Here is a 57,122-nt window from a genome sequence, read left to right as displayed (position 1 = left end):
TTGCCGGCAAAGAAGGCGTCCAGTTCATCTCAGGCTACTCGGCGGCGAAAGCAGGTGTCATAGCGTTCACCAAGGCGGCCGCCAAAGAACTGGCAAAGGACAATGTGCTCATCAACTGTGTCGCGCCCGCAATGGTCGAAACCGAGCTATTGAGCGAGATGTCCAACGCTCATATCGAGGCGAGCAAGGCCAAGATTCCAATGGGCCGTTTCCTGCAGATCGACGAGGTCGGTGCGATGGTAAGCTGGATCGCCAGCCCCGAATGCAGTTTTACGAGCGGCTTTACCTTCGATCTGACAGGTGGGAGGGCCACGTATTGAACACTATCATTGCAGCACCGAAGCTTGCAGTCGCGCATCTCACCGCACTTGAACTTGCGCCTACGGAATGGGTGGTCGAAGCCGCTCGCGCCGGGTTCGACGCAGTTGGGCTCAGGTTCAATCCGACTTCACCAGGTGCGATTGCCTATGCCTCGGCTGTCGGCAGCCAGGCACACCTCGCTCTGCGGCGTGTACTTGTCGAAGAAGGCATGGCGGTGCATGACGTCGAGTTCATTCCAATGCTGCCCGATATCGACGTGGCCTCGTATGCGCCCATGTTCGATGCGGCGGCCGACCTGGGTGCCCGGTGCGTGACGGTTTCGGGCGACGACCCCAACGCGTCGAGGCTCGCCGCCAACCTGGCGGCTCTTTGCGAACTCGCGGCGCGATATGGCTTGCGTGTCGATCTCGAATTCATGCGCTGGCGCCACGTCGCCACCTTGCAGCAGGCGCGGTCGATCGTGGAGAGCGTGGGAAGCGCAAACCTCGCTGTTCTCGTCGACGCATTGCATCTCACGCGCTCGGGCGGCAATCCGGACGACGTCCGCGCATTGCCCGCCGGCATGGTGCGCGCGGTGCAACTGTGCGACGCCTCGCCGAACGATCCCATAGGAGACGACGCGACGATTCTCGAAGCGCGCACGGGCCGCTTGCCGCCAGGCGAAGGGGCGCTGCCGCTAAGCGAATTGCTGGACGCGCTGCCTGCCGATACCGCTTTTAGTGTGGAAATGCCGTTGCCGTCGCTGCCTGCGAGAGATCGCATCAAACTCGCGTATCGAAGCACACGCACCATGCTCGATGCCGCGCGCCTTCGACGCGAATCTCGCGGAGCGTCTCGTCAATGACTATCTTCGACGAAAAAAAGATCGACTGTCACAACCATATTTTCGATCCCGCTCGCTTTCCCTATCGCGCCGACACCGCGTACAGGCCGTCGATGCAGGAAATCGGCACCGCTGCGCAGTTTGCCCATGTGATGGACGCATGCGGTGTGCAACACGCGTTGCTCGTCGGACCGACCAGTGGCTACGGCACCGACAATCGCTGCATGCTGGATGCGCTCGCCAGTTATGGCACCCGCTTCAAAGGCATCGCCGTGGTGGACCACAATGCGAGCCGCGAAGACATGATCGAGATGAAACGCGCGGGCGTGGTTGGCGCGGCCTTTAATCCGGCGATGCTGGGCGTCGATGCCATGCGTGATGCCGACGCGCTCTTCAATATCCTGGCCGACCTCGATATGTTTGCGCAGATCCAGGTAACGGGCGATCAGTTGGTCGCACTCGAGCCGCTAATCGAACGTACGGCGACGCGAATACTGATCGACCACTGCGGTCGGCCGGACATGGCGGCCGGCATGAAACAGCGGGGCTTCCAGACGCTTCTCCGTCTGGCCGACACGGATCGCATCGTCGTCAAAATTTCCGGGTTGCAAAAATTTACGCAGATCGACTATCCATATGAAGACGCGCAGACCTTCGCGACGCAGCTTCTCAGCACGTTTGGGCCGGATCGTTGTGTGTGGGGTTCCGACTGGCCGTTTCTGCGCTCGCCGGTGCGGATTGACTACGCTCCGCTGCTCACGCTCGTCGAGCGTCTGATTCCAGATGCCGACGAGCGCCGACGAGTGTTGTGGGACACGCCTCGCCGGCTCTTTGGCTTTGAAGCTTCCGCTACGCGTTAGTCATGCATGCGTGTTCAACCGTGCTTATGTGCCGGATCATTGCAACTGCACGCGTAATTCGAGTCGTTCCACGCATTCCCGAGAATGATGCTGCAGAAGTTCTTCCGACGGAAACCCACGTCCTTCAGCGCAAGCACGTCGTCGTTGACAGTGCCAAAGGTCGAGTCCGGACGGTGCTTCATTCCATCGTTAAAGGCGTTGATGATCTGCTCCTTGAAGTTCTTTCCGCGAGGGTGAGCAGCGACCACCACCTTGCGCTGTTCCTCGGTGAATTCGTCAAATGCAAAGCCGAGCACGTCCATCTCGACGCCTGCCGTCACCAGTTGAACCACAGGCTTCTTGAATGGCGGAATACCCGGCGTAGTATGCAACGCGATCGCGTCCCACACGAGGTCGACATCTCCTTCGGGAATACCGTGCTGCTCGAGGAAGCTACGCGCTGCATTCGCGCTGTCCACCTCGAAGCGGTTCTGTGACGTCCTGAATTGTTCGGTAAGCCCCATGTCGTGGAACATGGCGCCGACGTACAGAAGCTCCGGGTCATACTTCAATTGCTTGCGCTCACCGGTGAGAGCGCCGAAAAGAAACACGCGAGTCGAGTGGTGGAAAAGCAGGTCCGACTCCGTGTCGCGAACGAGTTCGGTGGCCGCACGCGCCAATTTGCTATCGGGGATCTTGATTCCTGCGATCGTCGTCATGTTCGTTGCTCCAATATCTGCCTGATCGAACCGCGCGTCTTATGAGCGGCTCAGCAAGCTATGTTGAGAATCGGGACATGCCTGCCCCGGAGTTCGGATTGCGAGTCTTTCACTGCGTTGGTCCAGCCGGTATGTCTGTCGCCGAGTACTTCTTCAAAGGAAAACCACAAGCCAAGTATCGGACTGCGACGACCGACTTTCAATTCGATTGATGCCCGGAACACGGCCAACAAAACAGTGTTTTCTGCCAAAGCCGGTGTGTACGGGCCTGGCAGGCCAACAAGCAGGGCCCAGCATGTGGTCTCGCTACACGAGGCTGTTTTTCAATTCATGGTGAGTTGCATGCCATGCATTTCGGTGTTGACGATTGATCGCTTGTGACCAGTTTGACCATGTGGCCCGCTGAACCAATTTGCGCGCGTGCAGCCTCTAGTACGCAGAGGCCGCCGGCCTCATCCGAGGCGGATGCGCGACGACAGGAGACGAACAGCCACTACGAATCGAACCCCAGGAACCGCGCGAAGTTCTCAACGGGTTCGCGTCCTGTTTCCAGACGGCTGACAGGGGAGTCGCAGTCAGACAATCCCATACTCATTCCGCACACCACTTCATAGTTCGCAGGAAGCGCCAGGTGTTCCGCAATCACGTTTTGGAATCTCGCAAACGAAACCTGCGGACACGTGTCGAGACCTACCGCTTGTGCTGCCACCATGACGGTCTGTATAAAGATGCCGTAATCGAGCCAGCTGAACTTTGTCAGCGCTGAATCGATTGAAAAGATCAGGCCCACAGGCGCGCCAAAGAAATCGAAGTTTCTCGCAGTCACACGCGCACGCTGTTGCACATCGTGCTTGGGCACACCGAGTACACCGTAATAAGCCGCGCCAAACGCTTCCTGCCTTCTTCTCATCGCTTCCGGCAAGACCTCGGGCATGTGCGTGAGCGGAGGATGGCGATTCTCTTCGTGTGCCTGCTTCAGAACATTGCTCAAAGCGGCCTTTGCCGGCCCGGCGAGAACATCGACCCGCCAGGGCTGGGTGTTCGAATTGCTCGGCGCGCAGCTTGCCACTTCGAGAATCTGGTCAATGACGTGTCGCGCAATTGGATCGGGTCTAAAAGCCCTGACGGCCCGGCGTGATCGAATCACCGAGTCAACCACACACGCGTCAGGGTTGGTGTTACGGTCGGTTCTCATAGGTCAATGCCAATTGATAGAGTGCCGCCCACACCACTTGCAGATAACGAAGCGCGTGGCGGCTGCATAGATGGATGCGAATCCGCATCGTAAAAGGCATCGCAACTGAACACATCGCGATACCGTGAAAGAGTTGAAGTACTGCGTCGGATCAGAACGTGTGCCGCATACCCACGATTGCTCCCAGCTGTCCGACGCCCGGCGCAGGCGTCGTCCCGCCACCGCCCGCGCTGACCGAATAGCGCGCGTGCGCGCTGTTCCATAGATAAGCCACGTTGCCGTATACCGCTGTTCTCTTCGACAGGAAGTAAGTCGCCCGCATGCTCGCCATGGTTGCACGTGCATTGTGCTGCTCGACGAGCACGCGATACGCCTCTCCATCAAGCGCAAATGCGGGGGTCACGTAGTACTGCGCCCCAACAAAGAAGAGATCTGAGTGCACGTCGCCGCCGGGCGCATCGCTTTCTACGTGACGACCTAACCATCCGGCTCCGAGCTTTACACCCGCAACATTCACATAGCCATTTGCCTGAAGACGCGCGTCCTTATCGCCGCTAGAAGATGTCTTGAAAGGCGCTACGCCGTCGAAGAAGTTGGCGGCCGCATTGGTGCCGCCACGCTGCTCGTCGTAGGCGGTGGCGACGCCAAAGTAGGTGCCGTCGTACTTGAGCATCGCGCTCCATTGGCGGCACTGGTTGACATCGCCGGGCACCTGACCCGCGCAAGTGCCTTGCCCGGGCGAATTGCCCGTGCCCGTACTGTCGCGTCCAAACGACCATGACGCGCCGACCGTTAAGCCATGGAACTTGCCCTTGTAGACGATGGTGTTGTCACTTCTCGCGTTCGGTATATACGCGTCAAGTGCGCCGATGCCATAGATGTCGGGGCCGAGAATATCCGCATCGGAAATGGCCCAGTACGTCATCGTGTACTGGCGGCCGAAACTCAGCGCACCCCATGGCCCTTCCAGTCCCACCCACGCCTGTCGTCCGAACAGACGGCCGCCCTGCCCCGAGTCGCCGCCACGCAAGTTGAAGCCGCTTTCAAGAACGAACGACGCCTTCAGTCCGCTGCCGAGGTCTTCAGAACCACGCATCCCCCAGCGCGACGGTAATTCCCCGGTGATGCCCGGCATGCGCACGACATAACCTCCTGCTGCATTCGCGTGGGACACGTATTCGACGCCCGTATCCAACACGCCGTAGAGCGTCACGCTGCTTTGTGCAAATGCCGAAGCGCTGAACAGTCCCGCCGCCAATATCACCGCCCTGCCATATTTCATGAAGTCTCCTGGACCGCGTCTCGTTTGTTCGAATGACGAAGCTGCTCGTCACGAATGCATGGCGGCGAGATTAAGGTCGGTCGATGAACACGACAACGGGGAAACCCCTAAAGCGAGAGGCCGTCCGCAATGGAGAGGAAAAATGCGTCGGGCAAATCCTTCTCCGATTCAAGCAGGCAAGCTACGTTTTCTCTCAATGGTCCTAAGCACTCACAAAGTCTCAATTGAAAAAACGAACATCCGCCAACGACGCCCCAAGTGCAGTTCTGCGCTGAAATGTCTTCAATCCAATATTGAACAATGTGAATCGATGCGTTCCGCGCCTCACGCATGACGTTCAAGACACCCGGCCTCATATGAATCGCGTGCAATCCGGCGTTGCAGAAAGTTCGCTTCATTAGCCGTCTCCCCTATGGCATCGTGAATACGGCATGCACTTCAAGGAGAAACTGGAATGTCGCAAACTGCAACCATCAGCAATAAGGATCAACTCATCGCGCGCTGTCTGCCCTTTCTTGAGGAAGTGAGGGACATGACGACGAATACGGACGTCGAGCAATGGCTGAACTCGAAGTACGGAGTCGATAGCGATTTGTATAAGGACCTTGCGCGGCTGATCAGGATCGGCGTGCAAGAGGGTTGGGCGGCCGACGTCGAAATCTCGGGCCCCCGATATCGGCGCGCTCGACTTGTCGAGCCGTGCGCGAAGACCTTCTTTTTCAGCATCACCGCAGTGCTGATGGATAGCACCGGTAACACGCAAAACAATCCGGAGAATAGTTTCCGCGGCGACTATCATGCTCACCCGTATGGCGAGTTCAATATGGTCGTGCCAGTGGACGAAGGCGCCGCGCTCGCCGGGCCGAACGGCTGGTGTTATGGCGGTTGGACGGCGCCCGCGCCGGGCAGTCATCACTATCCCGAGGCGAAGGGCGGCGCCGTGATTGCGCTCTTTTTCCTGCCGGCAGGCCGCATCTCGTACAACTACGACGCGCCCGCGAAATAAAGTAAAGCGAGCCTCGCTTGAGGCTCGCCTGTTTGTGCGCGCTCACTGTCCGCCGTCAATGCACAAGCGATTCACGTTCCGATGATTCCACTGCGGTCGTACTCGAACTCGTTGCCTGCTTGATCAGTAACGCGACGCACGACACTGCGCCCGCTATGGCGACCACCGTAAAGATGCTTTCCAGACCAACTTGCTGTCGGGACAACTCCGCGACAAGAAACGAACCGGCAATTCCGCCGAAGCGCCCGACACCGAGCATCCACGCAACGCCTGTCCCGCGCCCCGCTGTGGGATAGAAGGCCGCGGCGAGCGCTGGCATCGACGCCTGCGCCGTATTCACTAACGCGCCCGCGACGAACACCGCGCACATCAGCAGCCCGAGATTGCCGACCGCCTGGCCGATCGCGTACACACTGACCGCGCCGAGCGCATAGGCAGCGGCTACGACGCGATTGGGATTGAAGCGGTCCATCAGCATCCCGCATAGCACTGTGCCTACGCCGCCAAGCGGAAACAGCGCGGAAACCAGCGCCGCTCGCTGCGGGCTCAGCCCTGCCTCCTTGAGCAAAACCGGCATCCAGTTGACAAGGCCATAGAAGATCACGAGGCCCATGAAATAGCACAGCCATAACATCAACGAACCCACGAGGAACGAACGCGACAGCGCTATACGAATGCCGCCGCTGCCCGCCGCGTGTTCCACGGTTTCGCGCATGATGAAAGACTCCGCGGCATTCGCACTCGCGCTGATCTGAACCAGTACTTTGCGAATCTTGATGGCCGGTTGCCGTTTCGCGACCAAATAGCGAATCGACTCGGGCAACTTGAGCATAAGAAGCATCCATAACAGCAAGGGCACCGCGCCGCCGAACAGCAGTACGCTGCGCCAGCCGAAATGCGGAATCATCCATGCCGCCAAAAACCCGCCGAGTGCAGCGCCCAATGGAAATCCGCAGAACATCAGATTGACGATTGTCGCCCGACGCTTGTCCGGACAGAATTCGCTCATCAGCGTGACGGCATTCGGCATCGCCGCGCCGAGTCCGACGCCCGTAATGAAGCGCAGTGTTGTCAGCTGCGTCAGGTCAAATGCGAAGGCGGAGCCGAAGCACGATACGCCGAATAGCAGCACCGCCGAGGTCAACACGACACGCCGCCCCAACCTGTCTGAGAGCGGACCCGAAAGCAACGCGCCGCACGCGAGACCGAACAGTGCCGCACTGAGCACCGGGGCGAGCGCTGCTTTGCCGATGTGCCATTCCTGCAGTAGCGAAGGTGCGATAAAACCGATCGCGGCCGTATCGAATCCGTCCATCAGCACAATCAGGAAGCACATTGCAAAGATGAGCCGCTGAAACGGCGAAAAGGGATGCTCGTTGATGAGCACTTGTACATCGACTGGTCTTGTCTCTTCCATTGCGTCCTCGCGGAGATTGAACTGCCGGCGCGGCCCGCTCGTTGTGACGCTTGCCGGTTTGATTGAAAAGCCATCCGCTCTCGCGGTTCGCTAGAGTGCCGATACCTGATGAGATGGCAGGTATCGACGGGGACCAAGCTTAGGATCGCCAAAACACCACAACAACCCGGCAAATCGCGCAGAGACGGCAATCAATATGAACGCGCATCGCCGATGCGTTCGCGCGATGTGTGCGCGTTATGCTAAAAAAGGCCGCGTTTTGCAGGGTTTCGGCGACGTTGACGCAGCACTGCTCGCCGGCTCACGAGCAGTGAATTGTTTGCATAGGTATCTTGAACGAACGGCTTCAGCCGGTACGAACCTGTCGCGCGACATCGGCGAGCTGTTGTCTCAGCCATTGCAGCGCTGGATCGGCGTCATTGCGCTCATGCCATACGGCGCGCACCGTCACGTTGGGGCACTCATAGGGCGTTGCGCGCATCTTCAGTTCGCCATAACGTTCGAGTTCCCGAGCGAGCGACGACGGAACCAGTGCGAGCATCTCGCTATGGCGAAGCAGTGCGGGAATCGCAAGCGAGTGCGCGACGGACATGCGCATGCGCGGCATGTCGGGCGTGTCGGCGAACGCGCGGTTGAGCGCATCGCGATCGAACATTTCGGACTGCCGCGCCAGGCCACGTTCGACAATAAAGCCGCTTACGGCACCCTCTTCCGAGCCGCCTTGCGAGATCGCCACGAGTGGATACGCGAGAAGATCTTGCTGCGTAACCGCCCGCTCGGCAATCGGATGGTCGCGGTTCACCAGCAGTACGTCTGTCTGCTCCCACAACGCCATCGAGCGAAAGCGCGCTGGTACGTCGGCGAAGATGCCGATTGCAATATCAATCCGACCGACGTCGATCTGCCCTGCCAGGTCGAGCCGCGTAGACGGCCGAACGACCAGGTCCGCGAGCGGCGCTTCCGCGCACAGGCGTTGACTCAGCCGCCCCAATACGAGGGACGTGATGTAGTCGTTGGCAGCCACGACAAACTTGCGTTGCGCCACCTGCGGATCGAAGTCATCCACACCCAACGCGGCCACGATCTGCTGTAACGCGCCGCGCACCTGGCCTGCCATGCGTAACGCACGCACGGTCGGCTCCATTCCTCTCGCGGTGCGCACGAACAGATCGTCGCCGACTACCTCACGCATGCGCGCGAGCGCATGGCTGATGGCTGACTGACTCAGGTTCAGACGCTTGCCCGCCAGCGCGAGGTTGCGGTCCTCGAATACCGCGTCGAACACGCGCAGCAAATTGAGGTCGATGCGGTTAGCGGACATGGCTCTCACCCGCTCTCATGATGCCGCTCCATGCGCGACGCCGGCGTCGCGGTTCGCGAATGCCTTGAGGTCGAACCCGGGATCGTTCACGTCTTCTACGCTTAGCCGCGTACCGGTTGAGAGCAGCTTGCGTGCGAGCATATGGTCTTGCGGCCGGTTGATGCTGTCCACAGCAACGAGCCTGTCGTCGCGAAAGTAAAACAGCGAAAACTTGCCTTCGTCGATAGAGCCGCGCATCGCGAAATCGGTGAACCCCGTATTGACGCCGGCCATTTGCAGCTTCAGATCGTATTGATCCGACCAAAACCAGGGCACCGCGCGATAGGGCTCGGATCGCCCGAGGACCGATGCCGCTGCTGTCCTCGCCATATCGTTTGCGTTCTGCACCGACTCGATGCGGCAGGCGGCGCTGCCCGCCGGCGCCCAGTACGGCACAAAAGCCGCACAATCGCCGGCGGCGACGATCGACGGGTCGCTGGTGCGCGCACACGCATCCACGACGATGCCGCCCGCCACATCCAATCCGCAGCCCGCAGCGAGCTCTGTATTCGGTAGCACGCCGATGCCGACCACGACAAGATCGCACGACAACCGCGCACCGTCGTCCAGTTCGACGGCGACGCCATCCGCAACATCGTGGATAGCGACTACTTTCCGTCCCAGCGCAAGCGACACACCGTGCCTCGTGTGGGCGCGCTGCATGATGACGGAGATAGATGGCGAAGCAACGCGGGCAAGCACGCGCGCCTCGGTCTCCACGACCGTGACGTCGAGGCCGTTCTGACGCAGCGATGCAGCCGCTTCGAGGCCGATGTATCCGCCGCCCACCACGACCGCACGCCGCGCGGTTTGCGTGCGCTCAACGAGGCGTCTTGCATCGCGCAGATCGCGCAAGTAGTGAACCGCATCGTGCGACGCGCCTTTGCAATCGAGCTTGCGCACACGCGCCCCTGTGGTCAGCGCAAGATGGTCGTAGGCGAGCCGCGCACCGTCGTGCAACTCGATTTGTTTGCGTTCGCGGTCGATGCGTAGTGCGCGCGTCGAAGGCATCCATTGAATTTGCATTTCGCCGTAAAACGCCGGCGAGCGCAGCGGCAGACGTTCTTCCGCGAAGCTGCCCGTCAGAAAACCTTTTGATAACGGCGGACGCTGATATGGCGCGTGAGGTTCGTCGCCGATCAGCACGATATCGCCGTCGTGACCCGACTCTCTCGCGGATGCCGCGAGTTGCAGCCCCGCGTACGACGCGCCGACAATCACAAGCCTGGGTTTCATGATCTCATCCCTGCTTTTCGGGAATCCGCACGACAAGTCCGCTCATCGTCGATGCAACGACGAGCTGGCAACTGAGCCGGCTTTCCGGGCGACGTTCGGCCGCTACGCCTTCGAGCAGTTCCTCCTCTGCATCGTCGGGCGCCGAAAGCTCGGCCGTCGAAGAAGGATCGATATAGACGTGGCATGTCGCGCACGACAGGCACCCGCCACACTCGGCCTCGATGCCGCGCACGTTGTTGTGGATCGCGGCCTCCATCACGCTCGTACCGGCGGGCACTTCTATTTCAGTGCGTTTACCGTCGCGCAGAATATAAGTGACGATAGGCATCACATGTCTCCTTGATGATTGGGCGCACTCAAAACGTTTCGAAGTACTCGCGGTGTTCCCAGTCGGTTACTTCGAGATTGAAGCGGTTGATCTCCGCTTCCTTGAGCTTGCAGAAGTAGTCGATGAAGGCGCCGCCGAAGCCTTCGCGCAGGCATTCGTCCGCACGCAGTGCGTCGAGCGCGTCGCCGAGTGAACGGGGCAGCGATTGCGCTTCAGTCTCATACGGTGTATCCGCTGAAGGCGCCAACTCCAGCTTGCGCTGCAATCCGTCGAGCCCCGATAGCACCTGCGAGCCGAAATACAGATACGGGTTCGCCGTAGGTTCGCCGACGCGGTTCTCCACGCGTGTCGCCGGATCGTTCGGACCGCCCAGCACGCGCAGCATGACGCCGCGGTTGTCACATCCCCAATTCGCGCGATCGGGCGCATTCGAATAGGGCCGATACCGCCTGTAGCCGTTGATTGTCGGCGTCGATAAAGCAGTAGCCGCTTGCGCATGAGCGAGCAGACCCGCAAGGTACGCTTGCCCCACAGACGAAAGCGGAGCAGTTGCATCGGACGGCATGAATGCGTTGCTGCCATTGTCGATATGCACGAGCGACTGGTGCAGATGCCATCCGCTCGACACCACGTTCGGAATGCGCGGCCGGCACATGAAAGTCGCGTGATAGCCGTTGCGCTGGCATATCTGTTTGACGGCGCTGCGAAAGAGGATCATGTCGTCGGCGCTTTTGATCCCCTTCGTCGGCGCGAAGGTGAACTCGAACTGACTCGGACCGTACTCGACTTCGAGTGACCGCACGGGAAGCTCAAGCTCGTGGATTCCATTGCGCAGCATTTCCATGACGTGATCTACGGCGTCGTATCGCAACTCCGTCAGGTACTGATAGCCGTGCGACAACAGTTCGACATCGGGCGGCAAGCCGGGCTGGCCGGAATGCTCGGGCTTCATATTCGGGTTCGTGAGCTTGAACACATGAAACTCGACTTCGAGGCCGCTGACCAGTTCGAACCCCTGGTTCGCGAGCCGCTCCAGCGCGCGGCGGAATAGATGCCGCGTGCCGAAGGGCACGGGCCTGCCGTTAGGGAAGTACAGATCGCAGAGCACCCAGCCTGTATGCGGTGCCCAAGGCAAAATTCGAAACGTCTGCGGATCGGCGATCATCAGCGTGTCGCACGCTCCCTGCATCTCGGGCATGCCGAATCCACCGCCCGCGGTGAACACCGGAAACACGGTGCGATGCGACGTATCCTTCGCAAGCAGTGTGCTCGTCAGCGTCACGCCGGATTCGAAGGCCTTGATTGCATCGGCGACGACCAGCGTCTTGCCGCGCAGCAGTCCATGCTGGTCGGGAAACGAGAATCGCACGACCTGTACCGCACTTTCCTTCAGGCGCTCCAGAAGCTGCGCGAAGGCCGCGTTCTGCGCGTCGGTCCAAAGACCATGGGTTTTAACGAAAGACATGTCTCTTTCGCGCAGCCTGAAAGCCGCGCGCTCCGTTCCGGTTGGGATAGCGGCTCAGGCCTTGGGCGCGGGCCAGGGCGCGGCAGCGCGGCGGCTGGCGTCCGCTTCCTTCCAGTACTCGTCCCAACGCTCAGCGGGAGCAATGCCGTCGATCGACGCGGGCCCTGTCAGGTGTGCCGCCGCCTCTTCATCGATCACCATCAACGTCTTCTCGCCGGCTTGCGTCTTTTCTATTGCGTCGACGAGCAGCCGCCGGTACGCAATGATTCCCTTGTCAGTCGTACCCAGGTGCTCTCGCGTGCGATCCTGAATCGGTCCTTGCGATTCCACCGCCCACTGATCGTGCACGTTGATGTCGAAGCCCATACCGGTATACGTTTCCGTCAATTGCTCGTGCACGTTGAAGCCGTATTGGTTGCGCTTGTTCCTGCGCGATATGTAGTCGGGCAATTCGTACAGTTCGAGCCGCTGTTCACGCATCTGCTGCTTGTTCGTCGGCGCGCCGAAGCTCGTGAAGATCGCGTACCAGTAGCAGTTCTCGTCGTCGACGGGAACGTGCCACTGCGTAATGGTCATCTCAGCGCTCATCGGAATCACGAAGGCCTGAGGGAACACGACGTTCGTCACACGCACATGCGTGTGCTCGTCGTCGATCGGACGTTTAGCGATTAGCCGAAGACCGTAGTCGGCCGGGCTGACGAGAATTTCGGGTGACTCATATTCGCGCAGCACCTTGGTAATGGGCATATTCGAGTCCGCCGACGCGCCGCGAAACTGCTTGCCATAGCTTGCGCTCACATCTTCGTCTTCAAAGAAGCGATGAAGAAACGATGCGTGCGCGGGGTCGATGCCTACTTCGAGTGCCTGCAACCAGTTGCATTCGAATAGTCCCTTGAACGCGAATGTGTACTCGTTCGGCGCCGCGAAACAGTCGAAGTGGGGGAACGCCGGTGGCTCACCTTTGCCGATGTAGGCGAACAGAATGCCGCTGTGTTCGATCACCGGATACGCGCTCTGACGAACCCGCTTGCACAGCGAACTGCCAACCGGTTCTCCCGGCGTGGACAGACACTGGCCGTCGACGTCGAAAAGCCAGCCGTGAAAAGCGCAGCGCAAGCCCCCTGCTTCGAGTCGGCCGGCGGCGAGATCCGCGCCGCGGTGCGGGCAATCGCGGTCGAGCATTCCGTAACGGCCCTGTTCGTCCCTGAATACGACGAAATCCTGACCCATCAGCCGCACGGCGCGTACCGGCCGCACGTCGGGGAGCTCCTCCACGAGCGCGACCGGCTGCCAGTAATTGCGTAACAGTTCGCCTGCCGGCGTGCCTTTGCCGACGCGCGTGATCGCGTCGTTTTGCGCGGAACTCATCATGACACTGTCTCCTTGGATGAATACAAACGATCTTGTGTTGCATGCAGCGTCTCGTTTGATTTATGCAAAGAGTAGGATGCTGAATTCATATGCGCAAGTCTTGCATACATCAATGATCGCCCGGGACTGCTTTTTACATAGCACGTGACGGCCCGCATCTCACTTACTTTATTGATTTTGTGTAGATTTTCGTTGCGTATAGTTATTTTCCCTGGTGCGAGCCTTTCCAGCCCAGGTCGAGGTTTTTGCGCTGTCTGCATACAGCGAAGAACAACCCGTCTCAGTCGCCTCCGCCGCTGATCCCACGCTCAGCTACAATGCAAAAGTAAGCCGGGCACTGCGCAAGACGGCACGACGCCTTCGGGGGCGAAAGGAGAAACAGAAATGGAGACGCAACAGGAGCGGGTGCTGGTGCATCTGCGCGACCTCATACTCAAGGGTGAATTCGCCCCTGGCGAGCGCCTGGGCGAGGTGGCCCTTGCCGAACGGCTGCAGGCGTCGCGCACGCCCGTCCGGCTCGCGCTCACCACGCTGGAACAGGAAGGACTCGTCGAGCCGTCGCCCGCAGGCGGTTACGTGATGCGGCGTATCACCGCAGCGGAAATCGCCGACGCGATCGCCGTGCGTGGACATCTGGAAGGCATGGCCGCCCGCCTCGTCGCGGAGCATGGCGTACCCCGCCAACTGTCGAATGCGTTCGCCGAATGCCTGCGCGCGGGCGACAGGTTGCTGGCCAAGTCGGAACTCGACCTCGACGACTATGCCGGCTATACCGACATGAATAACCGGTTTCACAAACTGGTGGTCGATGGCTCCGGCAATGCAGCGCTTATTCGCGCCATCGACATGAACAACCGGCTGCCGTTCGCCGCCGCAAGCGCGATGCTGCCGATGCAATCGGCCATCGAGGAAGGCCGCCAATGGCTTTTCATGGCCCATGAGCAGCATCACAGCCTGGTTCAGGCAATGGAGCGCGGTGAGGGTACGCGGGCGCTTGCGCTGGCCACAGAGCACGTGCAGATCGCGCAGAGGAATCTCGCCTACGCGCTGGAGCGGCCCGAAGTCTGCATGAAGCTCGCGCCCGCGCTGCAACTCGTGGCGGAAGCGGGACTTTAAGTGCGCGGTTCCAACGCGTGACGGATGCAGGCGATGCAGCGAGCGTGTCCCGCTGGAGATACGCTCGCCTGCACTAGTGCGCGTGTATTGCGCCGTTTAAGCCAAGAATGAAAGTACGACGCTCAAGCGTCGACGGCGCGCTCATTGGCAAGCCATGCGCGCCATCCGCCAAACTCGGAAATGTCGGTGCCCGCCTGAACGCCATACGGTTCGCACAGGAAACCGGTCACCCACGAGCCATCTGCCAGTTCGATCTTGCCGAGAGCCAGCGGCGACGGAACAGTCGCGATGAATGAACCAAACTCCAAGGCAGGCATCTTCCAGACTTCGACCTCGAGTTTCACGCCGCCATCGGCGACTCTCCATAGCCCAGGACGCCGGGTGCCATCTGGCGACGCTGGTAACGCCGCGAGCCGATAGCGCGGCGCCGTTTGCGTAGACTGCTGCAAAAGCGCACCGCGAGAAAGCATGTCCTTATTCAGCGGTAAGCCTTGCATGTGCGCGCCGCATACCGCGACGAGCATTCGATCGTTCGTCGCCTTGCGTTCCTCCGACAGCGCTATCGTGTTTCCACCGACGCATTCGACGCCGCTCGTCCGTTGCAACAGGGCCGCAACGCCCAACAGGTACTGATCGGTAAACGCGCGCCCGAAAACGGTCACACCCCACGGGAGCCCATTCTTCATGAATGCCGTCGGGGTGGCCACAGCCGCGTAGTCCAACAGGTTCATGAAGTTCGTGTAGTAACCGAGCAGTGAGTTCGGCCCGATCGGATCCTGCTCCAGTTCGGCAAGCGTCACAGGGCGCGGATAGGTCGGCGTGAGGACGCAGTCGAGTGTGTCGATCAATGCATCGCAACGAGCCTTCAATGCCTGAAGCCGATATTGCGCCTGGAACAATTCGACAGCGGTTGCGCCCGGCGCCTTGGCGAGCACGTCACGAATGACGGGAAGCACCGCGTCCGGCGTCGTTGACATCAATTCGCCTGCCACGCTGTAACGCTCCGCGACCCACGGCCCCTGATAAAGGAGATTTGCGGCTTCAACGAACGGCGCAAAGTCGATCTCGACAGCCTCGCCTCCCGCTGCCTCAAGCATCGCGCGAGCTTTGGCGAATAGCGCCGGACTCTCTGTACATCCCGCGAATTCCAGTTGCGATGGAACGCCAAATCGGAAAGCGGCCGGTGCGCCGAAAGCTCGCGCGGAATTCCACTGCGGGTTCTTGCGACTGTATGCGTCGCGAGGATCGGTGAGCGCTGTCAGCGAGAGCAGTTCGCTCGCTTCTTCTGCTGTTGCAGTAAAGAACGTGACGCAATCGAGAGTGCGGCAAGCGGGCACTACACCCGCGGTGGAAAGAATACCTTTGGTCGGCTTGAGTCCGACGAGATTGTTTAGTCCCGCAGGCACGCGGCCGGACCCGGCCGTGTCGGTACCCAGCGCGAAACTGGCGACACCGAGCGCAACAGCCAACGACGAACCAGCGCTCGAACCGCCGGAGGGATAGTCGGGATGCACGCTGTTGCGGCACTTTCCATAAGGCGAGCGAGTGCCGTTAAGACCCGTAGCGAACTGATCGAGATTGGTCTTCCCGAGCGGGATGGCGCCGAGTGCAATCAGTTGCGCGACCAGCGTAGCCGACTCAGTAGGCGTGTACGCAAAAGCGGGGCACGCAGCCGTGGTTTCAATACTGGCGAGGTCGATGTTGTCCTTGATGGCGAATGGAATGCCGTAAAGCGGCAGGCTTTCAATGTTCTGCCGATCGAGCCAGTCGAGGTATGGCGCGACTTCTTCCTCGGTCAGAAGATGGATGAACAGGTTGAACTCTGCATTGAGCTCCGCGGCTTTTCGAAGAAGCTCATTGACGAGCGTACGAGGCGCAAGCGTTCCGGCACGGTAAGCATTCCGCAATACCGGAATGCGCAGGTCAAATGACGACATGTGTGTGTCCTCGTATTCAGTGACGTTCAATGACTGCGATCCGCTGCCCGGCGCGCACAGGCGAGCCCGGACCCACGTAAATCTCGCCGACGGTTCCAGCGCAGGGTGCACACACCGATATTTCCATTTTCATCGACTCGATAATAAGCAGTATGTCGTCTGCGGCAACCACGTCGCCGGGCTTTACCTTCACCTGCCAGAGGCTCCCGGCGATCTCGCTGTCCACTGACACTTCGCCGTCTTCCAGAGGCGCCAGTTGAGCGTCTTCGGCCACGGGCGCCTCGATGGCCTCTTCCGACGTGCCCGCTTCTCGCCAGCGTTCACGCTCGGCTTCGAATGCTGCCTGTTGCCGGGACCGGAACTCTTCGACGCTGGCCGATTCGCTCGCAAGGAACGCCTGATAGTCCGGCAGAGAGAGCTCCGACTCCTCGATCCGCAACGGGTAGCGCCCGAGCGGAAAGTCAGCGCGAATGCGCAGCAGTTCTTCGGACGACACTTCGTAGAAGCGGATCTGGTCAAAGAAGCGCAGCAGGTAGGGCTGCCCGCCGAAGTCCGCGACCTTCCGGTAGCGATTCCACATTTGCAGCGTGCGGCCCACGAATTGATAGCCGCCCGGCCCTTCCATTCCGTAGACGCATAGATACGCCCCGCCGATGCCCACCGAGTTCTCTGCGGTCCAGGTGCGCGCCGGGTTGTACTTGGTCGTCACGAGACGGTGGCGCGGGTCGAGCGGCGTCGCGACCGGTGCGCCCAGGTACACATCGCCGAGCCCCATCACGAGATAGTTCGCGTCGAAGACGATGCGCCTGACTGCGTCGATAGACTCGAGATCGTTGATACGGCGAATGAATTCGAGGTTGCTCGGGCACCACGGCGCGTCTTTGCGCACCGTCGTCATGTACTTTTCGATCGCGAGTTGGCACGCGGGGTCGTCCCACGAAAGAGGAATGTGGACGACGCGCGACGGTACGCGAAGGTCCTTCATCAACAGGACTTGCTCCCAGGCCTCCCCTACGATGCCAAGCAGTTGCGCAAGAGATAAATCCTCGGGCCGATAATGAATCTGAAGCGAACGTATTCCCGGTGTGAGATCGGTCACGCCCGGCAGCGCTTTCGCTTCGAGTGCCTGCATCAGTGCATGCCCACGAAAACGCGATACGAGGTCGAGTTCCGGCGGCCCAATCTCCAGAAGAAGATGTGTGTCGCCGGACAAGCGTGCCACGAGCCGTTCATCGGCAGCGCCCGAGTCGAGAACAATGGGAGACGTCAGCGAAGAACGTCTTTCGACTGGTGCGCATTGCGTAATCGCAAGGCTCTCCAGCTCGCGGATGCGGTCGCGTGCAGCTTCGCGTGCATGTTCGATTTCCACGGGAACGAAACGAACCTTGTCGCCTGCCTTGAGTTGGCCGATGTGCCAAAGGTCCGCTTCGATAATCGTCACCGGACAGACAAAGCCACCCAGACTCGGACCGTCTGGCCCGAGAATCACGGGCATGTCGCCGGTGAAATCGACGGCACCGACTGCATAAGGATTGTCGTGAATATTCGACGGATGCAGCCCGGCTTCTCCGCCGTCTTCACGCGCCCACTCCGGCTTCGGTCCGATGAGGCGCACGCCGGTGCGACTCGAATTGAAATGTATTTCCCACTCCGTATCGAGGAATTGCTCGATGTAGCGGGCACTGAAGTACTCCGGCGCGCCATGCGGACCGTATATCACGCGTATCGTGCGAACGCTTTCCAGCGTCGGCACATTGGAGAACGCCGCGCCAGCTTGCGTATCCTGCAGTGGATAAAGATGCAGCACGTCGCCCGCCCGAACGGCGCGACCACCATGCCCACCGAACTGGCCCAGCGTGAACGTACTGCGACTTCCCAGATACAGCGCAACGTCGAGGCCGCCGCGCACACACAGATATGCGCGCGCGCCGGCGCCCCGAATCGTACCGAGTGCCAGCACGGAACCCGCCGGCACAAAGACGCTGGTATTCAGCGGTTGCGTTACGTCGTCCAGCAGCACTGGAATCTCTGCACCAGTAATGGCGATAACCGCGTCGGTGTTGAATCGCAGCGTCGGCCCGCTCATTGTGATTTCGAGAGCAGCCGCTTCCGGCGCGTTGCCGAGCAAGCGATTGCCGAGCCGCATCGCGCGGTCGTCCATGGGACCCGACGGCGGTATGCCCACAGCCCAGAAGCCCTGTCGGCCGGGGAAATCCTGCACCGTGGTCTGGGTGCCGCCACTCACCACTTCAATCGTACTCGCTCGATACTTCAGGCCTTCCAGGCAGCGAGTCCACGGTTCTCCAGACGCAAAAGGCTCGTCGTCGAGAATCTGGCGCAAGTAGTCGCGGTTTGTTTCGACGCCAAAGATACGGGTGTTCTGCAACGCATCGTTCAGCGCGTGTCGCGCCTCTTCGCGCGTCGGCGACCACGCGATGATCTTTGCGAGCATCGGATCGAAGTACGGCGGCACTTCGCAACCGGATTCAATCCACGTATCGATACGCAGCGCACTTCCGTCGGCCTGCGGAAAAGCGACATCGGTGAGCAGGCCCGGACTCGGTATGAAATCGCGGCCCGGGTCTTCAGCGTAGAGTCGCGCCTGAATCGCATGGCCTCGCGGTGTGAGACCTGCGGCGAGTTCATTCAGCGGCGCAAGCGTTCCTGCTGCGAGTTCGATCATCCAGCGAACGAGGTCGACGCCCCAAACCTGCTCGGTCACACCATGCTCGACCTGCAGACGCGTGTTCACTTCCAGAAAGTAAAACTGCTGAGCGGCGCTGTCATATACGAATTCCACCGTACCGGCAGAGCGATAATCGACCGCCTTTGCAAGCTTGACGGCAGCGTCACACAATGCCTGTGCGATCCCTTCCGGCAAGCAGGGCGCTGGGGTTTCCTCGAGCACCTTCTGATTGCGCCGCTGCACCGAGCAGTCGCGGACACCGAGCGCAATCGCGTCGCCCTTTCCATCGCCGAAAACCTGTACTTCGAGATGCCTGGCTCTTTCGATGTACTTCTCGAGGAACACGCCTGAATCGCTGAAGTTGTTCTCGCCAAGGCGTTTAACCGCATCGAAATGCGCACTGAGTTCATCCGCATGCCAACACACTCGCATGCCGATACCGCCACCGCCGGCCGTGCTTTTCAACATCACCGGATAGCCAATGCTTTCAGCTGCGTCGAGTGCTGCCGGCAAGTCTTCCAGCAAACCGGTGCCGTTCAGCATCGGCACACCCTGCTTGCCCGCGATTTCCCGAGCCGTATGCTTGAGACCGAATGCTCGCAACTGTGCGGGCGTTGGGCCGATGAAGGCGATACCCGCTGCTTCACATGCTTCGCCGAAAGCTGCGTTCTCGGACAGGAACCCATATCCTGGATGAATAGCCTGCACCCCTTCGCAGCGAGCAATCTCAAGGATCTTCGTCGAGTCGAGGTAGGTCATCGCTGCAGGACCGTCGCCCAATTCGTGCGCAATCGGCGCTTCGCTCACATGACGGCTCGCCCTGTCGGCCTCCGAGAAAACGGAGACTCCGGTCACATTGAGTTCGCGCAACGTTCTGAGGATGCGGCAAGCGATTGCACCGCGATTGGCGATGAGGATCTTCTCAAACATGGGAGGAACCCGGATTCAAAGGCGGGCCGTCCCGCCGTGGGAATTTGCAGCCGCGGTCGTCCACGGCCGAAGTCGCATCAGCGATTTGCCAGATTCAGTTGTTCGCGAGTGCAAGTCATGCAGCGTCCGGAGCGAACCAGCAAGAGGAAGTAGATCAAACTGCGAACGCGCTTCAGTCCCATATCAGCAACTCCGCAGGCGTAGGGTTGTAGGCATTGCACGGGTTGTTCAACTGCGGGCAGTTCGAAATCAGCACGATGACGTCCATCTCCGCGCGCAACTCGACATACTTGCCCGGCGCGGAAATGCCGTCTTCAAACGTAAGACCGCCTTCGGCAGTGACAGGCACGTTCATGAAGAAGTTGACGTTCGCACTGACGTCCTGTTTGGACAGGCGTCCGTCATGCGCACAGGCACGCAGGAAGTTGTCGCGGCAGCTGTGCATGTAACGCTTCTCCAGCGCATAACGAACCGTGTTGCTCTCCTGCGCGCAGGCACCGCCGAGCGTATCGTGGCGGCCGCAGGTATCGGCAACGATGGTCAACATCGCGTTGCCGCGATTCGAGTACAGAACCGAACCGGCCGTCAGATACAGGCTTTTCTGACGCCGCAGCGTGCGTTGCGGGTCGAATCGCTCGCGAGGGTCGGCAAGGCTATAGAAAAGCGTGTCGACCGCCTGATTGCCTTCGAGATCGACGATGCGCAATGTGCTCCCTGCCTTCACCTCGTGAAGCCACGGTTCGCCCGCTGCAACCGTCTGACGGAAAGCCGCAGTTTCCGGACGTTTGTCACTGACAACAAGTGTGCTGGTCATGAGTCGCCCTCCGCTCAGAGAAAGAATCGTTCGGTGTTGATAAAGCCGCGCACGTTCTCATCGCATGCGGTGCGACATACTTCGGCCACGCCCGGGTCCGCCTCGCTCAATTCGAGCTTCACAGGCTTCGGCGAATATTCGGGGTTTGGGTCGAGCGGATGCTGGATCGCAGTGAGCACGACGAGCGTGTTCATCGGCGCATACAGGTCGACGTAATCGCCGGCCTTCGAGTTGCCCTTCACGAAGCTGAGTGTTCCGTCTTCGCTAACGTCCACACGACTGAAGAGGTTCAGCGTCATCAGCAAGTCGGAGATGGTGAGCCCCCACTTGCTCATCTCGACGAGCAGGTTGTCCGTGCCGTTGCGATAGAAAGCGTTGCGCAATTCTTGGTAGCGCCCGCTGCCGTATCGCTCGAAGACTTCGTCGGCATTCGACACCCCGCCGATGCTGTCATGCCAGCCGCACGTGTCTGCCACGATCGCGGCGAGTACGCGGCCCATGTCCGAATACAGGCAGTGGCCGGCGGTCAGCTTCGCGGTGTGCTGGCACTTCAGCGAATCGGGCAGGTTGAGCCGCTCGCTCTTCTCGGTTGCATTGACCATCATGACGCTCACATTTGCGCCACCATGCAGGTCGGTCACGCGAAGCGACTGTCCGCGTTTGACGATGAGCGACGTATGACCGCCGCCGGGCACGGTTTCTTCAAGTAACAGATTCATATCCGGTTCCCTTCAGTCCGAGATTGCTTCGAGACTCGACGCGCCTTGCACCGCCGCCTGGGCCAGGTGAACAGCCGACACGGATTCGCGGCTACGGTCGAGCGGAATGTTGTAGGTAATGCGTGCCCCGTAAGCTCCGGGCGCTTGAGGGTCCACCCGAACCTTGTCGAAGACAAGTACGCGGCTGCCCAAGGTGAAACCTTCTTTCAGGTCATGCGTGACCATAAAGATGGTGAGCTTCGATTCGCGCCACAGGTCAGACAGCAACTCGTGCATGTCACGGCGAATGCCGGGATCGAGCGCGCCAAACGGCTCGTCGAGCAGCAGCACGCGGGGCTTCATCATCAGCGCCTGAGCGATTGCAAGGCGTTGCTGCATACCGCCGGAGAGCTGCTGCGGATACTTGTCAGCGGCGGCGCCAAGGCCCACGCGTTCGAGCATCGCGACAGCTTCGTCGCGGGCGCGACGCCGTTGAGCGCCGAAGAGCCGCCCCGTGAACTTCGCTTGTGAAAGCTCCAGTCCAAGCGTCACATTGCGCAGCACAGTGAGATGGTCGAACACCGAGTAGCGTTGAAATACCACGCCACGATGTGCATCCGGCTCGCCCGGCAAGGGTTGTCCATCGAGCAGAATCTGGCCGCGTGTCGCTTGCTCCTGTCCCAACAGAAGTCGAAGAAACGTTGATTTGCCGCATCCCGAGGCGCCGACCATCGAACAGAACTCACCCTCTTTGACGATCAGATTCAGGCGCTCAAGTACAACCTGATCGCCATACTCTTTCCAGACGTTGCGAACTTCGATCATCGCGCGCCCCCGCCATACCAGGGGAAGCACCACTGCGTGATACGGCGAAGCAGTTCGTCGGTAAGCCAGGCAAGCAGCGTAATCCACGCGACGTACGGCAGAATCAGGTCCATCGACAGATATCGCCGCACGAGGAAAATGCGGTAACCCAAACCATCGGTCGACGCAATCGCCTCAGCCGCGATGAGAAAGAGCCATGCGGCTCCGAGCGAAAGACGCATCGCCGCAAGCAGCCGCGGCAGAAGTTGCGGCAGTACGAGCCGCAAGATCAACGTCCAGCTCGTGGCGCCAAGCGTCTGAGCCTTGACCCACAACTCCGCTGGAATCTCTCTCGCACGCGCATGCAAGTCCCGAATGATCATTGGCGTGATGCCGACGACGATGAGAACCACCTTCGACAATTCGTCGAGTCCAAACACAATGAAAAGAATCGGCAGCACCGCGAGCGGCGGCACCATCGAGATCACCGTGACGAAAGGCGAGAGCGTTGCACTCACCACCGGAAACGAGCCCGTTGCCACGGCTACCACAAGAGCAATCAACGCACTGACGAGAAGGCCGATTCCGAGTCGTCTCAGGCTCGACAGCGTGTCGGCCCACAACAGGTACTCACCGGTGCGCTTGTCCTCGGTGAATGCGACTGCTTTCACCGCATCGCTCATTTGCGCCACGCCCGGCAGCAGCTTGTCATCGGGATTGAGCTTGAGCCGCTCGGCGGACCCCATGAAGTACACAACCAGTAGCACGACGAACGGCAGCAGAAGTAGCATCAGGCCGCCGATCCGGCTCGGATGTCGATTGATCAATCTCATGGTGACCGCCTCTTTAAGCCGGGAATATCCGTGTCAGAGCTTGCCCGCGGCAGCCATCTCGACGTAGGTCGGGTCAAAACGAAGCTTGACGTTGTTCTTGTTGCCCACCACGACGTTTTTATCGAACGCCATGCCCACGGCGTCCGCACTGCGGGCGTCCTGCCCCAGCAGACCATGGTCGAAGGAGAACTTTGCGACGCGCGTCATGATCTTCGGCATGTCAGGGCTGGTGACGAAATCCAGTGCGGCCTTCGGCGTATAGAAAAGTGCCGTTGTGGAAAGCTGGCCTCTGAAGTTTGCGAGGTCGGTACCGGAGGCCTTTGCCATTGCAGTCAAAGCCGAGGTGCTTTCTGCCGAGTTGGTGTGCATCAACGCGACCATTTCGAACCAGGCCCCGGTCAGTGCTTTTCCGAGTGCGGGATTCGCCTGCAGCGTCTTCGTGTTGACGACCATCATGTCCATGATTTCGCCAGGAATCTTGCTGGAATCGAAGACTTCGGTCACGTTGGGTTGTGCTCGCAGGTCGGCGAGCATCGGGTTCCACGTCACCGCGTTGTGGACGGCAGGCGTCGCGAAAGCGCCTGAAATATCGGCGTCGGACGTGTTCACTACCTTGAGGTCGCGCTCGCTCATATGCGCGCTTTCCAATGCGCGGGCGAGCAGGTAATGCGACACGGAGAACTGCACGAGATTGATCTGCTGTCCCTTCAGATCGGCAATCTGTTTGCCTTTGCCCTTCATGAGCACGCCGTCGTTGCCGTTGGAGTAGTCACTGACGATCAACGCTGTCGAATCGACACCGCCCGACGCGGGAATAGTGAGCGCGTCCATATTGGTCATTGCACAGCCGTCGAACTTGCCGGCGGTGTACTGATTAATAGACTCGACGTAGTCGTTCAACTGCACGACATCGATGTTGATGCCGTATTTCTTGGCCCACTTGGAGACAATGCCTTGAGTCTTCGCCTCACCCCACGGCATCCAGCCCGCGTAGATGGTCCAGCAAACCTTGAAGTCGTTGCGGCCCGCGGCGAACGCGGCACTGGAGGCGAATGTGGCGAGGGAGATGGCGGCAATGCCAAGACAGCGAGCGAGCTTGCGCATGAGGTTGACCTCGGAGGGGACGGTTAGCGACGGCAGGGAGCAGCGCAAACATCGCGTTCTCTCCCGGGCTTTTATCCCGCCGTGTAACCTCGCCTGAGGTCGACAGCTCTCGGACCAGCGCCTGCGCGAAGCAGGCCGGAACCCTAGCCGTCCATTTCCAAATTGTTTGACGAACCGGATGATGCGCCGGCTCCTTGCCCACTCTCTTAAGCGGGAAGCGTGCCAACGAAGAAGTTGCTATTTTTCCGCGCGTCAGGCGTTGTTTGTGCCCTCGTGCGGTGACGACCTGCACTGCGATGCGCCAACGCGCACTCTTTTCGGGCGTGGCGGCCGGTCCCGGTCCGGTAACCGGAACTGAATGGTAGGCCGTGGCGGATTCGAACCGCCGACCAACGGATTAAAAGTCCGCTGCTCTACCAGCTGAGCTAACGGCCCGGTCCCCTCGCGCCTGTCCGCCGCCAGGCGCTTATGACGCTCTGCGATGCAATTCCTATCGGGCTAGCCAATTTCTATGTTGCGGCTCGCGGCCCGCGTCGGCTCCTGCTTCGGTACGGTTAGAGTCAGCACGCCTTTGTCGAACCTGGCCAGCGTGCGCTCAGGATCGGCGTTCTCCGGCATGGGGATGGTGCGCACGAACCTTCCGTATGCACGTTCGAGCCGATAGCAGCCGTCTTCCTCGCTATGCACGTCCTGCTTCTTCTCGCCGCGCAATACGAGTGCGCCGTCCTCGGCGCTCACCGTCAGGTCGTCACGCTCCATGCCGGGCAGTTCGACCGTCACGCGCAATATCTTGCCTTCGTCGACCACGTCGATACGCGGCTGGAAGCGCGACGAACTGAAGTCGCCAAACCATCGCTCGAGCGCGCCGCGGCCTGCGAACGGGTCGTGGAAGAACTCCTCGACGGCACGCCAGGAATCGCGAGGAAAGAGCCGCGAAATGTCAGGCCACGCCGCCCGCCATTGGTCGCTCGACGGCGGCGCCGAAGTATTTGCCGAGGCGTTCTCCGCCTCGGGCTTGCGGCCCGTGCCGCGCAGAAACTTGAACGGGTTCCATTTTTTATCGCTCATGATGTTGCTCCCTCGCCCTGTCGGGCGAACCGGACCACGCGCTCCAGCTCGCCGATCAGGGAAATCTATCCACTGACAAACAAATCGAAACACGCAGCGCGTGCAACGCGACTGCTGAGCGAAAATAAAATAGGCCGACGGCCGAGTTTTTTCAAGTACGCGTTTCGCAAACGATACCGCGCGCCGGCCACCTCGCCAGCCGAAAAATCTTGTTACAAACTCCCTCGTAAATACCCTCTTGAAGTCGCTCCGAGAAACCTTATTTCGCTTTCCGCGAGCATGCTGGCGACAAGTGCGGTCTCCGCGCCGGAACTCGATTGCTGAAACGTTTGGCTGGCATTGCCGTGTATATATCCGGCACGGCTCCGGCACGGCTCCGCTGCCGGTTCGCGACTGACGGAGCCGCTTTTTGCAAGAGCCGCAGCCACCTCGAGTGAGGTTCGAATACCTATGGAACTGACGCTCACCATCGACTCGCGTCCGCTGACGCTGGAACTCGACGACGTCGTCGCCGGGCTCCTCGCGGTACGCCTGAACCTGCCCTCCGACACCGACACGCGCGCCGCGCTGTGCCGCTATCTGAGCGACGCAGGCGGCCCGTGGCTGCTCGATGAGAACCATATGCGCAAGCGCATCCTGCGGCGCCTGATACTCGATATAGCCGACCCTGCGCTGGTGATCCGCTATCTGATGATCGAGCAGCCCCATTGACGGACGCTAGCTGGAGTACTTCAAGCTCCAGGTGAACGTACGGTTGCCGCCCGCATTCAGCGCGAAAGGCTGCGTAGTACACGCAAACTTCGAATGCAACTGGCCGATTGGCGTTGTCGACAATGGGTTTGTCACGCCGCCCGCCGTGTCGAAGTTCGACAGAGCGCAACCGTCGAAGCCGGTCGTGCCGTAAGCGGTCGCGCTACTGTTGGCGTAGTTGACCGAGAAGCCATCGCCGTTGGCTGTCGTCTTCTGGAAATCGGCGAACGAAGTGAAATCCGTTTCGACGGCCAGATTGCCGGTCAGCGTTGCCGAGCTTAGCGTATCGGTTCGCGTCAGCGTGCCGCGACCGAACGTGAGAACGGTGTGTGCCTGCAAATCGAGGTCGGTGGAAAACGCTGCGTTCTTTGTGGCTTGTCTGAACTTTGCGGTATCGAACGATACGATCACCTGGCCATTGCTTTGCGTGACGCTTAGATTTTTATAGTACGTGACCGGTATGTACGTCTTGCCGTTGTACGACACTTGCGGAATGAGCAGCGCATAGCCGAGGTCCGTCGTGCCGTAAATGAGCTTGTCGGAGAAAGGAACAGGGTAATACGGCGTGTACGAGTTGTAGTCTGGCGCCTGGCTCAGGTTCAGATTGATGACCCGATTGCCGTCCCGCACCGTGACAAGCGCCGCGCTGTACGGGTGCGCGGTATCGGTAGGCTGGTTGTACCAGGTGAGCGTATAGCGCGGCCTCGCATCGAGCCAGGCCTGGAAGTCGGAATCCGGCATAGGCGCCGTGCCGCCGAAGCCGAGCTTGCTCCACCACGCATCCACATACATGTACTGATGCAGCAGGCTGAAGTTCTCACCCATTACACGCGGCTTGCCGCGGTATGTGTCGGTGCCACGGCCTTTCACCCACATATTCACCGAAGGAGTCGGCAACGTCGGGTCATACCAGAACGTCTCGTAGCGATGAGCCGCCTTATAGATGAACGTATAGGCAATCTGCATTTCCTGCGGCGTCAACACGCCCGCATTGGCCGCGGCCGTGAGCACTTCCATGAATGCCGAGTCGCCATAAGGACCGATTGAACGCCCGTAGTTGAAGCCCTCGCCGTCGGCATTCAGTTGCGGGAGAATGAGATCCACCGATTTTCTCAAATAGCCCTTCAATTCCGGCGTGAGATTGGCCTCATTACCCATTTCCAGTGTGCGCTCCACCACTTCGCCGATGAGCAACGTGCTGTATCTGTCGAAACGCGCCTTGTCGTAATAGGTCGTGTGGGTGTTCGACGCTTCGTCGGAAAAGCCGCCGGACGAATCGTTGCGAATGTGGTTGGCGAGCGTGTACAACAAGGCGTCGCGTGCGCTCATCGTCGCGACGGCCGGGTCGGTGGCAGACGAGAAAGTCGGATTACTCCATCCGAGCTTTTGCCGCAGTCCTGCAATACCGTACGACACGGCGTAATAGTTCTGCGCGGTGTTGAGCGATGCAACGTCGATCGGCACGCCGGCAGCAGGGCATGTGTTGGTCTTGCCGCTGGAGTCTGCGCCGAACATGTCGCAAAACGTGAGGCGGTTTTGCAGCGTAGCCAGCATGGCGTCGCTGAACACTTCATTCAACATGCCGCGCGCCTTGAAATTGTTCAGGGCAACCAGGTAATAGTATTCGCCCCACGACGTGTTCGCATACAGGTAATCCGCGCCGCTCGTTTGGCTCATCATCGCAGTGGTGACCTTCTGGTACGTCGCCAGGTAGTCCGCATACTTCGGGTCGCCCTTGGCCTTCATATCGATCAGGATGTACGAAAGGCCGAGCGCCAGCTTGCCGGGCAGAAACTTGTCGCCGGTGTTGGTGTCGAGCACGTGTACCGGACTGCCGTCCCCGAGATCCATCACGACTTGCGTAAAGTCCGGCGCCTTTCTGATCAGGTCGAACAGCGCTCGCATCTGCCCCATCATCGTAATGGGTACATCGGTCCCGGCCGGGACGCTGGTATCGCTCGCGCCGTAGACGATTGAATGAAGAGAAGGCGTGGGCGTCGCGGCAGGCGGTTGGATCGTATCGCTGCCGCCTCCGCACGCCGTCATGAGAAGGGTCAGCGCACTCGCGGCACAGACGCCACGCGGATCTAGTGGGGAACGCATGTTTGTCTCCTGACTGGAATTGATTGGAGCGCAACTGGCCTCCGAACAACTTAAGAAAACGATTAACTTTTCGTCAGAACTGAATGCTCGCACCACTGCGCCACTGCGCACAATCCTAGGTAAACTCAGTACTGGAAAATCGCGCGCAAAGCTTCTATGCTTAGAAAAACGTTTTCCTAATTAGGTCCAAATCGTCGACTCGGCGCTGTTGCACTGCGTCGCACGTGACGGGCTTGGGGCGCTCGTCGCCCGGTATATAAAGCGCAGCGCGACGAGCGAGGCTGCGCGACGGAGACATCCATGCAAACTGCTGTACTCGGTCTAGCCCGTACTGCCAGCCGCTATCGCTGGACGGTGTGCGCACTGCTGTTCTTCGCGACGGTCATCAACTACATGGATCGGCAGATTCTCGGTCTGCTTGCGCCGCTGCTGCAGCACGACATCGGCTGGAGCCAGGTGCAGTACGGCCGCATCGTGATCGCGTTCTCCGCGTTTTATGCAGTGGGATTGCTGTGCTTCGGCAGGATCGTCGACTGGCTCGGCACGCGAATTTCCTACGCGCTTGCCATGCTCATATGGAGTATTGCCGCGATGCTGCACGCCGCAGTAGGCTCGGTAACCGGCTTCGCAATGGTGCGCGCGCTGCTGGGCATAGGCGAAGGCGGCAATTTCCCGGCCGCGATCAAGACCACCGCCGAGTGGTTCCCGCGGCGCGAGCGCGCGCTGGCAACCGGCATCTTCAACTCAGGCGCGAACATCGGCGCAGTGTTCGCGCCCGCGATCATCCCGCCGCTTGCACTGGCGTTCGGCTGGCGCTCGGCGTTCGTGATCATCGGCGCGTTGGGCATTGTGTGGCTCGCCGTATGGTTCGCTTTCTACCGCTCGGCTGAACCGCGTTCACACAACGACGATCTTGAAGAAGCCCGCGACGAAGTCGAAGCGCTCGATGCTGCCAACGCCAACGCCCGCGCGCCCGGTTGGGGCGTGCTGATTCGCAAGCGGCAAACCTGGGCGTTCCTGATCGGCAAATTCTTGACCGATCCGGTGTGGTGGTTTTATCTGTTCTGGCTGCCGAAGTGGCTCAACGAGTCGCGCGGCATGGACATGCAGCACATCGGCCTGCCGCTCGTTTGCATCTATGCGATGACGACCGTGGGCAGCATCGGCGGCGGCTGGCTTTCGTCGGCGTTGCTGCGTGCAGGATGGAGCGTGAACGCCGCGCGCAAAACAGCGATGTTCATCTGCGCGTGTTGCGTGTTGCCGATCGCGTTCGTCTCGCAGGTGGACAACCTGTGGGGCGCGGTTGCGATCGTCGGCCTCGCAGCGGCAGCGCATCAGGGCTGGTCCGCGAATCTCTTCACCACGGCGTCGGACCTTTTTCCGAAGCGCGCGCTTGGCGCGGTCGTCGGCATTGGCGGGATGGCTGGTTCGATTGGCGGCGTGCTGTTCTCGGAAGTGATCGGACAGGTGCTGCAACGCACCGGTCACTACTGGGTGCTGTTCGCAATCGGCGCGCTCGCCTATCTCATCGCGTTTGCCGTGATGCACATGCTGACGCCGCGCATGGCACCGGCGAAGTTCGAAGCGTGAAGCTTGAGAAGCGTGAGTGAAACCGCGACGCATGTCAGCCGCAGGCCGCCGTCGATTCACGGACGATGAGCCTCGGCTCGAACATCGAATGTCCTGTGTCGGGGTGGCCCGCAAGTGCGTCGATCAGTTTTTGCATCGCGAGCTCGCCCATCTTCTCGCTTTGAATATCGACCGTTGTCAGCGCCGGCGCCGCGAATTCGCCGTACGGAACGTTGTCGACGCCGGTTACGGACAACTCCTGCGGCACCTTGATACCCAGCGACGCGGCCTCTTTCATGAAGCCAAGCGCGATCAGGTCGTTATAGCAGATCACCGCATGGGGCCTGCGCGGGCCGAGCATGACGCGCGAACATGCATGTTCGCCGGCATGAGAGGTCGGCGCATGCGCGTCGTAGACATCGAGCGTCAGGCCCGCTTCCTCGAGACACTCGCGCGCGCCGCGAATCCGCTCGTCGTTGATGCGTGCCTGTCCAAAGCCGAGGTAAGCAATTTGACGATGCCCGAGATTTAGCAGATGCCGCGCGAGCATGTAGGTGGCAAGCCGGTTGTCGATGCCCACACTCGGAATCGGCAACGTATCGCTGTGCCGCAGCAGCACGAGTGGCTTGCCGAGATCGAGCAACCATTGCGACTCGCTGTCGGACATGCGCGAACTGAGGATCAGCCCGTCCACGCGCTGCGCAAGCGCTTCGATCAACGGCCGTTCGCGCGCCTGGTTTTCGTCGGTATCGACGAGCAGCAGCGTGTAATCGTGGCGCAGCGCAATGCGGTTCGCGCCCTTCACGACGTTGGTGAAGTGCGGATTACTGATGTCGAGAATCGTCAGCCCGATTGCGCGCGTGCGGCCGGTGATCATGGATCGCGCGAGCGGATTCGAACGGTAGCCGAGTTCTTCGATCGCGGCCTTCAGTCGAGCCTCGACCGGCGCGGAAAAGCGTTGCGCGCCGTTCATGTACTTCGACACGGTTGCGACCGAGACACCCGCAGCGGCAGCGACATCGCGAATGGTCGGAGAAAGTTTTTTCATCCCGAAGGTAACGTTTTCTCTTTGTTAACCGATTGTCGCAGAAAAGACCTGATATGCGGGCCTTTCCGACATGCTGAGACGTCCACTAACGCCCGGCTTCGCGTCGCTTCGCCCGCTGTCAAAAACGTTTACCTAACTAGCTACGCTACTTGCAGGAGTTTCGCCGATGAGCCAAACGATGACCCAAAACGACGCCGCACCACGCAAGCCGTTCCGGCGCCTGCTTCTGACGGGCGCCGCGGGCAACCTCGGCCGCCAGTTGCGCGGCGCGCTCGCCGAATGGGCCGATGTGGTTCGTGTGACCGACATTGCGAGCCTGGGCGAGCCAGCGCCCCATGAGGAAGCGAGCGTGGTGGATCTGGCGAACCGGGAGGCCGTCATGCAACTGGTGGAAGGCGTGGACGCAATCGTGCATCTGGGCGGCATTTCAATCGACGCCCCTTTCGACGACCTTCTCGGCGCGAACATTGCCGGCACGTACAACCTCTATGAGGCGGCACGCAAGCACGGCGTAAAGCGCATTGCGTTCGCCAGTTCGAACCACGTGATCGGTTTTCATCCGGTAACCGAAGTACTCGACGCCGACGCGCCGCAGCGACCCGACACCCTTTACGGCGTGACCAAATGCTTCGGTGAAGCGCTTTCGCGCTACTACTACGATCGCTTCGGCATAGAGACGGTGTGCATGCGCATCGGTTCGTCGTTTGAAGAGCCAAAGAACCCGCGGATGCTCGTCACGTACCTGAGCTATCGCGACTTCATCGAACTCGTGCGCTGCTCGCTGTTCACGAACCGCGTGGGGCATGTGGTGGTGTACGGCGCGTCGGACAATCCGGTCAAGTGGTGGGACAACACCAAGGCGAGTTTCCTCGGCTTCAATCCGCGCGACAGTTCCGCGCCGTTTGCAGAGCGCTTTCCCGCAACGGCGCCTGACGCCTCACGCGACGACCCGGCGCAGCGCTTTCAAGGTGGACCGTTCGTGTTGGGCGAGCCGCTAGAGCGTGAAAACTCGCGATAGCGCATCAACGCAGCGCGGCGCGGCGCATGGCCCCAACGCCGCGTGCGGACATTCAACGCACGGCGCTAATACGCCGAGCGCGCCATGTCGTTCGCAGGGTGGCTCGCGCGTTCCGTCTGCGCGAGTTCGATCCGGCATTTGCCGGCTCGTTTCGCGCGATACAGCATGGCGTCCGCGCCGGCCAGCGCGTCGCTCAGACTCTCCGCCTGTGCACATTCGTTGATGCCGGCGCTGAACGCATACGTCAGCTTGCCTTTTGCAGCCGGCTGCGGGCAACTCACCGCGGCGAGCATGCTGCTGACCAGGCGAGCCGCTTCCGCCATCGACGTCTGCGGGAAAAGTATCGCGAACTCCTCGCCGCCCAGGCGACCGAACACGTCACCGGCACGCATGTGCCGATGCACTTCAGCGCCAAAATCCGCGAGAACGCGGTCGCCTGTGGCATGACCGTGTCGATCGTTAATGGTTTTGAAATCGTCGATGTCGATAATCGCGACGCACAATTCGGTGTGCGCCGCGCGCGCCACCTGCGAGAGCGTTGTGCCGCGAATCATGAATGCGCGACGTACCAGGGCGCCGGTCAACTCGTCGAAAGTGGCCAGCTTCTCGACCTGTTGCATCAGCCGGTCGTTGGCCACCATCACGAGGCCGATCGACAGGAGCGGCAACGAAAGAATGCTGATGCCCAGAAAGGCGAAATCGGGAGCGACGTGCGTCGGCCAGCTTATTGCGGGATCGGCGAAGAAAGCGTTCAGAGCGCCGCGCGCGAAGTACACGATTCCACCGACGAGCGCCGCACAAAGCACGAGCCAGTGGCCGTATTGTGGACGCTCACGCACACGCGAACTCCAGAGCGTCCACCCCACGGCGATGCGCGCATACGCAAGCGCGAAAGACATGACCGCGGCTCTCGCGCTGACGTTCGGCGACTCCCAGGTCCAGTACATGACGGCACCCACGCACACGCCTAACGCGAGATGCTCGCCTGTCAGGCACGGCGGCTTGCCGACGAACGCGCGGCAACCTTGCAGCATGAGCAGCGCGCCGCCAAGCACGAGCATGCACGATGCAAGCATGACGGCCGCCGAAGGCCGGACGTGCACGAGAAACAGCACGCCGGATGCGACGGCGAACAGGCAGTGAGCAGCAAGCCAGCGGCGTAATCCGGCGACCTTACATCGCGCAAGGTAACCCAGCACGGCCGCGCTCGAAAGGCATGAGACGAACACGGTAGCGAGCAGCGCAACGGAACTGGACATGGTCTTTTGGCATTATTGTTGGCCGCACATGCGGCATGCAGCCGGTCATTTTTCACTAACGTCCGTTGGCACAGCCCCCGCACGGACAGATTCGTTCCGATGCCGCTCTGCCGTCACGCGGCGCATCGGCAATAGTATGCGCAAGCCTCGCTATCGGTCCTTTCTTCGTCGAAACGCCCACCAGGCCGTCAGTCCCGTGAAGCAGGCCACGAGCACCACCATCACCCAGAAGCCGTGGTGATTCTCGGCAAACGGAATGCCGCCCACGTTCATACCGAAGAACCCCGCGACGATGTTGATCGGCATGGCGAGAACCGTGACCAAGGTGAGTGTGAACAGGGTGCGGTTGTTCTGTTCTTCCAGCCGCGAAATGATCTCTTCCTGCAGCAGTCTCACGCGTTCGATCAGACCTGCCATGTCGGAGAGCACGACTGAAAACTCCTCTGTCGACTCGCGCAAATCCTGCACGTCTTCAGCGTGAAGCCAGCGAGGCGGTCTTGCGAGCAGACGAAAAATCGCGCCCGGCTCCGGCGCGAGCATCCGCTGCAAACGGGTCAGCATGCGTCGCATCGCGCCGAGATCCAGCCGGTTTTGCGTGGGCCGCTGGGAGAGGAAGCGGTCTTCAATACGATCGATGTCCGCGCTCGTGCGGCGGACGATCTGCACGAGCAGATCGGCCTGGTCGCGCATCAGATGGACGAGCAGTTCCACCGGCGAGCGAAAAACTTCTCCTTCCTTCACCGACGCGCGCAGCCGGTCCACGGAACGCAGCGGCTTTAGACGCGCCGTCACGATGATTCGCTGGTGCGCGTAAATCCATAACGTGGCGATCTCCGACGGAATGAACTCGAGATTGAACATGACGTCGTTGACCACCGCGCGCAGCGCGCCGTCTGCCTGCTCGATACGCGTCGAGTGCGAACCTTCCCGCAACGCGTCGAAAAACGTCTCGGGCAAATCGAGCTGCGCGCGCATCCAGCGTTCACTCGCGCTGTGCGCGAGGTTGAAATGCAGCCATATGAATTCGTCGGAATGCGACGCAGCATCCGCGCTTTGCTGCGCATGTAGCCATTCGAGCGCGTCATCGGCGGAAATGGGCCGGCCGGGTTGCGTCGGCGAAAAGACAAAGCCGCACACGATGCCGGACGAGTCCGAGCCGTAAGTTTGCAGCAGAAGTTCAGATTTCATAAGTCGTCCATTGCCTGCTTCCGCTTCAGGTTTCTAACAACCCGCAATTTACCAGCAGAACATGAAGCCGCGATGGCCGCCATCAGCATGTCACGCGGGCGTCATATTGCCTCGGAACTGGCGCGAGCCGTCGCGATTTCTGATTGAGCAATTGCTTCATAGTGAATATCAATGATGCGCAAACCTTTGCGCGTGAATTGCGCAGAGTAGTCGCCCTATTGCCATCGCACTGCTGGCCGTTATTGCGTTTAGCACCGACGCCAACTGATTGAGATCGCGTGCTGCTGCCCCTCGCGTTAAAGGGAATCGAAAGGCTTTACTTAGTTTTCGGCCAGAAAAGTGTCGACTGGAGTCCAGGAATCATGAATTTTCGTAACCTCTCGGAGAAGGCAAAGCTGGCAGCGGCGTTCGGTTCACTTGCCGTCGTCGTGTTGATCGTCTCGGCCATTTCTCTGAAAGCGCTGAACAATGCGAACGAGCGCTTCACCGGCTATATAAGTGGCGTCAATGCACGCGCGCAGATGGCCGAGTCGGTGCGAAGCGCCGTCGACGACCGTGCGATGGCAGTGCGCAACCTGGTGCTGGTCTCTTCATCCGCCGACCTCGAAGTTGAAAAGGCCGCCGTGCTCGATGCCGAGAAACGAGTGGAGAGCAACCTCGAGAAATTCAATGCAATGGTGGCGAGCGCACCGGACATGACCGACAAGGCCCGTGCTCTGGCTGGCGAAATATCGCGGATCGAACAGCTTTATCGGCCGGTTGCACTGGAGATCGACAGGCTCGCCGTGGACGGACAACGCGACGCCGCAATCGCCGAGATCGCGGTCAAGTGCAGGCCGTTGCTCGCCGCGTTGATCAAGGCTTCGAATGCATACGCCGACGCCACGCATGAACACGCGATGCAGTTGGCGCAGGAATCGGCGGAGCAATTCGTACATCAGCGCAACCTGCTGATCGTCTTCTGCTTCGGCGCGATTGCGCTCGCTGTCGGAGGCGGGGTCATCATCACGCGCGGCTTGCTGCGTGCGCTTGGTGCCGAGCCCGTCGCGCTTGCGGAAGTCACGCGGCGTGTCGCAGAAGGCGACTTGCGCTCGGTTCCCGGAGCCAGCACTGCACCGGCGGGCAGCGTACTTGCATCGATGGGCGAGATGCAGTCGAGCCTCGTTCGTCTGATCGGCAATGTTCGCAATGCGGCCGACAGCATCGCAACGGGCTCGAGTCAGATCGCGTCGGGCAACGTGGATCTGTCGTCGCGCACGGAGCAGCAGGCGTCGTCTCTTCAGGAGACCGCATCGAGCATGGAAGAGTTGACCGCCACCGTCAAACAGAACGCCGAGAATGCGCAGCAGGCGAGCACCTTGTCCGCCAATGCATCCGAAGTCGCGTTGAAGGGCAATGGCGTCGTCGGGCAAATGGTGGGGACGATGGGCGAGATCAGCGCCAACTCCACGCGTATCGCAGAGATCACCGGCATGATCGAAGGCATTGCGTTCCAGACGAATATCCTGGCGCTCAATGCCGCCGTCGAAGCGGCGCGTGCGGGCGAACAGGGGCGAGGCTTCGCGGTGGTGGCAAGCGAGGTGCGCAACCTCGCGCAGCGCTCGTCGAGCGCGGCGAAAGAGATCAAAGACCTGATCAGCACGTCCGTGCAGAAGATTCAGGACGGCTCGTCACTCGCCGACAAGGCGGGCATGACAATGGCGGAAGTCACACAGGCCGTCGCGCGCGTGACCGACATCATGGGCGAAATCGCGGCGGCATCGGCGGAACAAAGTCGCGGCATCGAGCAGGTCAATCAGGCGATCACGCAGATGGACGAGGTCACGCAGCAGAATGCCGCGCTCGTGGAAGAAGCGGCGGCCGCGTCGAAATCGCTCGAAGATCAGGGCCGGCAGTTGAATCAGTCGGTGTCGTTCTTCCGTCTTGAAGGCGCCGCGTTGTCGGCATCGCATGCGTCCTACGCTGCGCCTCGCGCGCGAAGCGCCTCTGCGAACAACGGCGTGATCTCGAACAGGCGCGCTGCGGCGGCCACCTTGCGCCCCGCCATGGCTGCTACGGCTAGCAGTGGAGCTGGGGCTGCGGCTGCAACCCGAACGGACGGCTGGGATACTTTCTAGATCTGTTCCCGCGTTGAGCACTTGTGGAGGCGAACGGTAGCAGTCAGCCTGCCGTTCGCTTTGTCAGAGGGTCGCACATTCGCCCTTTCGTTGGCTGGTGGCAAACGGGTTTACCGCGTCGCTGCCGTCACCAGTTGCAGCGGCGTTTCTATGGTCCGCGACAACTCGCGCTGCTTTCTCTGCCCGGTCACGGCTTTCAACGCGACGTCCATGCCGAACACGGCCTGCCGGTCTGCGAATTGATTGACAGTGGCTAGCACGTGGCCGTCGGCGATCAACGGTTTGATCGCTTCAATCGCGTTGTAGCCGGTGATATAAACACCGCCGGTTCGGCCCGCGTCGCGAACAGCGTCCGCCGCGCCCATTGCCATGTTGTCGTTCGCGCAGAGCAAGCCGCGAATCTGCGGATGCTGGCCGAGCATTTTCGACGCGACGTCACGGCCCTTGCCATACTCCCAATCCGCCGCCTGGGTCGCGACCACTTGCATGCCCGCCGTGCTCATGACGTCTCTGTAGCCGGCCGTGCGTTCCTGTGCGTTGCGGTCCGCGGCGATGCCCTCGATGATCCCCACCTGGTCGCCGGCCTGCAGCCGCTCGGCGAGATAGTTCGCCACCAGCGTCGCACCCTTGCGATTGTCCGGTCCGACGAACGGCACGGAGATCTTCGCGGCGTCCTGCGATGCGTCGTCGAGCGGATTGTCGATGCTCACCACGATGATGCCCGCCTTGATTGCGCGCGCCACCACGGCCGTCAGCGGTTTCGAGCCGGACGGCGCAATCACGATCGCGTTCATCTTTGCCTTGATCAGATCGTCGACGATACGGATCTGTCCGGCCGTGTCGGCTTCGGTCGCGGTACCGCGAACCGTTAATGCGAATTGCGACGCGTAATGCTGCTGATAGTTTTTTGCCGCGTTAGCCATCGCGACCGTGAAAGGATCGTTAATCGATTTCAGCACGAGCGCGATTTTCGGCATGCCGCCTTCCACCGTTGCCGCGCCGGCCGCTCGTGTGAGACCGGCCGCAGCCAGAGCACCGGCGATCAGCACGCGGCGGCGCATTTCCTGCGTCATGGTTTCTCTCCTTGCTGGCAGCGCTCGACAACAGCATCGACGCCAACGGATGGATGCGGGTTGACCTGTCCGCAAGCGGCTTGCAAGTTCAGCATTACCGAGCCTTCAACGCGCGTAGATCCGATGCGATCTGCTCGAATAGCGGCCGGCTTTGAACGTCTTCACTCAGGCAACTGTCTCTCAACACGGCGAGTTCATCGCGCACATGACCGTGGTCGCTACGATCGCTCGCTTCCAAACGCTCGATCAATTCATCGAGCAGACAACCAAACGCTCGCACTTCGAGACGTTCAAGCGCAGCGCTGCGTTCGCGGTTTTCTGTCGAATAGAAAGATGCCGCGCCGAAGTCTCCTAACAATACACGTGCCCGACCGTCGTGCAGAATGTTGTGCGCGTACAGGTCGCCGTGCATCATGCCCCGCCGGTGCAAATGACATGCGGCAGATGCAATGCCGTGCGCCATATCCACGACATCGGCGGCTTCGAAGCTTATGCCCGCCGCGTAAATGTCCCGCGTGCACGACTCGAAGCTCGGCGGCCCCGCCAGGTTGCGAAATTGCGGCTCGATCAGTTCCATCACGAGGCCGTGCGCGTTTGCCGGATGATCTTTTACTTTCCCCGCGACGGCAATCAGGTTCGCGTGACCGCCGGCCCGGATGCAGGCTGCCATTTCGCAGTCGGGCAAACCGTCGCTCGTGACCGCGCCTTTGAACAGCTTGACCGCGACGGGCCGCGATGTGCCATCCCGCTCACGTAGTTCGGCGCGGTAGATCACACCCGAGGCGCCCTCGCCCAGTTGCTCCTGCAGGCGCAGATCGTCCCAGCCAATTTCGGCGATGGGCGTATCCGTCAACGCCGCCGCTTCCAGTGCGTCGCCGAACGGATTGCCCGCATAAGCGAGCCACGCGAGCCGTGGCATGCGAAACAGCCACGCCGGCAATTCGTCGAGCCGATTCGCCGCAAGCCGCAACAACTCCAGCCGCGAACACGCGGCCAGTTCTTCCGGAAGAAAACGCAGACGATTGCCCGCCAGCATCAACTTCTGCAAATGTGCGCAGTCACCGATCTGCGGTGGCAACTCGTCGATCTGGTTGTCGGTAAGAATCAGCCAACGCAGCCGCGGCGGCAGCGCATTACCGGCAACCGTAGCAATGCGATTCGCCTTGAAGCCAACCATGCTCAATTGACGGCACTGCCCGAGTACTTCCGGCAACTCGGTGAACGGATTGTTGGACGCAAACAGAATGCGCAACTTATGGAGCCGCGCGAAATCGTCCGGCAACGCTGACAGCGCATTGCCCGAGAGATCGAGAATTTCGAGCGTGTCGGCGAGTTCGAAAACCTCGCGCGGAAACTCAGTGAGCCCGCACGCGAGTTTCAGTTGGCGTGCGCCCGAGAGTTGTCCCGCTCGCAGTTGTTCCAGTGTTGTTGTCACAGTCGTAAGAAGATCCGGTGGCCCGCGCCCGTCGTGCACGAAGGGTCAATTCTACTGAGTCATATCGTGACGTGCTGTTGTGCAGCGTGAAGTCACGCTGCCGGTTAGCGATAGCTGACCATCTCGCGCGCGAATCCTTCATACTTGACGGCGAAACAGACAGCAAGATCCGACGTGTCTTCAACAGGCGGGAAGTCCACACTAGGGTCATTGCGACACCACTCGCGTGCCGCGCTGTCTCACTTCAATTCGCAGGAGCAGATAAGTGACTTACGCCTACAAGTTGATGGATTCTCCCGTCGGCAAATTGAAGCTCGTTGCCAACGGCGAGCATCTAGCCGCCATTCTGTGGGAATTCGACAAGCCAAACCGCGTGCGTCTGGCAGAGTCGATGCAAGCCGACGATCGGCCGATTCTGCTCGAAGCCGAGCGTCAGTTGAATGAGTACTTCGCCGGCAAGAGGCAAGCGTTCGATCTGGCGCTCCAGTTTCAAGGGACGGAGTTTCAGAAGAAAGTGTGGGCCGCGTTGCTGACCATCCCTTTCGGCCAGACCCGCACTTACGCACAAATCGCGGCGCAGATCGGCAATCTCAACGCGGTGCGGGCGGTCGGCGCGGCAAACGGCAGAAACCCGATTTCTATCGTGGCGCCATGCCACCGGGTGATCGGCGCGTCAGGCGAGCTAACCGGTTTCGCCGGCGGCCTCGCGAACAAGATGCTGCTGCTGTCGCTCGAAGCGGGGCAAACGTCGCTTGAAGCCGCCGCCGACAGGCAGGCGCAAGCACCCGCAGACGCAACCAACGTCGGCGCGAAACGCGCGCGCCCAGCGCCTCTCCGCGGCACGCAAAGCTCGTTGTTCGGCAATTGACGGTGTTCGCGTAGTCGCCGGGCCTAAAGCCAGGCGCACTCAGAAGTTCGCAAAGAATGTCCGTGCGGCAATCATGCATGAGCCTGCAACTAGCCCTCCGTGATAGGAACGCAATACCGCGGCGGCGCCCCCGTCTGTCGCGCCGCCGGCGATGGCCTGCCGTGCAATCGATGCCTTCGCATTTGCAAAGCCCTGCTTGACGCTTGCGAACGGATCGTCGGGTCCGGTGGCGGACGAGTCCACATCCAGCACGGATGTCAGCCCCGCAGGCACATTGGCGCCGCGCCAATAAGCCTGCTCGATACGGGCGTTGAAGAAGAACACCATCGGGTCTGAGCCGCCTCCGCACAGCAGGACCGGCGCCTTCGGAACCCAGTTGCGCAGATCGTTGCGCTTGAACGCCTGCCGCAGCGGATGCAGCGGCGTGTCCGCTGGCGCGAGGCTTGCGCTTGCATCGGGGAAAGCGCCGTCGGGATTGGCGGCCGCGTCTTCCAGAAGCGCGCGGCGGTAGGCGTTACGCACGAGGTTGGCGTCGCCGAAACCTGCGGCAAATAGCGGTGTCAATGCGGGCGGCGTGAGCGACGGCGCTGCGGGCGGTGTCATCGACGCGAACCGCGCAGCCGGCGGCGTACTGCTGAAAAGGTGCGTTGACGGCAATTTCCGTTGCGAGAAAAGCGTGTCGAGAGGTTGTGCGCTGGGGAGCACGTGCTCGATATCGGGCGCGTAGGCGGCTTCGAAAAATTCCGTCGGCTTGCGATACACGTTCTTATACGCGTGTTGATAGCCCGTCACGACCAACGTCGTGAAGAGCGTCGAGCCGAGACTGACCTCGCCTGCAATGATGGCGTCGGCGGTAGCGGCAAGCGCGTAAGGGCCCGAGCCCGGAGCGGATGCGGTCACCTTCACGCCTGCTGCTTGCAGCGCGCGATGCGTCGCCAACGCAACGAACCCGCCTTGCGAGTAGCCCGTAATGAAGAGCTTGCCGTTCTCCCGCGTGGGGGCGGACGAGCCATCGCCGTTCAACATGGCCCGCGCCGCGTGCAGCGCGTCGATCATATCGGCGGACTGCTGGTCGGCGTTCAGATAAGGATGGTACGGAAGATCGGACCCGGCATAGCCCGCATAGTTGCTGGCCGCCACGATGTAGCCGTGAGCCGCATACATCGTGGCCACGCTGAGGCCTTCGCCGGCTCCTTCGTTGTCCGCGTCGGTCCGCGCAATATCGGCGAGATTGTATTTGCTGTAGGTGGTGGTGCCGTGCGCATACAACATGAGCGGACGCGGCCCGCCGCACGCCGCGGATTCGCCTTGCGGGGTCATCAATGCCCCGCTTGCAGTGGTCGGTTCACCCGCGCCGCCAATAGTCCGATAGCGGAAATACACGACTTCGACGCCGCAAGCTGGCGCACCCGCCATTCGCATGAGGTGCTGCCCCGAGGGGCTCGACGTAAGCAGATCGTACAATTCCGCAGCGCTGAGCCGCAACGTGACCCGATGATCCAGAAGCTGGCCGCGCGCGCCGCATGCCGGATCGCACGATGAGTCGGCTTGCGCCGATGTGCCGATAGTCAACGCAAGACACGATAGCAATGCAATGGCTGCGGTGCGGGTCGCTTGTGGCATGCGGCTCTCCGAACGAAACCGCTAGCATAGCGCCACTGTGGGAGCTCGCATTCAAACTGCCACGGCTAACCGGTGCGAGTGTTTCGGTACCGGTCGCTCCACACCGCCCTCGCGCGAATGGTCTTGCACCTGGAAAGTTCGAATTGACGCTTCCAGCAATCTCGCCTGCTCGGTCAATGTCTGCGCTACCGCCGCGGCCTCTTCGACGAGTGCGGCGTTCTGTTGCGTGACGCTGTCCATCTGCGTGACGGCGTCGCCGACCTGATCGATGCCCGCGCTCTGCTCGGCGGCAGCCGCGGCGATGTCGCGCATGACGCCCGACAACTTCGCAATGGCGTCGCTCGCCGCCTGAATCGTCGTACCGGTTTTGTCGACGAGTTCAACGCCGGCCTCGACGCGACCCACGGCGCGGCTGATCAACGTGCGGATTTCCTTCGCCGCAGAAGCGCTGCGCTGAGCGAGCGTGCGCACTTCGCCGGCCACCACGGCGAAGCCGCGCCCTTCGTCTCCCGCGCGAGCCGCCTCGACCGCCGCGTTCAGCGCAAGAATGTTGGTCTGAAACGCAATGCCTTCGATCACTGCAATGATCTCGACCATCTTGTGCGATTCGGTCGATATCTCCTGCATGGTCGACACGGCCTCAGCCGCCATTTGTCCGCCCTGCGTGACGATCTGCTCGGCGCTTGCCGTCAACTGACTCGCCGTCTGCGCGCTCTCCGATGTTTGCCGGACCATCGCGGTCATCTGCTCCATGCTGGCCGCCGTCTCTTCGAGCGACGCGGCCTGGCTCTCGGTACGCGCGGACAGATCCGTGTTGCCCTCCGCGATCTCCCGCGCGCCGGTCGCGACCTTCTCGGCCGCGCCGCCGATCTGCACGATGGTCTTTGCGAGGCCGTCGCGCATCTGCCGCATGGTATGCAGCAGACTCGATTCATCGCCTTCACGAATCTCAACAGGAATAACGAGGTTGCCCTTGGTGATCTCACCGGCGACCTGCGCGACATACGCCGGGTCGCCGCCAATCGTGCGTTGAATGCTGCGATTGGTGAACGCGACGAGCGCGGACAGTAGCAGCGCCACCGCGCCTACCACGCTGCCGAGCACATAAAGCGACTCTTTGAACGCGGCGTCGATATCGTCGACGTAAGCGCCCGTCGCGATGATCCAGTCCCACGGCGCATAACGCACCACGTAGCCGATCTTGCCGACTGCGTCGGACGGTGGACTGCCCGGATGCGGGAACACATAGTCGACGAAGCCGCCCTTCGGCGCCTGCGCCGTCGCGGCAAACGTCACGTAATGGTGACGGCCGTCGGCGTCCGCGGTGCCCGCGAGATCCTTGCCGTCCAATGCGGGTTTCATCGCATGCATGACCATGCGCGGCGTGGAGTCGAGCACGAGGAAGTAGCCGTCTTCGCCGTAGCGCACGCCGCGCAGCCGCTCGAGTGCCTGCTTGCGCGCATCGGCCTCGCTTAGCGCGCCGCTCTGCGCAAGCGCCGCATATTCCTTCACGATGCTGAGTCCAACGTGCGCGACATTCACAAGGTCGTGCTTGCGCTCCTCAACGCGCGTCTCACGCGCCAACCACGCCGCCGACACCGACACGGCGAGAAGCGCCAGCAGGCTGACGACAAGCGGCACCCAGAGCTTCTGCCTGAAATTCAATCGATCCATGCTCGCTCCTGTCTCGTCCGGTCGAAGGAGGCCGAGGGACCGCTGCGCGCGCGTTTAATCGTTCAGGCGGCGCGGCAGCATCGCACGACCACTCGGCTTATTTATCGGCAGCGATAGGGGCCGCATGTGTAGAGACAAACCCTCTCCGGGCCGGATTGCGTCTGGAATGCGCGGATTGCTCGCGGTCTTGAATCAGCGCGATTGGCGTTTGCGCAGAGGAATAGTTTTACCTAGGGGCAAACCCGTATAATGACCTAGTGGTCAGACAACTTTAGTACATCGGTTGTCCAGACCTCGCCCAATTAGCGCTTCACCTTAATCGCCCTTTCAGCCCAGATCCGTGACTTCCACTGCCGCTGCTCCCGCGCTGCCCTTCCGGAACGCCCTCTTCGCGATGCTCGGCATCGGTCTCGTCAACATGCTCGTGGCACTCGACCAGACGGTTGTCAGTACCGCGCTGCCGTCGATCGTCGCGGAACTGCACGGCTTCGAGTACTACGCATGGATCGCGAGTGCGTATCTGCTGGCGTCGGTCGTCACCGTGCCGGTGTTCGGACGCCTTGGCGACTATTTCGGTCGCAAGCGCTTCGTGATTGCCGCGGTGATCACGTTCACGGTAGCTTCGGTCCTATGCGGCGTCGCAAACAACATGCTGTTTCTCGTCATCGCGCGCGGGCTGCAAGGCGTGGGCGGCGGCATGATGGTCGGCACTGCGTTCGCGTCGATACCGGACCTGTTCCCCGACCCGCGTGCACGCGTGCGCTGGCAAGTGGTGATGGCCGCGGCGTACGGTATTGGCACGGCGGCGGGGCCCTCGCTCGGAGGATGGATGAGCGAGCACCTCGGCTGGCGCTCCACGTTCCTGATCAATCTGCCGGTCGGTGCGGCGGCGCTCTACTTTATCTGGGGGCATCTGCCGAGTTTTCAGCGGCCGCATGACGGCGAGGTCAAAATCGACTGGCTCGGTGCCGGGCTCGTGGCCGCCGTGCTCGGCGGTCTGCAGGCTTTCATCGAAGCAGTGCCGAAAGACGGCTTGACGGCCGGCAACATCACGCTTGCCGTGTGTGTGATCGTCGGCGCCGTTGCGTTGTACGTGTGCGAGAAGCGCGCCACACATCCTATCATTCCGCTCGATCTGTTCAAAGACTCGCAGCTCGTCACGCTGTTTACGCTCGGCATGCTGTCCGGCTTCGTGATGTTCTCGCTGATTTTCTTCGCGCCGCTGCTGCTGCAAGGCGGCTTCGGCCTGTCTCCGCAACAGGCCGGTCTGCTCGCCACGCCCATCGCCGCATGCATCGCACTCGGCAGCCTGCTGAATACGCGCATCGTGATTCACATGAAGAAGCCGACGCGCATCCTCTCTATCGGCTTTGCGTTGCTGCTGTTCGCGTCGATCGGTCTTGCATTTGCGAATCCGGACACACCGCACCTGTGGATCGAATTACCGATGGCCGCGGTCGGTATCGGCCTCGGCTTCATTCTCAACAATCTGAATGTGTTCGGACAGGAAATTGCGGGGCGCGAGCGCTTCGGCATCACGACCGCGCTGCTGCAATCGACACGAATGGTGGGCGGCATGCTGGGCACGAGCATCGTAGCGACGGTCGTGCAGCATCATTATCGCGACGTCGTTACGAGAACGATGAGCGTGCTCGGCGAGCCGACGGCAACGCAATGGCGTCCGCGCTTCGTCGATCTGCGCATTCTGATCGACGAAGCATCGCGCCTGAAGCTGATCGCGGACATGAAGCCATCGGGACTCAACACACTCGCATTGATCGACACCGCGCGCGATGCGCTGGTGCAGTCCATTCATATCGGTGTGTGGCTAACCGCGGTGGCGGCGCTCGCCGCTGCTTTGCTCGTGCAGCGGATTTCGCACGTGGTGTTCCGCCGCGGCTAGGCACCAGGCCCGCGGCGAACGCGTGCAGCGCGCTTATTGCGGGCCGAGTTTCGCAATCAGAGCGGCGAGTTGCCCGCACTCTTCCTCGGTCAGATCGGTCAGCGGCGCACGTACCGGACCGGCGTCGCGACCAACCAGTTTCGCGCCCGCCTTCACGATGCTCACTGCGTAACCCGCGCGACGATTGCGAATCGCCAGATACGGCAGAAAGAACTCGTCGATGAGCCGTGACGTGGTCGCATGATCGTCTGCGGCAATCGCACGATAGAACTCCATCGCGGTCTTCGGAATGAAGTTGAATACCGCCGACGAATACACAGGCACGCCGAGCGCCTTATACGCCGCTGCATAAACCTCTGCGGTCGGCAGGCCGCCGAGATACGAGAAACGGTCGCCGAGGCGCCGGCGAATGGTCACCATTGCCTCGATTTCGCCGACGCCGTCTTTGAAGCCGATCAGATTCGGGCAGCGATCCGCGAGCCGTTCCAGCATATCGGCATTGAGCTTTGAATTCGCGCGGTTATACACAATGACGCCGATGTTCTTCACCGCATTGCAAACCTGTTCGACGTGCGCGGCAATCCCTTCCTGCGAAGCCTCGGTCAGATAGTGCGGCATCAGCAGGACGCCGCTGGCACCAAGGCGCTCTGCTTCCCGCGCATATTCGATTGCGACGCGCGTCGGACCGCCCGCGCCCGCGAGAATCGGTACTTTGCCCTTGCATGTTTCAGTCGCTGTGCGAATTACATTGGTGTAGTCGCTTTTGGTCAGCGAAAAAAATTCGCCTGTGCCGCCTGCGGCAAACAGTGCGGTCGCACCATACGGTGCGAGCCATTCGAGCCGTTGCGCGTACGTGTCGGCGCGGAAGTCGCCTTGCGCGTCGAAGTCGGTCACGGGAAACGACAACAGACCTTCGGATACGATCGCTTTGAGTTCTTGCGGTGAAGTCATTTGTATATGCGTGAATATCGTCAAATGTGAATGAGCGGGTGACAGTCTGCGTCGCAAGCAATCAACGCACGAGGCACGGGCGCTTGTTGTCGAACTTCCAGTTGGGAATCAGGTACTGCATCGCGACACCGTCGTCGCGCGCGCCGAGGCCGTGCTGCTGGTAGAGCGCGTGCGCCTTCTCGATCTCATCCATATCCAGTTCGACGCCGAGTCCCGGCTTTTGCGGCACTTTCACTTTGCCGCCGACGATCTGCAACGGTTCGCGCGTCAAACGCTGGCCGTCCTGCCAGATCCAATGCGTGTCGATTGCCGTGATCTTGCCGGGCGCGGCCGCTGCCACATGCGTGAACATCGCGAGCGAGATGTCGAAGTGATTGTTCGAATGCGAGCCCCACGTGAGGCCCCAGTCATTGCACATTTGCGCGACGCGCACCGAACCTTGCATGGTCCAGAAGTGCGGATCGGCCAGCGGAATATCCACGGACTGCAACTGGATCGCATGGCCCATCTGGCGCCAGTCGGTAGCGATCATGTTGGTCGCCGTTGGCAAACCGGTCGCGCGGCGGAATTCCGCCATCACTTCGCGGCCTGAGTAGCCGTTCTCGGCGCCGCACGGGTCTTCCGCATAAGCGAGCACGTCGTGCTTGTCGCGACAGAGGCGGATCGCTTCCTCAAGCGACCATGCGCCGTTCGGATCGAGCGTCACGCGCGCATTCGGGAAGCGTTCTGCGAGCGCGGTCACCGCTTCGATTTCAGCGTCGCCGGGCAGCACGCCGCCCTTCAGCTTGAAGTCGTTGAATCCATAGCGGGCTTGCGCGGCTTCGGCGAGACGAACCACGGCTTCGGGCGTCAACGCTTCTTCGGTGCGCACGCGGTCCCAGTCGTCGCGTCCGTCAGCGCCGCTTGCATACGGCAGGTCGGTCTTGTTGCGATCGCCGATATAAAAGAGGTAGCCCAGCATTTCCACTGCATCGCGTTGCTGACCTTCGCCAAGCAGCGCAGCAACGGGCACGCCGAGATGCTGTCCGAGCAAATCCAGCAACGCAGCTTCGAGCGCGGTCACGGCGTGAATCGTGGTGCGCAAATCGAATGTCTGCAGGCCGCGGCCGCCGGCATCGCGGTCTGCGAACTGCGTGCGTACCTTGTTCAGGATAGCTTGCAAATTGCCGATCGACTGACCGACCACAAACGGACGCGCGTCGTCGATCGTCTTGCGAATATTCTCGCCGCCCGGCACTTCGCCCACACCGACATGACCGGCGCTGTCGCGCAGAATCACGATGTTGCGCGTGAAGTACGGACCATGCGCGCCGCTCAGGTTCAGCAACATGCTGTCGCGGCCGGCAACCGGCACGACGCGCAGTTCAGTAACGGTAGGCGTATCGTTCGAAATGGATGGGTTCGTGGACATAGGAACTAGACCGATTGAGATGGTGAGCCGGACGGTGGCGAGCAACGCAATTTGCAAGTACGCTCACCACCTGTGCCGGACGGAAACTGTTTGCGCGCGTGGCCCACGAGAGGCAGCCAGAGAAACAACGGTCAGTGTGCGCTGCCTTGCAGCGGATCGCGCAACAGGTTGCCGTCGCCGCGCCGATTACGCGTAAGGAAAGCCGCTGCGGCCGCGATCAGCGAAGCCACGCCGAGACCGTAAAGTCCGCCGGTGATCGAACCGGTATGTTGCTGCAAATACCCGAACGTGGCGGGCGCGAAGAAACCGCCCAGATTACCGATGGAATTGATCAGCGCGATCACCGCTGCAGCGACGCGCGCATCGAGATAACCCTGCGGAATCGGCCAGAACAGCGAGGCCGCCGCCTTGAAACCGATCGCCGAAAAGCAGATCGCGACGAACGACAGAAGCGGGTTACCCGAGGTCGACGCAAAGAGGCCACACGCCGCAATCACGAGCGCGACAGCGAGCCACGCCTGCTGAAAACGCCACTTCGCCGAAAGCAATGCGAAGCAGTACATTGCGACCATTGCAATGAGCCAGGGAATCGCGTTGAGCATGCCGACTTCGAAATCGGACAGGCCGCCGATCTTGCGGATGATGGTCGGCAGCCAGAAGGTAGCCGCGTAAATCGTCAACTGGATCGCGAAGTAGAGCAGGCAGAACAGCACGATCTGCGGATCCTTCAACAGCTTCACGGCCGGCAGATGCGCGCCGCCGTGTGCCACGCGCTCCGCCTGTTCAGCGGCGATCGTGCTTTCGAGAACGCCTTGTTCTTCGGCTGTGAGCCAGGAAGCATCGCGAATGCGCGATTTCAGGAACATCCAGCTGACCGCGCACAGCACGATAGAAAAGCCGCCTTCTATCAGGAACATCCATTGCCAGCCGTGCAGACCGAGTCCGCGAATGGACAACAGGCTACCTGTGATCGGCCCCGACACCACCGAAGCGATGGCCGAGCCCGAGAGGAAAATCGCCACAGCCTTGCCGCGTTCTTTCTGCGGCAGCCACTGCGTGAAATAGAACACCACGCCCGGAAAGAAGCCCGCCTCCGCGACGCCGAGCAGGAATCGCAACACGTAAAACGACGTTTCGTTCGACACGAACGCCATGGCCGCGGCAACGACACCCCACGTGCCCATGATCCGCGTCAGCCACGCGCGCGCGCCGTACTTCTGCATCAATACGTTCGACGGCACTTCGAACAGCGCATAGCCGATGAAGAACAGCCCGCTGCCGAGCCCATACGCCGCCGCGCCGATGCCCAGGTCGGTTTTCATGTGGGTGTTGACGAAGCCGATGTTCACGCGGTCGATGTAGTTCGCGATGAACATGATCAGGAAGAGCGGCAACACGTGCCGCTTGACCTTCGAGACGGCGGACCCCAGTGGATCGAGTGCGGCGGTGAGAGCAGAGGTCAAGAGAGTCTCCAGTGGCGACCGACGAGCGGTCTTGATCTGGCGTCATGTGCGGCTGGCACAGTCAGCAGTCGAACGGCGACGCACAGATATGTTGTCTGATGACAGTCTACTGCCGATCCGCAGCGCTTTCCAATGTGGTGTTTACCCTTCCTTGGCGGCTATACCTCGCGTACATGGACGAAAATCGAGGCGCACTCGCAACGTTTTAAGCCCGCAAAGCCGTTAAAATAAGACGTCTGATGACATGAAAGTCACTGCGGCGAGAATCTTTGCGCTGACCAACGCCTCTTCATCATCGTTAAGCCATGAATTTTTACGACAGACGCTATGATGGCTAATGTCCAGACGTCACCAGACGTCCCGCGCGCCCTCAACCCGCGCGTTTCCAGCCGATTAGTCAACAAGCCACAGCAATGAGCAGCCTAACTGAGAAAGTGGTGGCCACCCTTTCCGATGAAATCCGCCGCGGCGTCCTGAGACCGGGGGACCGCATACCCACCGAAGTCGCGATGATGAAGCAGCTTTCTGTCAGCCGCTCCGTCGTGCGCGAAGCCATCTCGCGCCTGCAGGCGGCCAGGGTGGTAGAAACGCGTCATGGCATCGGCACCTTCGTGCTCGCGCCCGCCGCTGAGCAAAGCATGCAACTGCCCGCCGCCGATCTGTCGAGCATGCTCGACGTGATGGCGATCATCGAATTCCGTATCGATGTGGAAGCGGCGTCGGCAGCGCTCGCCGCTGCGCGGCGCACGGAGCAGAGCCTGAGACAGATGCGTGCGGCGCTCGCACGCTTCGAGTCCGAACTCGAACGCGGCAGCACGGACACGCTCGCGCACGACGTCGAGTTTCATTTGCAGATCGCGCGCGCAAGCGGCAATCGCTATTTTTTCGACGTGCTGAGCCAGTTGGGAAGCGCGGTCAGTCCGCGCACGCGCCTCGGCTCAGCGGAGATTGCAGAACTCGATCAGATCGAGACTTTGCGCAACGTGCTCAACGAGCACCAACTCATCTACCTTGCGATCGAGCGCCAGGACCCCGACGACGCCCGCGCCGCGATGCGCATGCATCTGAGCAACAGCCGCGAGAGGCTGCGACGCGCGCATGAGTCGAGCGCGCGAGGCGAGTAGCACCGCACGAACGGCGGCGCATTGCCGTCGGCGAATTCATAACGACGGCGGCGCTTCGACTTCGAGGCTCATCAACGCGGAACTGAGCGACTTGCCGTGCGCGTCGAGCGCGAGCGAGCGCGTCACGCCTCCGCCCAGCGCCTCGCCAAGCACGAAGTTGAACGCGGCAATGGCCGGCAGTTCGTAGCGCGCGACATTGCCGCGCACGACATCCGCGAGATGCGCCTTCACGCGCTGCGGCGTCAATACGGCCCGCAAATGCTCGTAGTGCCGTACGTCGTAACAGATCACCGAGATGTTCAGCGTATTGCCCTTGTCGCCGGTTCGCGAATGGGCCAGCTCACGTAGTTTCATCTCACGCCTCCACCATCGTGAACGTCGGCTTCACCAGATCGCGCGGCAACAGCACCGATTGCACCGCGACGACTTCGCGCGCTGACTTCGTGACTCCGCCGCCGCCCGCCGGGCCGTTCGTGTATAAGGTCTCGACTTCGTTGCCGACCCGCACAGCGTGCTCCAACGACGCAGTGCGCCCCGCCACGCGTGCGCGCACTTCGTAGGGCTCCGCCGAACCAGCGGCAAGAGTCTCGCCATGCAAAGCGTTCACGCCGATCAGGTCGAAGCGCAACTCTTCGGTCTGAACTCCGGTCAGCGCAAGCCGCTCGCGCACGATGTCGAGTGCGAGACGGGCACGCGTCAGCGCACCGGGGCCCGCATATGAAATCTGCCCTTCGCCAATAAAACCGTCGAAATACGCCACCGAGACCTTGAGCGTGCTCGTGCGCGGCGCGCCGCGGCCACCGCGCACGCGAACGCGGTCTGGCGCTTCTTCCTCGACGTGCACACGCGAGAAATCAGCGACCACGTCTGGTTGCAAATAACGTTGCGGATCGTGGATCTCGTACAGCAACTGCTCCTTGCACGTTGCCTCGGTCACACGTCCGCCAGCTTGCGCGAGCTTCGTGATGACCACGGCGCCGTCCTCGCCGACTTCCGCGATGGGAAAGCCGAGCCTCGCCAGCGCGGGAACGTCTTTGAACCCGGGGTCCGAGAAATAGCCACCGGTGATTTGCCCCGCGCATTCGAGCAGATGGCCGATCACCGTCGCCTGACCCAGCGTCTGCCAGTCGTCCGTGCGCCAGCCGAACTCATGGATCAGTGGCGCCACGAACAACGACGGATCGGCCACACGTCCCGTGAGAATGATTTGTGCGCCCGCCGCGAGCGCGTCGACGATTGCGCTCGCGCCCAGATAAGCATTCGCGGAGACGAGACGCGACTGGTAGTCCGCTACCAGCTCGCCGGATTCCTCGAAGCGAAAGGCACCATCACGCACGGCATCGAGCACGTCGTCGCCGGTAACCGCCGCAATCTTGACCTCGCCAAGACCAAGCGAACGCGCAATCTCCGCTGTCTTGCGCGCCGCCGCAAGCGGATTGGCCGCGCCCATGTTCGAGACGATGCGCACGCCGTTGCGCAGCGCGGCCGGCAGCACCGCCTTCATGCGCGTCTCGAGAAGCGGGTCGTAGCCGAGTTCGGGGTCTTTGCTGCGCGCCTGCTGCGCAATCGCAATGGTGCGTTCGGCGAGACATTCGAACACGAGGTAATCGAGCGCGCCGTCTTCCGCGAGTTCGACTGCGGGCTCGATACGATCGCCCGAATAGCCCGCGCCCGCGCCGATTCGCACGAGGCGTCCATGCTGAGTGGCTGTCATGCTGCTCACACCTGTTTCCGTAAAGCTCACAGTGAAAATATCCCCAACGCGACACATGCAATCGTCATCACGATGGATGCGCCGAACAACAAGGGGAACGTGAATCGCTGATGATCGGCGAGTTCGATCCCGCACAAGCCGACCACGAGGAAGGTGGCGGGCGTCAATGGGCTGACCGGAAAGCCCGTCGTCATCTGACCCAGCAACGCGGCCTGGCCGACCTGCACCGCGGGCACGCCGAGCTGGCCCGCCACTTCGGCGATAACCGGCAGTACCCCGAAGTAAAACGAATCGGGATCGAACAGCATGCTAAGCGGCATCGACATGATGCCGAGCGCGACCGGAATGTGGCTCGCCATCGCGGGCGGCACGAAGCCAACTGCTGCTTGCGCCATCGCCTTGAGCATGCCGCTGCCCTGCATGACGCCCGTGAACACGCCGGCTGCGAGAAGAATGCCGGCCATCATCAATGCGGCGCGGGCATGTGCGTCGATCCGTTTTCGCTGCATGTCGACGTTCGGATAGTTGACCATCAACGCGACGCACAGGCCGACCATGAACATGATCGCGGGCGGAATTTTTTCGCCCATCACGACCATCGTACCGAGTACGACGATCGTGAGCACGATGTTGAACCAGAAATTCTTCGGTCGCCGCAACGCCTGTTCCTCTGGCGTCAGTTCGCGTTTGGGCATCGGCACGGCACCGCTCGCAGCGCCGAAACCGAGCCGCTTTTCCTCGCGGCGTCCAAGCCAGAATGCAACGCCGAACACGAAGACGAGCCCGATTGCCTGCACCGGAATCAGCGGATTGAACAGCGCCGAGATCGGCAGATGCAGCGAGGCGGACGCGCGAATCATCGGTCCGGTCCACGGCAGGAAGTTGATGCCGGCCGCCATCGAAACGGCCGCGGCCAGTACACGCCGGTCCATCTTGAGACGGTCGTAGAGGGGCAGCATCGCGGGAATCGTGACGAGAAAGCAGACCGCGCCGGAGCCGTCCAGATGGATCAGCAGCGCGAGCAACGTGGTGCCCATCACGATGCGCGTGGGCCGCGTGCCGACCGCGCGGAGAATGCGGTCGATGATCGGATCGAGCGTGCCTGCGTCGGTAATGGTGCCGAAATAAAGAATCGCGAACACGAACATGCCGACGACCGGCGCGAGGCCCTTGAGCCCGTCGATCACGAACTTGCTCGTTTGAAAGCCGAACCCGCCAATCAACGACGCGGCAATCGGCACGATGATGAGCGCCACCAGGGGCGACATGCGTTTCGACAGGATTGCGCCGAGCAGCACGACGATGGTGGCCAGCCCCAGTAATGGCAGCATGTGCTTGTCTCCAATGTTGTTTTTTACTGCGATCCAGCGTAAGTTCAGGCCACTGATAAATCAATTGAAATGAATTGATTGCAGCAATTACAAATGGTCATGGATCTGAATCTTCGGGACATTCGCGCGTTTATCGCGGTCGCGCAAACGGGCAGCTTCACGCAAGCTGCTGCGCGCCTGCACCTTTCGCAACCGGCCTTGACGGTACAGATCAGACGCCTGGAGGAAACTCTTGGCTTGCGGCTTTTCGACCGCAACAGCCGCAACGTCGCGCTCACGCCGACGGGGCGCGATCTGCTGCCGCTTCTGCAAAAGTCGCTGCACGACATGGAGCATGTGCTGATCGACGCTCGCGCGCTCGGCGACGGCGCGAGCGGCACCGTGCGAATCGCCTGCCTGCCGACTTTCGCGGCAAGCTCGCTGCCCGAACTCGTTCAAGACCTGAAGAAAACTGTGCCGCGCGTGAGTTTCGAGGTGCGCGATGTCGTCGCGAGCATGGTCAATGCGTTGGTGCGTAACGAAGAGGCCGATATCGGATTGACCGGCGGCGCTCTCGACGACGCCAACCTGGAAGTGCTACATGCCGGCATCGACAGGCTGGTGGTTATTTGCCCGAAGCGGCACCCGCTAGCGAAGCGGCGGCGCATCACGCTTGGCGATCTTGCGGCCACGCCGCTGGTGCTGACGGCGCAAGGCACGAGCGTGAGGGCGGTTGTCGATAGCGCGTTTTCGAACGCGCGGTGCCTGCCCGAAATTGCCTGTGAGCCGACCTACATGATGAGCGCCGTAGCCATGGTTCGCGCAGGGCTCGGCGTGACCATTCTGCCGGCGTCGGCGCGCGAAGTGAGGGCGGAGCCTGAACTCGTGGTGCGTCCCGTCGACGATCCGGCATTCACGCGCCCTATCGCGCTGATCAAGAAGCGTGGACGCACGTTGCCGCGTGTCACGGAGACGTTCGTTGCAATGTTGATCGAGAAGCTCGATTCGGAGTGAACGGCGGTCGGGCGCTTGCGGTATGTTTCCGAGAAGCGGCGAAGCGGCAAGAGGCAGCAGAATCCCGTAGGTTCGTTGCTATGCGCGCTGCTGTGCTGGCACGCTGTCGCTTGCAATGACGGTACTGGCAATCAAAGAGGAGACAACGGCGATGGCAGCTTTCCAGGAATCGGACGACGACTCGCTTGAACGCTTCGAAGCGCACGGCGCGCCGCTGCTGCCTGCATCGAACGAGTCGGGGTGGGTCGAGCACGAAGGCGCGCGGATCTGGTACGCGTCTCACGGCAGCGGCACGGCAGTGATTCTTTTGCACGGCGGACTTGGCCACAGCGGCAACTGGGGTTATCAGGTGCCGGCGCTCCTTGCGGCCGGGCACCGCGTGGTGGTAATCGACAGCCGCGGTCACGGCCGCAGCACGCGCGACGCGCGGCCGTACAAGTACGAACTGATGGCTTCAGACGTGCTTGCCGTAATGGACGCGCTCGCGCTCGAACGCGCGGCAATTGTCGGCTGGAGCGACGGCGCGTGTGTCGCGATGGTGCTGGGCATGGTGGCGCCGCAACGCGTTGCCGGCGTGTTCTTCTTCGGCTGCAACATGGACCCCAGCGGCACAAAAGAATTTGTAGCGACGCCGGTTATCGACCGCTGTTTCAGCCGGCACCGTCAAGACTACGCACGCCTTTCCGCCACGCCCGACGAGTTCGACGCATTCGTCGCCGCCGTCAGCGACATGATGAAGACCGAACCTAACTATTTCGCGGACGACCTCGCGCGAATCCGCGTGCCGGTTGTCATCGCACAAAGCGAACACGACGAGTTCATCACACGGGAGCACGCTGAATATCTCGCCGGCGCGATTCCCGGTGCGGAATTGAACGTGTTACCCGGCGTCAGTCATTTCGCGCCGCTGCAAAGACCGGCGCTGTTCAACAAGGCGATGATTGCGTTCGTGGAGCGCGTGCTGCCGGGCGGCCCCTCCTGACGCATACGGGGGTGTATCTACAAAACACCCAAAATTTCACGATGCGACACGCGGCCCTGCTTCGTAAAAAATCGTGGTGCGTGGCACAAACTCGTCATTTCGCAATGTCGCCCCACGTTGCACATCGCAAAATGAAACGCGCAACTCTTTGATTTCTAATCGCAATTTTCGTTAGAACGAAGTCCCCAACGACCGCTTGCTCCGCTGCCTGCTGACATAGACTCTTTTACAAGAGCAGGCGCTTCATGCGGTGTGGTGGACTGGATGCGATAGAACCATCTCGGACAGCCCCCGAATCCCGCGCAGGAAGCCGCCAGAGCACAGCGGTTTTTATTGGCAATTGGGAGACTAAAAATGAAAGGCTTTCGCTTTGGATCGACCGAAGGAGCGTTCTACATTTTGCCGGGTCAGGACGGCTGGGAAGCATCGTACGGCAACGACAAACTCGGCGAGTTTTCCAGCCCGCAACAAGCGGCTGACGACCTCGCGCGCGGTTTGACCTGCCCGCATCTGTCTGAAGTCGACACCTCGACGCTGGAAATTCCGGAGAAACTGAGCGACTGGGAAATCGTTCACGTTTGATGGACCGCACTACGCGCGTCCGCGTTTTGCGGCCAGAAACGACGATGGCGCTCGAGAGCGCCATCGTCGTGCTTACCGCTTACTTTTATGCCGCGTCAGGCGTGTGCCTGGCTGCGTCTTTCAAAGCGTGCGCAAGTGCGTTGTCACTTGGGCCGCTCCTCACACGTGTCAGCACATGGCTGAACACTTCACGCGATCGAGTCCACGATTTTGTTCAGCGTGGCGCTCGGGCGCATAGCCTTGCTCGTCAGTTCGACGTTCGGGCGATAGTAGCCGCCAATATCCACCGGCTTGCCTTGTGCGGCACGCAGTTCTTCGAGGATCTTCGCTTCGTTGTCGGCCATCGCCTTGGCTACGCCGGCGAATTGAGCCTGCAACGCGGCGTCTTCCGTTTGCGCGGCGAGTGCTTCGGCCCAGTACATCGCGAGGTAGAAGTGGCTGCCACGGTTGTCGAGACCGCCGACCTTACGCGCCGGCGACTTGTCGTTGTCGAGGAACTTGCCGGTTGCCTGATCCAGCGTCTTGGCCAGAACCTGCGCCTTCGGGTTGTGATAGGCGCTGCTCAGATGTTCGAGCGACGCTGCCAGCGCCAGGAATTCACCCAGCGAGTCCCAACGCAGGAAACCTTCTTCGACCAGTTGCTGAACGTGCTTCGGCGCCGAACCGCCCGCGCCCGTTTCGAACATGCCGCCGCCTGCCATGAGCGGGACGATGGACAGCATCTTCGCGCTGGTACCCAGTTCCATGATCGGGAACAGGTCGGTCAGGTAGTCGCGCAGCACATTGCCGGTGACCGAGATCGTGTCCTTGCCGGCGCGGATACGCTCGACGGAGAACTTCGTTGCCTCGACCGGCGTCATGATGCGAATGTCCAGACCGTTCGTGTCATGGTCCTTCAGATACTGCTCGACCTTCTTGATGATCTGCGCGTCGTGTGCACGGGCAGCGTCCAGCCAGAACACCGCCGGCGTGTTGGTCGCGCGCGCGCGGTTCACCGCGAGCTTGACCCAATCCTGCACCGGTGCGTCTTTGGTCTGGCACATGCGCCAGATGTCGCCCGCTTCCACCGTTTGCTCGATCAGCACAGCGCCGCTTGCGTCGGTCACACGAACCACGCCGTTCGCCGGAATCTGGAACGTCTTGTCGTGTGAACCGTATTCTTCAGCGGCTTGTGCCATCAGGCCGACGTTCGGCACCGTGCCCATGGTGACCGGATCGAACGCGCCATTCTTCTTGCAGTCTTCGATCACTGCCTGATACACGCCCGCGTAGCAACGGTCCGGAATCACGGCCTTGGCGTCGTGCAGTGCGCCGTCCGCGCCCCACATCTTGCCCGACTCGCGAATCATGGCCGGCATGGACGCGTCGACGATCACGTCGCTCGGCACGTGCAGGCTCGTAATACCCTTGTCCGAGTTGACCATGGCGAGTTGCGGACGCTGTTCGTACTGAGCCTTGATGTCGGCTTCGATCTGCGCAGCCGTTTCGGCGGGCAGGTCTTTGAGGCGCGCGTACAGATCGCCGATACCGTTGTTCGGATTGAAGCCCGCTTGCGCCAACGCGTCGGCGTGCTTGGTCAACACGTCTTTGT

General features: G+C 61.0%; 47 protein-coding genes, 1 tRNA gene and 1 riboswitch (2 of these 49 cut by a window edge). Of the genes, 15 read left to right on the top strand and 33 right to left on the bottom strand.

Going from position 1 to position 57,122, the window contains the following annotated elements:
- The 3 genes in view from ACTJLB_RS15740 to ACTJLB_RS15730 are tightly spaced (each overlapping or abutting the next) and all read left to right on the top strand, a layout consistent with a single transcriptional unit that may run on beyond the window.
- A protein-coding gene (locus ACTJLB_RS15740; RefSeq protein ID WP_087753107.1) for an SDR family NAD(P)-dependent oxidoreductase crosses the window boundary here: on the top strand, nucleotides 1-320 show its end. 421 nt of this gene lie to the left of the window's left edge; the window shows 320 of its 741 coding nt (coding positions 422-741); the start codon falls outside the window, past its left edge; the stop codon is at nucleotides 318-320.
- On the top strand, nucleotides 317-1,165 hold the full coding sequence (locus ACTJLB_RS15735; RefSeq protein ID WP_440783797.1) for a sugar phosphate isomerase/epimerase family protein: 849 nt from the start codon (nucleotides 317-319) through the stop codon (nucleotides 1,163-1,165). The genes ACTJLB_RS15740 and ACTJLB_RS15735 overlap by 4 nt, the downstream gene beginning before the upstream one ends.
- Nucleotides 1,162-2,004 carry an amidohydrolase family protein gene (locus ACTJLB_RS15730; protein WP_440783796.1) on the top strand — a complete coding sequence of 281 codons (843 nt, stop codon included), beginning with the start codon at nucleotides 1,162-1,164 and terminating at the stop codon, nucleotides 2,002-2,004. Before ACTJLB_RS15735 ends, ACTJLB_RS15730 begins: the two co-directional genes overlap by 4 nt.
- A 14-nt stretch (nucleotides 2,005-2,018) precedes the next feature.
- Here ACTJLB_RS15730 and ACTJLB_RS15725 read toward each other — a convergent pair whose 3' ends face one another.
- From ACTJLB_RS15725 to ACTJLB_RS15715, 3 genes are all read right to left on the bottom strand, one after another.
- Entirely contained in the window at nucleotides 2,019-2,702 is a 684-nt protein-coding gene (locus ACTJLB_RS15725) for an HD domain-containing protein (RefSeq protein WP_440783795.1), read from the bottom strand.
- Nucleotides 2,703-3,195: 493 nt separating this feature from the next.
- Nucleotides 3,196-3,897, bottom strand: a complete 702-nt coding sequence (locus tag ACTJLB_RS15720; RefSeq protein WP_440783794.1) for a nitroreductase — start codon at nucleotides 3,895-3,897, stop codon at nucleotides 3,196-3,198.
- 151 nt (nucleotides 3,898-4,048) lie between these two features.
- Nucleotides 4,049-5,179, bottom strand: coding sequence for a porin (locus ACTJLB_RS15715; RefSeq protein ID WP_440783793.1), 1,131 nt, complete (start codon nucleotides 5,177-5,179; stop codon nucleotides 4,049-4,051).
- Between the two features lie 454 nt (nucleotides 5,180-5,633).
- On the opposite strand from ACTJLB_RS15715, the gene ACTJLB_RS15710 reads away from it, so the two are divergent.
- A complete protein-coding gene (locus tag ACTJLB_RS15710) occupies nucleotides 5,634-6,185 on the top strand; it encodes a 4-hydroxylaminobenzoate lyase (RefSeq protein ID WP_020068902.1) in 552 nt (183 codons plus the stop codon).
- Nucleotides 6,186-6,240: 55 nt separating this feature from the next.
- Here the strand turns inward: ACTJLB_RS15710 and ACTJLB_RS15705 are convergent, their stop codons facing one another.
- From ACTJLB_RS15705 to ACTJLB_RS15680, 6 genes are all read right to left on the bottom strand, one after another.
- Nucleotides 6,241-7,602 (bottom strand): MFS transporter, encoded by a 1,362-nt coding sequence (locus tag ACTJLB_RS15705; RefSeq protein WP_440783792.1) that lies wholly within the window; start codon nucleotides 7,600-7,602, stop codon nucleotides 6,241-6,243.
- Nucleotides 7,603-7,948: 346 nt separating this feature from the next.
- Nucleotides 7,949-8,923, bottom strand: a complete 975-nt coding sequence (locus tag ACTJLB_RS15700) for a LysR substrate-binding domain-containing protein (protein ID WP_440783791.1) — start codon at nucleotides 8,921-8,923, stop codon at nucleotides 7,949-7,951.
- Nucleotides 8,924-8,938: 15 nt separating this feature from the next.
- Nucleotides 8,939-10,198, bottom strand: coding sequence for an NAD(P)/FAD-dependent oxidoreductase (locus tag ACTJLB_RS15695; protein WP_440783790.1), 1,260 nt, complete (start codon nucleotides 10,196-10,198; stop codon nucleotides 8,939-8,941).
- 4 nt (nucleotides 10,199-10,202) lie between these two features.
- Nucleotides 10,203-10,526 carry a 2Fe-2S iron-sulfur cluster-binding protein gene (locus ACTJLB_RS15690; RefSeq protein WP_020068898.1) on the bottom strand — a complete coding sequence of 108 codons (324 nt, stop codon included), beginning with the start codon at nucleotides 10,524-10,526 and terminating at the stop codon, nucleotides 10,203-10,205.
- Nucleotides 10,527-10,554: 28 nt separating this feature from the next.
- Entirely contained in the window at nucleotides 10,555-11,991 is a 1,437-nt protein-coding gene (locus ACTJLB_RS15685) for a glutamine synthetase family protein (RefSeq protein ID WP_310070524.1), read from the bottom strand.
- Between the two features lie 54 nt (nucleotides 11,992-12,045).
- Nucleotides 12,046-13,362 (bottom strand): Rieske 2Fe-2S domain-containing protein, encoded by a 1,317-nt coding sequence (locus ACTJLB_RS15680; protein ID WP_440783789.1) that lies wholly within the window; start codon nucleotides 13,360-13,362, stop codon nucleotides 12,046-12,048.
- Between the two features lie 384 nt (nucleotides 13,363-13,746).
- Here ACTJLB_RS15680 and ACTJLB_RS15675 point away from each other — a divergent pair, with 384 nt between their 5' ends.
- Entirely contained in the window at nucleotides 13,747-14,478 is a 732-nt protein-coding gene (locus ACTJLB_RS15675) for a GntR family transcriptional regulator (RefSeq protein ID WP_087753096.1), read from the top strand.
- 122 nt (nucleotides 14,479-14,600) lie between these two features.
- Here the strand turns inward: ACTJLB_RS15675 and atzF are convergent, their stop codons facing one another.
- The 9 genes from atzF to ACTJLB_RS15630 all read right to left on the bottom strand — a co-directional run bounded on the left by atzF (nucleotide 14,601) and on the right by ACTJLB_RS15630 (nucleotide 25,352).
- Nucleotides 14,601-16,415 carry an allophanate hydrolase gene (gene atzF, locus ACTJLB_RS15670; protein WP_440783788.1) on the bottom strand — a complete coding sequence of 605 codons (1,815 nt, stop codon included), beginning with the start codon at nucleotides 16,413-16,415 and terminating at the stop codon, nucleotides 14,601-14,603.
- Between the two features lie 16 nt (nucleotides 16,416-16,431).
- Nucleotides 16,432-20,031 (bottom strand): urea carboxylase, encoded by a 3,600-nt coding sequence (gene uca, locus ACTJLB_RS15665; RefSeq protein WP_440783787.1) that lies wholly within the window; start codon nucleotides 20,029-20,031, stop codon nucleotides 16,432-16,434.
- Nucleotides 20,032-20,203: 172 nt separating this feature from the next.
- Nucleotides 20,204-20,845 (bottom strand): urea amidolyase associated protein UAAP2, encoded by a 642-nt coding sequence (locus ACTJLB_RS15660; protein WP_087753093.1) that lies wholly within the window; start codon nucleotides 20,843-20,845, stop codon nucleotides 20,204-20,206.
- Nucleotides 20,846-20,859: 14 nt separating this feature from the next.
- Nucleotides 20,860-21,564 (bottom strand): urea amidolyase associated protein UAAP1, encoded by a 705-nt coding sequence (locus ACTJLB_RS15655; RefSeq protein ID WP_088175603.1) that lies wholly within the window; start codon nucleotides 21,562-21,564, stop codon nucleotides 20,860-20,862.
- Between the two features lie 12 nt (nucleotides 21,565-21,576).
- Nucleotides 21,577-22,368, bottom strand: a complete 792-nt coding sequence (locus ACTJLB_RS15650) for an ABC transporter ATP-binding protein (RefSeq protein WP_440783786.1) — start codon at nucleotides 22,366-22,368, stop codon at nucleotides 21,577-21,579.
- On the bottom strand, nucleotides 22,365-23,180 hold the full coding sequence (locus ACTJLB_RS15645) for an ABC transporter permease (protein ID WP_020068889.1): 816 nt from the start codon (nucleotides 23,178-23,180) through the stop codon (nucleotides 22,365-22,367). The genes ACTJLB_RS15650 and ACTJLB_RS15645 overlap by 4 nt, the downstream gene beginning before the upstream one ends.
- Before the next feature lie 33 nt (nucleotides 23,181-23,213).
- Nucleotides 23,214-24,284 (bottom strand): putative urea ABC transporter substrate-binding protein, encoded by a 1,071-nt coding sequence (locus ACTJLB_RS15640; RefSeq protein WP_392394771.1) that lies wholly within the window; start codon nucleotides 24,282-24,284, stop codon nucleotides 23,214-23,216.
- 58 nt (nucleotides 24,285-24,342) lie between these two features.
- Nucleotides 24,343-24,442: riboswitch (guanidine-I (ykkC/yxkD leader) on the bottom strand.
- 201 nt (nucleotides 24,443-24,643) lie between these two features.
- Nucleotides 24,644-24,719 (bottom strand) — tRNA-Lys (locus tag ACTJLB_RS15635).
- 63 nt (nucleotides 24,720-24,782) lie between these two features.
- The gene (locus tag ACTJLB_RS15630; RefSeq protein WP_020068887.1) at nucleotides 24,783-25,352 is read right to left on the bottom strand and encodes an Hsp20/alpha crystallin family protein; all 570 of its coding nucleotides are present in this window, start codon (nucleotides 25,350-25,352) and stop codon (nucleotides 24,783-24,785) included.
- 450 nt (nucleotides 25,353-25,802) lie between these two features.
- Between ACTJLB_RS15630 and ACTJLB_RS15625 the strand changes: the two genes are divergently transcribed.
- Entirely contained in the window at nucleotides 25,803-26,063 is a 261-nt protein-coding gene (locus ACTJLB_RS15625) for a hypothetical protein (RefSeq protein WP_087753088.1), read from the top strand.
- Nucleotides 26,064-26,069: 6 nt separating this feature from the next.
- On the opposite strand, the gene ACTJLB_RS15620 is transcribed toward ACTJLB_RS15625, so the two are convergent.
- Complete coding sequence (locus tag ACTJLB_RS15620; RefSeq protein WP_440783785.1) at nucleotides 26,070-28,205, bottom strand: hypothetical protein; 2,136 nt, start codon at nucleotides 28,203-28,205, stop codon at nucleotides 26,070-26,072.
- 300 nt (nucleotides 28,206-28,505) lie between these two features.
- Here ACTJLB_RS15620 and ACTJLB_RS15615 point away from each other — a divergent pair, with 300 nt between their 5' ends.
- A complete protein-coding gene (locus ACTJLB_RS15615; protein ID WP_131317895.1) occupies nucleotides 28,506-29,795 on the top strand; it encodes an MFS transporter in 1,290 nt (429 codons plus the stop codon).
- A 34-nt stretch (nucleotides 29,796-29,829) separates the two neighbouring features.
- Here the strand turns inward: ACTJLB_RS15615 and ACTJLB_RS15610 are convergent, their stop codons facing one another.
- On the bottom strand, nucleotides 29,830-30,822 hold the full coding sequence (locus tag ACTJLB_RS15610; protein ID WP_020068883.1) for a LacI family DNA-binding transcriptional regulator: 993 nt from the start codon (nucleotides 30,820-30,822) through the stop codon (nucleotides 29,830-29,832).
- 166 nt (nucleotides 30,823-30,988) lie between these two features.
- Between ACTJLB_RS15610 and ACTJLB_RS15605 the strand changes: the two genes are divergently transcribed.
- Complete coding sequence (locus ACTJLB_RS15605) at nucleotides 30,989-31,840, top strand: NAD-dependent epimerase/dehydratase family protein (RefSeq protein WP_440783784.1); 852 nt, start codon at nucleotides 30,989-30,991, stop codon at nucleotides 31,838-31,840.
- A gap of 65 nt (nucleotides 31,841-31,905) precedes the next feature.
- Here the strand turns inward: ACTJLB_RS15605 and ACTJLB_RS15600 are convergent, their stop codons facing one another.
- Nucleotides 31,906-33,099: a GGDEF domain-containing protein gene (locus tag ACTJLB_RS15600; RefSeq protein ID WP_440783783.1), complete on the bottom strand. Its 1,194-nt coding sequence runs from the start codon at nucleotides 33,097-33,099 to the stop codon at nucleotides 31,906-31,908.
- A 150-nt stretch (nucleotides 33,100-33,249) separates the two neighbouring features.
- The gene (locus tag ACTJLB_RS15595; protein ID WP_288826706.1) at nucleotides 33,250-34,287 is read right to left on the bottom strand and encodes a transporter; all 1,038 of its coding nucleotides are present in this window, start codon (nucleotides 34,285-34,287) and stop codon (nucleotides 33,250-33,252) included.
- 362 nt (nucleotides 34,288-34,649) lie between these two features.
- Between ACTJLB_RS15595 and ACTJLB_RS15590 the strand changes: the two genes are divergently transcribed.
- Entirely contained in the window at nucleotides 34,650-36,404 is a 1,755-nt protein-coding gene (locus ACTJLB_RS15590) for a methyl-accepting chemotaxis protein (RefSeq protein ID WP_440783782.1), read from the top strand.
- A gap of 110 nt (nucleotides 36,405-36,514) precedes the next feature.
- On the opposite strand, the gene ACTJLB_RS15585 is transcribed toward ACTJLB_RS15590, so the two are convergent.
- Together ACTJLB_RS15585 and ACTJLB_RS15580 are read right to left on the bottom strand one after the other, a co-directional pair.
- Entirely contained in the window at nucleotides 36,515-37,477 is a 963-nt protein-coding gene (locus tag ACTJLB_RS15585) for a substrate-binding domain-containing protein (RefSeq protein WP_440783781.1), read from the bottom strand.
- A 94-nt stretch (nucleotides 37,478-37,571) separates the two neighbouring features.
- Nucleotides 37,572-38,912, bottom strand: coding sequence for a leucine-rich repeat-containing protein kinase family protein (locus tag ACTJLB_RS15580; protein WP_440783780.1), 1,341 nt, complete (start codon nucleotides 38,910-38,912; stop codon nucleotides 37,572-37,574).
- A 265-nt stretch (nucleotides 38,913-39,177) separates the two neighbouring features.
- On the opposite strand from ACTJLB_RS15580, the gene ACTJLB_RS15575 reads away from it, so the two are divergent.
- Nucleotides 39,178-39,780, top strand: coding sequence for a methylated-DNA--[protein]-cysteine S-methyltransferase (locus tag ACTJLB_RS15575; protein ID WP_440783779.1), 603 nt, complete (start codon nucleotides 39,178-39,180; stop codon nucleotides 39,778-39,780).
- A gap of 39 nt (nucleotides 39,781-39,819) precedes the next feature.
- On the opposite strand, the gene ACTJLB_RS15570 is transcribed toward ACTJLB_RS15575, so the two are convergent.
- The gene (locus tag ACTJLB_RS15570; protein ID WP_440783778.1) at nucleotides 39,820-41,403 is read right to left on the bottom strand and encodes an alpha/beta hydrolase family protein; all 1,584 of its coding nucleotides are present in this window, start codon (nucleotides 41,401-41,403) and stop codon (nucleotides 39,820-39,822) included.
- 51 nt (nucleotides 41,404-41,454) lie between these two features.
- Entirely contained in the window at nucleotides 41,455-43,077 is a 1,623-nt protein-coding gene (locus ACTJLB_RS15565) for a methyl-accepting chemotaxis protein (RefSeq protein ID WP_440783777.1), read from the bottom strand.
- Between the two features lie 394 nt (nucleotides 43,078-43,471).
- Between ACTJLB_RS15565 and ACTJLB_RS15560 the strand changes: the two genes are divergently transcribed.
- On the top strand, nucleotides 43,472-44,980 hold the full coding sequence (locus tag ACTJLB_RS15560; RefSeq protein ID WP_440783823.1) for an MFS transporter: 1,509 nt from the start codon (nucleotides 43,472-43,474) through the stop codon (nucleotides 44,978-44,980).
- Between the two features lie 33 nt (nucleotides 44,981-45,013).
- Here the strand turns inward: ACTJLB_RS15560 and kdgD are convergent, their stop codons facing one another.
- The 3 genes from kdgD to ACTJLB_RS15545 all read right to left on the bottom strand — a co-directional run bounded on the left by kdgD (nucleotide 45,014) and on the right by ACTJLB_RS15545 (nucleotide 48,805).
- The gene (kdgD, locus tag ACTJLB_RS15555) at nucleotides 45,014-45,931 is read right to left on the bottom strand and encodes a 5-dehydro-4-deoxyglucarate dehydratase (RefSeq protein WP_087753076.1); all 918 of its coding nucleotides are present in this window, start codon (nucleotides 45,929-45,931) and stop codon (nucleotides 45,014-45,016) included.
- Nucleotides 45,932-45,992: 61 nt separating this feature from the next.
- Complete coding sequence (gene gudD, locus ACTJLB_RS15550; RefSeq protein WP_088175591.1) at nucleotides 45,993-47,342, bottom strand: glucarate dehydratase; 1,350 nt, start codon at nucleotides 47,340-47,342, stop codon at nucleotides 45,993-45,995.
- A 131-nt stretch (nucleotides 47,343-47,473) separates the two neighbouring features.
- A complete protein-coding gene (locus ACTJLB_RS15545; RefSeq protein ID WP_088175590.1) occupies nucleotides 47,474-48,805 on the bottom strand; it encodes an MFS transporter in 1,332 nt (443 codons plus the stop codon).
- A 413-nt stretch (nucleotides 48,806-49,218) separates the two neighbouring features.
- Here ACTJLB_RS15545 and ACTJLB_RS15540 point away from each other — a divergent pair, with 413 nt between their 5' ends.
- Entirely contained in the window at nucleotides 49,219-49,929 is a 711-nt protein-coding gene (locus ACTJLB_RS15540; RefSeq protein ID WP_027804770.1) for a FadR/GntR family transcriptional regulator, read from the top strand.
- A gap of 36 nt (nucleotides 49,930-49,965) precedes the next feature.
- Here the strand turns inward: ACTJLB_RS15540 and ACTJLB_RS15535 are convergent, their stop codons facing one another.
- From ACTJLB_RS15535 to ACTJLB_RS15525, 3 genes are read right to left on the bottom strand one after another with little or no spacing between them, the layout of a single operon-like run.
- Nucleotides 49,966-50,283, bottom strand: coding sequence for an AtuA-related protein (locus ACTJLB_RS15535; RefSeq protein ID WP_088175588.1), 318 nt, complete (start codon nucleotides 50,281-50,283; stop codon nucleotides 49,966-49,968).
- Between the two features lies 1 nt (nucleotide 50,284).
- On the bottom strand, nucleotides 50,285-51,643 hold the full coding sequence (locus ACTJLB_RS15530) for an acyclic terpene utilization AtuA family protein (protein ID WP_440783776.1): 1,359 nt from the start codon (nucleotides 51,641-51,643) through the stop codon (nucleotides 50,285-50,287).
- 26 nt (nucleotides 51,644-51,669) lie between these two features.
- On the bottom strand, nucleotides 51,670-52,974 hold the full coding sequence (locus ACTJLB_RS15525; RefSeq protein ID WP_020068866.1) for a CitMHS family transporter: 1,305 nt from the start codon (nucleotides 52,972-52,974) through the stop codon (nucleotides 51,670-51,672).
- A 99-nt stretch (nucleotides 52,975-53,073) separates the two neighbouring features.
- Between ACTJLB_RS15525 and ACTJLB_RS15520 the strand changes: the two genes are divergently transcribed.
- The 3 genes from ACTJLB_RS15520 (at nucleotide 53,074) to ACTJLB_RS15510 (ending at nucleotide 55,531) form a co-directional block, all read left to right on the top strand.
- On the top strand, nucleotides 53,074-53,967 hold the full coding sequence (locus ACTJLB_RS15520; RefSeq protein WP_087753071.1) for a LysR family transcriptional regulator: 894 nt from the start codon (nucleotides 53,074-53,076) through the stop codon (nucleotides 53,965-53,967).
- A 151-nt stretch (nucleotides 53,968-54,118) separates the two neighbouring features.
- Nucleotides 54,119-54,949, top strand: a complete 831-nt coding sequence (locus ACTJLB_RS15515; RefSeq protein WP_440783775.1) for an alpha/beta fold hydrolase — start codon at nucleotides 54,119-54,121, stop codon at nucleotides 54,947-54,949.
- 354 nt (nucleotides 54,950-55,303) lie between these two features.
- Nucleotides 55,304-55,531, top strand: coding sequence for a hypothetical protein (locus tag ACTJLB_RS15510; RefSeq protein WP_020068863.1), 228 nt, complete (start codon nucleotides 55,304-55,306; stop codon nucleotides 55,529-55,531).
- Nucleotides 55,532-55,719: 188 nt separating this feature from the next.
- Here the strand turns inward: ACTJLB_RS15510 and ACTJLB_RS15505 are convergent, their stop codons facing one another.
- Nucleotides 55,720-57,122, bottom strand: the 3' portion of a protein-coding gene (locus ACTJLB_RS15505; protein ID WP_440783774.1) for an NADP-dependent isocitrate dehydrogenase. It continues 826 nt past the right edge of the window; 1,403 of the gene's 2,229 nt are visible here — the last part of the coding sequence; the start codon falls outside the window, past its right edge; the stop codon is at nucleotides 55,720-55,722.

It is taken from the genome of Paraburkholderia sp. 22098 (assembly GCF_052045935.1).
Classification (GTDB): domain Bacteria; phylum Pseudomonadota; class Gammaproteobacteria; order Burkholderiales; family Burkholderiaceae; genus Paraburkholderia; species Paraburkholderia caledonica.
The sequence above is the reverse complement of the archived record's forward strand: the minus strand, read 5'-3'. Positions and strand labels throughout refer to the sequence as shown.

What these genes read in the sequence shown, in the direction of transcription:
- ACTJLB_RS15730 (WP_440783796.1), top strand. Translation starts at nt 1,162, where the DNA reads ATGACTATCTTCGACGAAAAAAAGATCGACTGTCACAACCATATTTTC.
- ACTJLB_RS15725 (WP_440783795.1), bottom strand. Translation starts at nt 2,702, where the DNA reads ATGACGACGATCGCAGGAATCAAGATCCCCGATAGCAAATTGGCGCGT.
- ACTJLB_RS15720 (WP_440783794.1), bottom strand. Translation starts at nt 3,897, where the DNA reads ATGAGAACCGACCGTAACACCAACCCTGACGCGTGTGTGGTTGACTCG.
- ACTJLB_RS15715 (WP_440783793.1), bottom strand. Translation starts at nt 5,179, where the DNA reads ATGAAATATGGCAGGGCGGTGATATTGGCGGCGGGACTGTTCAGCGCT.
- ACTJLB_RS15710 (WP_020068902.1), top strand. Translation starts at nt 5,634, where the DNA reads ATGTCGCAAACTGCAACCATCAGCAATAAGGATCAACTCATCGCGCGC.
- ACTJLB_RS15705 (WP_440783792.1), bottom strand. Translation starts at nt 7,602, where the DNA reads ATGGAAGAGACAAGACCAGTCGATGTACAAGTGCTCATCAACGAGCAT.
- ACTJLB_RS15700 (WP_440783791.1), bottom strand. Translation starts at nt 8,923, where the DNA reads ATGTCCGCTAACCGCATCGACCTCAATTTGCTGCGCGTGTTCGACGCG.
- ACTJLB_RS15695 (WP_440783790.1), bottom strand. Translation starts at nt 10,198, where the DNA reads ATGAAACCCAGGCTTGTGATTGTCGGCGCGTCGTACGCGGGGCTGCAA.
- ACTJLB_RS15690 (WP_020068898.1), bottom strand. Translation starts at nt 10,526, where the DNA reads ATGCCTATCGTCACTTATATTCTGCGCGACGGTAAACGCACTGAAATA.
- ACTJLB_RS15685 (WP_310070524.1), bottom strand. Translation starts at nt 11,991, where the DNA reads ATGTCTTTCGTTAAAACCCATGGTCTTTGGACCGACGCGCAGAACGCG.
- ACTJLB_RS15680 (WP_440783789.1), bottom strand. Translation starts at nt 13,362, where the DNA reads ATGATGAGTTCCGCGCAAAACGACGCGATCACGCGCGTCGGCAAAGGC.
- ACTJLB_RS15675 (WP_087753096.1), top strand. Translation starts at nt 13,747, where the DNA reads ATGGAGACGCAACAGGAGCGGGTGCTGGTGCATCTGCGCGACCTCATA.
- atzF (WP_440783788.1), bottom strand. Translation starts at nt 16,415, where the DNA reads ATGTCGTCATTTGACCTGCGCATTCCGGTATTGCGGAATGCTTACCGT.
- uca (WP_440783787.1), bottom strand. Translation starts at nt 20,031, where the DNA reads ATGTTTGAGAAGATCCTCATCGCCAATCGCGGTGCAATCGCTTGCCGC.
- ACTJLB_RS15660 (WP_087753093.1), bottom strand. Translation starts at nt 20,845, where the DNA reads ATGACCAGCACACTTGTTGTCAGTGACAAACGTCCGGAAACTGCGGCT.
- ACTJLB_RS15655 (WP_088175603.1), bottom strand. Translation starts at nt 21,564, where the DNA reads ATGAATCTGTTACTTGAAGAAACCGTGCCCGGCGGCGGTCATACGTCG.
- ACTJLB_RS15650 (WP_440783786.1), bottom strand. Translation starts at nt 22,368, where the DNA reads ATGATCGAAGTTCGCAACGTCTGGAAAGAGTATGGCGATCAGGTTGTA.
- ACTJLB_RS15645 (WP_020068889.1), bottom strand. Translation starts at nt 23,180, where the DNA reads ATGAGATTGATCAATCGACATCCGAGCCGGATCGGCGGCCTGATGCTA.
- ACTJLB_RS15640 (WP_392394771.1), bottom strand. Translation starts at nt 24,284, where the DNA reads ATGCGCAAGCTCGCTCGCTGTCTTGGCATTGCCGCCATCTCCCTCGCC.
- ACTJLB_RS15630 (WP_020068887.1), bottom strand. Translation starts at nt 25,352, where the DNA reads ATGAGCGATAAAAAATGGAACCCGTTCAAGTTTCTGCGCGGCACGGGC.
- ACTJLB_RS15625 (WP_087753088.1), top strand. Translation starts at nt 25,803, where the DNA reads ATGGAACTGACGCTCACCATCGACTCGCGTCCGCTGACGCTGGAACTC.
- ACTJLB_RS15620 (WP_440783785.1), bottom strand. Translation starts at nt 28,205, where the DNA reads ATGCGTTCCCCACTAGATCCGCGTGGCGTCTGTGCCGCGAGTGCGCTG.
- ACTJLB_RS15615 (WP_131317895.1), top strand. Translation starts at nt 28,506, where the DNA reads ATGCAAACTGCTGTACTCGGTCTAGCCCGTACTGCCAGCCGCTATCGC.
- ACTJLB_RS15610 (WP_020068883.1), bottom strand. Translation starts at nt 30,822, where the DNA reads ATGAAAAAACTTTCTCCGACCATTCGCGATGTCGCTGCCGCTGCGGGT.
- ACTJLB_RS15605 (WP_440783784.1), top strand. Translation starts at nt 30,989, where the DNA reads ATGAGCCAAACGATGACCCAAAACGACGCCGCACCACGCAAGCCGTTC.
- ACTJLB_RS15600 (WP_440783783.1), bottom strand. Translation starts at nt 33,099, where the DNA reads ATGTCCAGTTCCGTTGCGCTGCTCGCTACCGTGTTCGTCTCATGCCTT.
- ACTJLB_RS15595 (WP_288826706.1), bottom strand. Translation starts at nt 34,287, where the DNA reads ATGAAATCTGAACTTCTGCTGCAAACTTACGGCTCGGACTCGTCCGGC.
- ACTJLB_RS15590 (WP_440783782.1), top strand. Translation starts at nt 34,650, where the DNA reads ATGAATTTTCGTAACCTCTCGGAGAAGGCAAAGCTGGCAGCGGCGTTC.
- ACTJLB_RS15585 (WP_440783781.1), bottom strand. Translation starts at nt 37,477, where the DNA reads ATGACGCAGGAAATGCGCCGCCGCGTGCTGATCGCCGGTGCTCTGGCT.
- ACTJLB_RS15570 (WP_440783778.1), bottom strand. Translation starts at nt 41,403, where the DNA reads ATGCCACAAGCGACCCGCACCGCAGCCATTGCATTGCTATCGTGTCTT.
- ACTJLB_RS15565 (WP_440783777.1), bottom strand. Translation starts at nt 43,077, where the DNA reads ATGGATCGATTGAATTTCAGGCAGAAGCTCTGGGTGCCGCTTGTCGTC.
- ACTJLB_RS15560 (WP_440783823.1), top strand. Translation starts at nt 43,472, where the DNA reads ATGCTCGGCATCGGTCTCGTCAACATGCTCGTGGCACTCGACCAGACG.
- kdgD (WP_087753076.1), bottom strand. Translation starts at nt 45,931, where the DNA reads ATGACTTCACCGCAAGAACTCAAAGCGATCGTATCCGAAGGTCTGTTG.
- gudD (WP_088175591.1), bottom strand. Translation starts at nt 47,342, where the DNA reads ATGTCCACGAACCCATCCATTTCGAACGATACGCCTACCGTTACTGAA.
- ACTJLB_RS15540 (WP_027804770.1), top strand. Translation starts at nt 49,219, where the DNA reads ATGAGCAGCCTAACTGAGAAAGTGGTGGCCACCCTTTCCGATGAAATC.
- ACTJLB_RS15535 (WP_088175588.1), bottom strand. Translation starts at nt 50,283, where the DNA reads ATGAAACTACGTGAGCTGGCCCATTCGCGAACCGGCGACAAGGGCAAT.
- ACTJLB_RS15530 (WP_440783776.1), bottom strand. Translation starts at nt 51,643, where the DNA reads ATGACAGCCACTCAGCATGGACGCCTCGTGCGAATCGGCGCGGGCGCG.
- ACTJLB_RS15525 (WP_020068866.1), bottom strand. Translation starts at nt 52,974, where the DNA reads ATGCTGCCATTACTGGGGCTGGCCACCATCGTCGTGCTGCTCGGCGCA.
- ACTJLB_RS15520 (WP_087753071.1), top strand. Translation starts at nt 53,074, where the DNA reads ATGGATCTGAATCTTCGGGACATTCGCGCGTTTATCGCGGTCGCGCAA.
- ACTJLB_RS15515 (WP_440783775.1), top strand. Translation starts at nt 54,119, where the DNA reads ATGGCAGCTTTCCAGGAATCGGACGACGACTCGCTTGAACGCTTCGAA.
- ACTJLB_RS15510 (WP_020068863.1), top strand. Translation starts at nt 55,304, where the DNA reads ATGAAAGGCTTTCGCTTTGGATCGACCGAAGGAGCGTTCTACATTTTG.